The organism is Nocardiopsis nanhaiensis (assembly GCF_054778635.1).
The window spans coordinates 110948-162713 of the sequence record NZ_BAAGZJ010000003.1; the positions used below are offsets into that span (position 1 = coordinate 110948).

Annotated in this window: 46 protein-coding genes, 1 tRNA gene and 1 riboswitch (1 of these 48 only partly in view); of the genes, 27 read left to right on the plus strand and 20 right to left on the minus strand. The window is 69.0% G+C overall.

The window, feature by feature from the left end; translation table 11 throughout:
• The 5 genes from menC to ACYVD1_RS02370 form a co-directional block, all read right to left on the minus strand.
• Positions 1–574, minus strand: the 5' portion of a protein-coding gene (gene menC / locus ACYVD1_RS02350; protein ID WP_460767190.1) for an o-succinylbenzoate synthase. The gene continues 542 nt to the left of window position 1, outside the view; only the first 574 of its 1116 coding nucleotides appear in the window; its start codon is at positions 572–574; its stop codon lies off the left edge, out of view.
• A 309-nt stretch (positions 575–883) separates the two neighbouring features.
• A complete protein-coding gene (locus ACYVD1_RS02355) occupies positions 884–1621 on the minus strand; it encodes an ATP-binding cassette domain-containing protein (protein WP_460767193.1) in 738 nt (245 codons plus the stop codon).
• A 116-nt stretch (positions 1622–1737) separates the two neighbouring features.
• Positions 1738–2898 carry an ABC transporter ATP-binding protein gene (locus ACYVD1_RS02360; RefSeq protein ID WP_460767196.1) on the minus strand — a complete coding sequence of 387 codons (1161 nt, stop codon included), beginning with the start codon at positions 2896–2898 and terminating at the stop codon, positions 1738–1740.
• 77 nt (positions 2899–2975) lie between these two features.
• Complete coding sequence (locus ACYVD1_RS02365) at positions 2976–4058, minus strand: ABC transporter permease (RefSeq protein ID WP_460767199.1); 1083 nt, start codon at positions 4056–4058, stop codon at positions 2976–2978.
• Positions 4059–5015: an ABC transporter permease gene (locus ACYVD1_RS02370; RefSeq protein ID WP_460767202.1), complete on the minus strand. Its 957-nt coding sequence runs from the start codon at positions 5013–5015 to the stop codon at positions 4059–4061.
• Between the two features lie 147 nt (positions 5016–5162).
• Between ACYVD1_RS02370 and ACYVD1_RS02375 the strand changes: the two genes are divergently transcribed.
• A complete protein-coding gene (locus ACYVD1_RS02375; protein WP_460767207.1) occupies positions 5163–6116 on the plus strand; it encodes an Lrp/AsnC family transcriptional regulator in 954 nt (317 codons plus the stop codon).
• 253 nt (positions 6117–6369) lie between these two features.
• Here the strand turns inward: ACYVD1_RS02375 and ACYVD1_RS02380 are convergent, their stop codons facing one another.
• Together ACYVD1_RS02380 and ACYVD1_RS02385 are read right to left on the minus strand one after the other, a co-directional pair.
• Complete coding sequence (locus tag ACYVD1_RS02380) at positions 6370–7932, minus strand: outer membrane protein assembly factor BamB family protein (protein ID WP_460767210.1); 1563 nt, start codon at positions 7930–7932, stop codon at positions 6370–6372.
• Positions 7933–8207: 275 nt separating this feature from the next.
• On the minus strand, positions 8208–8948 hold the full coding sequence (locus ACYVD1_RS02385; protein ID WP_460767215.1) for a maleylpyruvate isomerase family mycothiol-dependent enzyme: 741 nt from the start codon (positions 8946–8948) through the stop codon (positions 8208–8210).
• A gap of 216 nt (positions 8949–9164) precedes the next feature.
• Here ACYVD1_RS02385 and ACYVD1_RS02390 point away from each other — a divergent pair, with 216 nt between their 5' ends.
• Positions 9165–10106, plus strand: coding sequence for an MBL fold metallo-hydrolase (locus ACYVD1_RS02390; RefSeq protein WP_460767221.1), 942 nt, complete (start codon positions 9165–9167; stop codon positions 10104–10106).
• A 55-nt stretch (positions 10107–10161) separates the two neighbouring features.
• Here ACYVD1_RS02390 and ACYVD1_RS02395 read toward each other — a convergent pair whose 3' ends face one another.
• On the minus strand, positions 10162–10947 hold the full coding sequence (locus ACYVD1_RS02395; RefSeq protein WP_460767225.1) for a class I SAM-dependent methyltransferase: 786 nt from the start codon (positions 10945–10947) through the stop codon (positions 10162–10164).
• Positions 10948–11362: 415 nt separating this feature from the next.
• On the opposite strand from ACYVD1_RS02395, the gene ACYVD1_RS02400 reads away from it, so the two are divergent.
• The 4 genes from ACYVD1_RS02400 to ACYVD1_RS02415 all read left to right on the plus strand — a co-directional run bounded on the left by ACYVD1_RS02400 (position 11363) and on the right by ACYVD1_RS02415 (position 15137).
• Positions 11363–11974, plus strand: coding sequence for a hypothetical protein (locus tag ACYVD1_RS02400; RefSeq protein WP_460767230.1), 612 nt, complete (start codon positions 11363–11365; stop codon positions 11972–11974).
• Complete coding sequence (locus ACYVD1_RS02405) at positions 11971–13119, plus strand: PrsW family intramembrane metalloprotease (protein WP_460767233.1); 1149 nt, start codon at positions 11971–11973, stop codon at positions 13117–13119. The genes ACYVD1_RS02400 and ACYVD1_RS02405 overlap by 4 nt, the downstream gene beginning before the upstream one ends.
• A 208-nt stretch (positions 13120–13327) precedes the next feature.
• Positions 13328–14569 (plus strand): helix-turn-helix domain-containing protein, encoded by a 1242-nt coding sequence (locus ACYVD1_RS02410; protein ID WP_460767236.1) that lies wholly within the window; start codon positions 13328–13330, stop codon positions 14567–14569.
• A 130-nt stretch (positions 14570–14699) separates the two neighbouring features.
• Complete coding sequence (locus ACYVD1_RS02415) at positions 14700–15137, plus strand: hypothetical protein (RefSeq protein WP_460767240.1); 438 nt, start codon at positions 14700–14702, stop codon at positions 15135–15137.
• A gap of 30 nt (positions 15138–15167) precedes the next feature.
• On the opposite strand, the gene ACYVD1_RS02420 is transcribed toward ACYVD1_RS02415, so the two are convergent.
• Positions 15168–15689: a PaaI family thioesterase gene (locus ACYVD1_RS02420; protein ID WP_460767243.1), complete on the minus strand. Its 522-nt coding sequence runs from the start codon at positions 15687–15689 to the stop codon at positions 15168–15170.
• Between the two features lie 62 nt (positions 15690–15751).
• On the opposite strand from ACYVD1_RS02420, the gene ACYVD1_RS02425 reads away from it, so the two are divergent.
• Positions 15752–16237: a winged helix-turn-helix transcriptional regulator gene (locus tag ACYVD1_RS02425; protein WP_460767247.1), complete on the plus strand. Its 486-nt coding sequence runs from the start codon at positions 15752–15754 to the stop codon at positions 16235–16237.
• A gap of 57 nt (positions 16238–16294) precedes the next feature.
• Here ACYVD1_RS02425 and ACYVD1_RS02430 read toward each other — a convergent pair whose 3' ends face one another.
• Positions 16295–16660, minus strand: coding sequence for a VOC family protein (locus tag ACYVD1_RS02430; protein WP_460767252.1), 366 nt, complete (start codon positions 16658–16660; stop codon positions 16295–16297).
• Positions 16661–16837: 177 nt separating this feature from the next.
• On the opposite strand from ACYVD1_RS02430, the gene ACYVD1_RS02435 reads away from it, so the two are divergent.
• Positions 16838–17791 (plus strand): FkbM family methyltransferase, encoded by a 954-nt coding sequence (locus tag ACYVD1_RS02435; protein WP_460767259.1) that lies wholly within the window; start codon positions 16838–16840, stop codon positions 17789–17791.
• Positions 17792–17821: 30 nt separating this feature from the next.
• Here the strand turns inward: ACYVD1_RS02435 and ACYVD1_RS02440 are convergent, their stop codons facing one another.
• Positions 17822–18415, minus strand: coding sequence for a mycothiol-dependent nitroreductase Rv2466c family protein (locus ACYVD1_RS02440; RefSeq protein WP_460767265.1), 594 nt, complete (start codon positions 18413–18415; stop codon positions 17822–17824).
• Positions 18416–18638: 223 nt separating this feature from the next.
• Positions 18639–19667, minus strand: coding sequence for a hypothetical protein (locus ACYVD1_RS02445; RefSeq protein WP_460767270.1), 1029 nt, complete (start codon positions 19665–19667; stop codon positions 18639–18641).
• 374 nt (positions 19668–20041) lie between these two features.
• Between ACYVD1_RS02445 and ACYVD1_RS02450 the strand changes: the two genes are divergently transcribed.
• The 3 genes from ACYVD1_RS02450 to ACYVD1_RS02460 all read left to right on the plus strand — a co-directional run bounded on the left by ACYVD1_RS02450 (position 20042) and on the right by ACYVD1_RS02460 (position 25104).
• Entirely contained in the window at positions 20042–20728 is a 687-nt protein-coding gene (locus tag ACYVD1_RS02450; protein WP_460767275.1) for an IclR family transcriptional regulator, read from the plus strand.
• Between the two features lie 419 nt (positions 20729–21147).
• A complete protein-coding gene (locus ACYVD1_RS02455; protein WP_460767280.1) occupies positions 21148–23523 on the plus strand; it encodes a cytochrome P450 in 2376 nt (791 codons plus the stop codon).
• Positions 23524–23589: 66 nt separating this feature from the next.
• Positions 23590–25104, plus strand: coding sequence for a GntP family permease (locus tag ACYVD1_RS02460; protein ID WP_460767283.1), 1515 nt, complete (start codon positions 23590–23592; stop codon positions 25102–25104).
• Between the two features lie 114 nt (positions 25105–25218).
• On the opposite strand, the gene ACYVD1_RS02465 is transcribed toward ACYVD1_RS02460, so the two are convergent.
• Complete coding sequence (locus ACYVD1_RS02465; protein WP_460767288.1) at positions 25219–25872, minus strand: peptidoglycan-binding domain-containing protein; 654 nt, start codon at positions 25870–25872, stop codon at positions 25219–25221.
• 204 nt (positions 25873–26076) lie between these two features.
• Positions 26077–26289, minus strand: a complete 213-nt coding sequence (locus ACYVD1_RS02470; RefSeq protein ID WP_460759883.1) for a hypothetical protein — start codon at positions 26287–26289, stop codon at positions 26077–26079.
• 114 nt (positions 26290–26403) lie between these two features.
• On the opposite strand from ACYVD1_RS02470, the gene ACYVD1_RS02475 reads away from it, so the two are divergent.
• From ACYVD1_RS02475 to ACYVD1_RS02550, 16 genes are all read left to right on the plus strand, one after another.
• The gene (locus ACYVD1_RS02475; RefSeq protein ID WP_460767295.1) at positions 26404–27495 is read left to right on the plus strand and encodes a dipeptidase; all 1092 of its coding nucleotides are present in this window, start codon (positions 26404–26406) and stop codon (positions 27493–27495) included.
• A gap of 152 nt (positions 27496–27647) precedes the next feature.
• The gene (locus ACYVD1_RS02480) at positions 27648–29051 is read left to right on the plus strand and encodes a LytTR family transcriptional regulator DNA-binding domain-containing protein (RefSeq protein ID WP_460767302.1); all 1404 of its coding nucleotides are present in this window, start codon (positions 27648–27650) and stop codon (positions 29049–29051) included.
• A 23-nt stretch (positions 29052–29074) separates the two neighbouring features.
• Positions 29075–31351, plus strand: a complete 2277-nt coding sequence (katG, locus tag ACYVD1_RS02485; protein ID WP_460767309.1) for a catalase/peroxidase HPI — start codon at positions 29075–29077, stop codon at positions 31349–31351.
• Positions 31352–31597: 246 nt separating this feature from the next.
• Positions 31598–32077 carry an MSMEG_3727 family PQQ-associated protein gene (locus ACYVD1_RS02490; protein ID WP_460767316.1) on the plus strand — a complete coding sequence of 160 codons (480 nt, stop codon included), beginning with the start codon at positions 31598–31600 and terminating at the stop codon, positions 32075–32077.
• The gene (locus ACYVD1_RS02495; RefSeq protein ID WP_460767319.1) at positions 32074–33753 is read left to right on the plus strand and encodes a PQQ-dependent dehydrogenase, methanol/ethanol family; all 1680 of its coding nucleotides are present in this window, start codon (positions 32074–32076) and stop codon (positions 33751–33753) included. The genes ACYVD1_RS02490 and ACYVD1_RS02495 overlap by 4 nt, the downstream gene beginning before the upstream one ends.
• A 90-nt stretch (positions 33754–33843) precedes the next feature.
• Entirely contained in the window at positions 33844–33936 is a 93-nt protein-coding gene (gene pqqA, locus ACYVD1_RS02500) for a pyrroloquinoline quinone precursor peptide PqqA (RefSeq protein WP_460762367.1), read from the plus strand.
• Positions 33937–34069: 133 nt separating this feature from the next.
• Positions 34070–34951, plus strand: coding sequence for a pyrroloquinoline quinone biosynthesis protein PqqB (pqqB, locus tag ACYVD1_RS02505; protein ID WP_460767386.1), 882 nt, complete (start codon positions 34070–34072; stop codon positions 34949–34951).
• An 8-nt stretch (positions 34952–34959) separates the two neighbouring features.
• Positions 34960–35682: a pyrroloquinoline-quinone synthase PqqC gene (gene pqqC, locus ACYVD1_RS02510; RefSeq protein ID WP_460767327.1), complete on the plus strand. Its 723-nt coding sequence runs from the start codon at positions 34960–34962 to the stop codon at positions 35680–35682.
• Positions 35669–35992 carry a pyrroloquinoline quinone biosynthesis peptide chaperone PqqD gene (pqqD, locus tag ACYVD1_RS02515; RefSeq protein ID WP_460767333.1) on the plus strand — a complete coding sequence of 108 codons (324 nt, stop codon included), beginning with the start codon at positions 35669–35671 and terminating at the stop codon, positions 35990–35992. The genes pqqC and pqqD overlap by 14 nt, the downstream gene beginning before the upstream one ends.
• Positions 35985–37133, plus strand: coding sequence for a pyrroloquinoline quinone biosynthesis protein PqqE (pqqE, locus tag ACYVD1_RS02520; RefSeq protein ID WP_460767338.1), 1149 nt, complete (start codon positions 35985–35987; stop codon positions 37131–37133). Before pqqD ends, pqqE begins: the two co-directional genes overlap by 8 nt.
• 3 nt (positions 37134–37136) lie before the next feature.
• Positions 37137–38249, plus strand: a complete 1113-nt coding sequence (locus tag ACYVD1_RS02525) for an S-(hydroxymethyl)mycothiol dehydrogenase (protein ID WP_460767341.1) — start codon at positions 37137–37139, stop codon at positions 38247–38249.
• 52 nt (positions 38250–38301) lie between these two features.
• Positions 38302–38880 (plus strand): Chromate resistance protein ChrB, encoded by a 579-nt coding sequence (locus ACYVD1_RS02530; protein WP_460767344.1) that lies wholly within the window; start codon positions 38302–38304, stop codon positions 38878–38880.
• Positions 38881–38906: 26 nt separating this feature from the next.
• Positions 38907–39536 (plus strand): TMEM165/GDT1 family protein, encoded by a 630-nt coding sequence (locus ACYVD1_RS02535; RefSeq protein WP_460767347.1) that lies wholly within the window; start codon positions 38907–38909, stop codon positions 39534–39536.
• Positions 39537–39754: 218 nt separating this feature from the next.
• Positions 39755–40813, plus strand: coding sequence for an extracellular solute-binding protein (locus ACYVD1_RS02540; protein WP_460767350.1), 1059 nt, complete (start codon positions 39755–39757; stop codon positions 40811–40813).
• 7 nt (positions 40814–40820) lie between these two features.
• The gene (locus ACYVD1_RS02545; RefSeq protein WP_460767355.1) at positions 40821–42482 is read left to right on the plus strand and encodes an ABC transporter permease; all 1662 of its coding nucleotides are present in this window, start codon (positions 40821–40823) and stop codon (positions 42480–42482) included.
• 26 nt (positions 42483–42508) lie between these two features.
• The gene (locus tag ACYVD1_RS02550; protein ID WP_460767358.1) at positions 42509–43717 is read left to right on the plus strand and encodes an ABC transporter ATP-binding protein; all 1209 of its coding nucleotides are present in this window, start codon (positions 42509–42511) and stop codon (positions 43715–43717) included.
• Between the two features lie 73 nt (positions 43718–43790).
• Here the strand turns inward: ACYVD1_RS02550 and ACYVD1_RS02555 are convergent, their stop codons facing one another.
• The 6 genes from ACYVD1_RS02555 to ACYVD1_RS02580 all read right to left on the minus strand — a co-directional run bounded on the left by ACYVD1_RS02555 (position 43791) and on the right by ACYVD1_RS02580 (position 50993).
• The gene (locus ACYVD1_RS02555) at positions 43791–44588 is read right to left on the minus strand and encodes an ABC transporter ATP-binding protein (protein WP_460767361.1); all 798 of its coding nucleotides are present in this window, start codon (positions 44586–44588) and stop codon (positions 43791–43793) included.
• Positions 44588–45613 (minus strand): FecCD family ABC transporter permease, encoded by a 1026-nt coding sequence (locus ACYVD1_RS02560; RefSeq protein ID WP_460767364.1) that lies wholly within the window; start codon positions 45611–45613, stop codon positions 44588–44590. Before ACYVD1_RS02560 ends, ACYVD1_RS02555 begins: the two co-directional genes overlap by 1 nt.
• A gap of 71 nt (positions 45614–45684) precedes the next feature.
• Complete coding sequence (locus tag ACYVD1_RS02565) at positions 45685–46632, minus strand: ABC transporter substrate-binding protein (protein ID WP_460767369.1); 948 nt, start codon at positions 46630–46632, stop codon at positions 45685–45687.
• 144 nt (positions 46633–46776) lie between these two features.
• Positions 46777–46959: riboswitch (cobalamin riboswitch) on the minus strand.
• A gap of 154 nt (positions 46960–47113) precedes the next feature.
• Positions 47114–47187: transfer RNA gene (locus ACYVD1_RS02570), tRNA-Pro, on the minus strand.
• A 45-nt stretch (positions 47188–47232) separates the two neighbouring features.
• Entirely contained in the window at positions 47233–49104 is a 1872-nt protein-coding gene (locus ACYVD1_RS02575; RefSeq protein WP_460767373.1) for a hypothetical protein, read from the minus strand.
• A complete protein-coding gene (locus tag ACYVD1_RS02580; RefSeq protein ID WP_460767376.1) occupies positions 49104–50993 on the minus strand; it encodes a hypothetical protein in 1890 nt (629 codons plus the stop codon). Before ACYVD1_RS02580 ends, ACYVD1_RS02575 begins: the two co-directional genes overlap by 1 nt.
• Positions 50994–51766: the final 773 nt, after the last annotated feature.

Below are 51766 nucleotides of genomic sequence, written 5' to 3' on the forward strand. Positions count from 1 at the left end.
CGGAGTTGGCATCGGCCATGATCGCCGTGTCCGGAAACACCTTCCGCACTGCGCGCAGCGGTTGCAGGTCGTGTCCTGGGGAAATCTTGATCTTGATGCGCTTATAACCATCGTCGACGGCGGCCCCCACGGCTGCGATAAGCTCCGCCTCTGTCTCTTTGATACCGATGCTGAGTCCGGCGTCGACCGCGGCCTTGGTCCCGCCGAACGACTCGGCCAGTGAAAGTTCCTGTTTCTTGGCCCAGAGGTCCCAGACGGCTCCTTCAATTGAGGCCTTGGCCATATTGTTCCGTTTGAACGGGCGGAGGAGCTCAGCCACTTGTGCGGGTTGGGAGATCTCCTTCCCCAATAGCGCCGGGATGATGAACTCTTCCAGAGCGACCGCACAGGTGCTGGTCGCCTCTTCCGAGTAGAGCGGAGCCGCGATGGCCACGCATTCCCCGTATCCGGTGGTACCGCCGCTGTGGGCCTCCACGATCAGCAGGTCGCGGTGGGTCTGTGTCGCGAAGCTTGTTGTGAAGGGGCTGAGCATCTCCATTTCCAGCCGGCGGACAGTAACGGATTCGATCTTCATCGGGACGTCCTTGTCTGGCTCTCTGCATCTTCCCGGCGACAGAAGGCGGGGAATCGGATGGGCACGATCTGCGTCCGCGCTTCTGTGCCTCGGTCAGTACGCGCGTCGAAAGCGGGCTCGGCCGAAGCTGTGCCAACGGGCGTGCGCGGTCTCGGCGGTTCTTCTTGTTTGGCTCCGCGGCGGCCCTATGGATTCAAACCGTCCGGATTCGTATTTTCCGAGTATTGGAAGGGCCGACCACACAGTTCAGAAGGATCGTGCCGCGGTTCTGTCATGCCTGTCGCCCTTCCGAAGGTTCGGAGCTTGTCCTCACCCGGGGCGGAACGGCTCCTTACGCTGGTCGGGGTGCTGCACTGGCACGGAGGACAACAGCTGCTGGGTGTAGGAATTCTGCGGGTCGGCGTAGAGGGCTTCGGCGGTGTTCTCCTCAACGAGCTCGCCTTGATACATCACTCCGATACGGTCCGCCAGGTAACGCACTACGCTCATGTCGTGGGAGATGAACAGGTAGGTCAGTCCGCGCTCACGCTGCAGCTGGCGCAGGAGGTTGAGCACCTGAGCCTGGATGGAGACGTCGAGAGCGGAGACCGGTTCATCGCAGATCAGGACCCGGGGCTCGACCATCAGGGCCCGTGCGATGCCGATCCGCTGACGCTGGCCGCCGGAGAACTCGTGCGGGAACCTGTCGGCGTACTCCTCACCGAATCCCACTGCTTGCAGTGATTCCTCGACCCGCTGGCGGATCACGCTGCGATCCCTCTCTCCGATGATGCGCAATGCCTCTCCGAGGATGTGCCGCACCCGGCGTCGCGGGTTCAAGGAAGAATGGGGGTCCTGAAAGATCATTTGAATGTCCCTGCGCAGGCGCATGGAGTCCTTGGTGGTTGCGTCCATAACCTCCCCGCCGAGCGTGATTTCTCCAGCGGTAGGGATGATCAGTCCCTGCAACAACCGGCCGGTGGTCGACTTGCCCGACCCTGACTCCCCCACAAGTGCGTAGGTCTCACCGGGATAGATGTCCAGATCCAGCTGGTTGACCGCGGTCACGGCCCCCTTCCTCAAGCCCAGGGGTGTACGGGAGACGAACTCCTTGACCAGCCCTCGGGCAGAGAGAAGCGCGGGTCCGCGCTGGGCCGCCTCTGCTGTGCTATGTGCCGAAAGGGTCATCGACTGTCCTCCTGGGCTCGACCATCGGAGCCTCGCCCGACTTCAGCAGAGGCGGCGTCGGATACCGGCCGCTCGGTAGCCCGGGCGGGAGCGGTGGGATGGTCTGCCTGGTCGGCGGGGCTGGCTCTGCTCTCGATGCCGGCCTGCCCGGCTTCGGCTGCGATGAGCGCTGGGATCTCTTCGGCCCGGATACAACGGGCCAGGTGGCGGTGGCCAGCACCGTCCGTTCCAACGGCGTCGAGCTGGTACTGGCGCAGCTCGGGGGCGGCCTGTGTGCATTCTTCGATGGCGAAGGGGCACCGAGCGGCGAACCTGCAGCCGGTCGGTACGTTGCTCAGTGTCGGCACAGCCCCGGAGATGATCGGCAGGTCCTTCGAGTTGTCGGTCTCCAGCGAGGGTGTCGAAGCCAGGAGTCCACGTGTGTAGGGATGCGCCGGTGAGTCGAAGAGCGTGTGCACGTCAGTGTCCTCGATGACTTGGCCCAGGTACATCACGATGACGCGATCACAGACTTCGGCCACCACCCCCAAGTCGTGGGTGATGAACATCGTGCCGGTGTTGAAGCTGGCACGCAGATCGGCCATGAGCTCCAGGATCTGGGCCTGGGTCGTCACATCGAGTGCGGTGGTCGGCTCGTCGGCGATCAGCAGATCCGGTTCACAGGACAGGGCCATGGCGATCACCACTCGCTGCCGCTGGCCTCCGGAGAGCTGATGGGGATACTGCCTCATCCGGAGTGCGGGGTCGGGGATCCCGGACAGCTCCAGCATCCCCACGGCCTTGTCACGGGCCTGCTTCTTGGACAGGTCGGTGTGGGTCCGGATCGCTTCCACGAGCTGGTTGCCTACTGTGTAGACCGGGTTGAGAGACGACATGGGGTCTTGGAAGATCATCCCCAGCCGACCACCCCGGTACTTTCGCATCTTCTCCTCGGTGAGATCCAGTAGTTCTGTGTCCCCGTCGAAGAGCACTGAGCCCTCGTAGTCGGTGGTGTCCTCATCAAGCAGGCGCATCACCGACTCCGCGGTCACGGACTTGCCGCATCCGGATTCACCGACGATTCCGAGCACCTCACCACGGGCTACGGTGAACGAAATCCCGTCCACCGCGGTGACCGTGCCGTCCTCCGTGGCGAAGCTGGTCCTCAGATCCTTCACCTCGAGCACGTTGGAGGAGGAACCGGAGGCTGTAGCTGCCGTACCGGGCCGCGACGTTGCAGATGCTGACACCGGGCTCATCGTGCTCCTCCCTCGAAGCGGTCGTCCCGCTGCTCGAAGCCGTCCCGGTCAGCCGTGGCGGCGGGAGATCCTGCTGCAGTGCTGGATGCCTGACGGGCTGCCTTCTTGGCTGCCTTGCGGGCGCGGAGTTTGCGGCCGCTGCGCTTGCCGCGATAGGTGGGATCCAACAGGTCCCGCAACCCGTCGCCGAGCAGGTTGATCGCAAGAATCGTCGCCATGATGAACAGGCCGGGAAAGACCGTCATCCACCAGGCGGAATAGACATGTGTCTTGCCGTCCAGCAGCATGTTGCCCCAGGAGGGAGCCGGCGGCGGCACTCCGGCGCCCAAGAAGCTCAGCGCCGCTTCGGTGATGATCGAATCAGCGAAGACGAAGGTGGCCTGCACGATCAGCGGCGAGAGCACGTTCGGGGCCATGTTGATCCAGATGATCCTGGTCCGTGATGCGCCCTGGGCCCGCAGCGCTTCCACGAAGGTCTGCTCCTTCACCACCAGGGCTGAGGAGCGCACGATGCGGGCCACGTAGGGGGTGAACACGATCGTCAGTGCGATGACCACGTTCGAGGTCTGCTGCCCCAAGGCCGCCATGATGGCGATGGCCAGCAGGATCGCGGGAAAGGCCATCAGCCCGTCGCTGATGCGCATCAGGATCATGTCAGCTACGCGGTTGTAGGCGGCGTAGAGCCCTGCGGCACACCCCAGCACGCCAGTGCACACCGCGGTGAAGGCACCCACGAACAGCGAGACGCGGGCACCTTCGACCACTCGGGCCAACACGTCGCGGCCATAGTCGTCGGTGCCGAAGGGATGTTCCAGGCTGGGGGGCTGGAGCCGGTTGGCGGCGTCGACCACCAGCGGCGAGGGTGTCAGCAGGGGTCCGAAAAGCGCCACCATCGTGACGGCGAACAGGACGATACCCCCGGTCAGGGCGAGCTTGTGGGCGCCGAAGCGCCGCAGGAACCGGGACCTGCGCGAACGGGTCTTGTCCAACCTGTTCAGCGAGCCCACCGTCATGTCCCGGCGCCCCCCGCCGGGAGGGGTGGCCGGAATCCCGGTCGGAGAACCAGATGTCTGTGTCATTCAGCCGTCCCCTCCGGCGAAGCGAACCCTGGGGTCGAGCACGCTGTAGAGAACGTCCACCAGGAAGTTGATCAGCACGTAGGAGACGGCGATCATCAGCACCACGCCCTGGATCACCACCAGGTCGCGCCGCTCCACACTGTTGACGATCAGCTGGCCGATGCCGGGGATGTTGAAGACTGTCTCCACCACCGCCGCCCCGGCGATCAGAGTGCCGAGAGTCTGGCCGATCGTGGTGATGATCGGCAGGGCCGCATTGCGCAGAGCATGCTTGTAGAGCGAGATCCGAGCGCTCAGGCCCTTGGCCTTGGCAGTCTTCATGTAGTTCTTCGAGAACGTGTCCAGCATCGCCGTCCTGGTCATCCTGGCGATCAGCGCGGCCTGCATTGCTCCCAGAGCGGTCGCCGGAAGCACCAGATATCGCAGGGCCTCTCCCAAGCCCTGCTCAGGAGGGGCGTAGCCAGCGACGGGCAACCAGCCCAGAATCACGCCGAAGAGCAGCATCAGGAACAGACCGAGCAGGAACGAAGGCACGGAGATACCCATCAGCGCACCGACCATCACTGTCTGGTCTGTACTGGTGCCCTGCTTCTTAGCGGCCAGGATGCCTGCCGGGACACCGATCAGAATTGCCAGGGCCTGAGCCAGCACCGCCAGGTTGATCGTGGGCCCCAAGGCAGCCAGCAGCACGTCGGTTACCGGCATGCCGATGAAGAAGGAGGTCCCCAGGTCGCCGGTCAGAGCTGCACCCACCCAGGTGACGAACTGGACCAGCAGCGGCTCGTTCAGGCCCAAGGACTCACGGAGCTCTTCGACCTGTTCCGGTGAGGCATCCGGCCCCAGCATCACCGCCGCAGCGTCCCCGGGCATCATGTGCATCAGGCCGAACGTCACCACAGCCACCACGCTCAACACGGGTATCAGCGCCAAGACACGCCGCACTAGGTAGCCAGCCAAGTTTCCTCCGTGCTAACTGTGTGTTGCATCACACCTTAGATTGCGTGCCAAGAGTCTGCTCAACCTAAAAGAAAACGTCAACAAGGTAAGTGGTACTGTCGGAATCAGACATTTTTTTGACTGCACTCGCCAAGAACTGAGGCGTTGATGTCGCAATCTCCCGTGGGCCTCGACATGAAGATCATGGAGGCTCTGCACATTGACGGCCGAGCGTCGTGGCAGCGTATCGCCCGGGTGCTGGGTGTTAACGAAAGGACAGTCGCCCGTCGGGGGAATGCGCTGCTGGAGTCCGGAGTCGTCCGGGTCGTGGCCATCAGCATGCCGGCGCTGGGGCATGTGGTAGCGATCCGCTGCGGGCACGGGCAGGCCAGGATGACTTCCCGGGCCCTGAGCCGTCACGAGGTCAGCCACTGGGCCCACGTCACCACGGGGGACTTCGACGTGGTCGCTGAGATCAATGCAGAGCCCCACCAGGAGACCAATTTTCTGTTGGAGGACCTCCCGGCTGTCGCCGGGATCCGCGATATCCGCACCTATCCCGTCATCGAATACCTGCGTCTCGCCCGCTGGTGGAACCTCGGTATCCTCAACGCCAAGGAGCGCAGTGCTATGAAGGCCTCTGCTGTGCTCAGCCCTCAGCAGTTCATCGGCACTACTGAGAACTTGCCGGACCGGGATCAGGCACTGCTGCACGCGTTGAAGCACGATGGCCGCATCTCCTACGAAGAGCTCGGTAGGCGCACCGGGACATCAGATGTCACCGCCAAACGCCGCGTGGATGCTCTGCGCAGAGAAGGCGTCATCGCCATCCGCGCGGTCATCGAGCCGGATGCCCTGGGGTTGGGCACAGAGACACTGACCTGGCTCGACGTTCCCCCACGGCATCTTCCGGCCGTCAGCCAAGGCATCAGGGACTCCGAACACATCAAATACGCCTCGCGTATCTCCGGTCCGTGGGATTTCATTCTCAAGTGCCATATCCGGGACCGCGCCGCGACCGATGACGTGCTTCCCGACGAGTCGTGGGTTGACCACATCAGCCGCATGAACGTCTCGGTGGCCCTGCGTACGGACAAGCGCAGCATGGTGCCCACGCGCTGAACCTTCCCGTCCCGATCGCCGCAGGTTCGAAACCTCCCGGGTGCCCGCCTGGCAGGCAGGCCGCCCTGCTGTGGTGTGATCTTGGCTCACCGGGAAGAGAGGAACTCCCGGATCTGGCTGCGCTGGTCCATGTGCTCAGACAAAGGATCCGAGGGTGCCCGAGGAAGGTCCTGCCAGTACCCGGTACAGGTGATCGCGCACGCAGAGGCCGGGCGAAGGAACGGATACTGGGGCACCGCACGCAGGACACGGACTACGCACCGTCGGGGGTCAGCCCAACGATCCGCAGCCGCCCCGGCTCTGCGCCCGCCCCCTCACCGGACACCACTACGGCACCAGGTGCGGCGTGCAGCGACAGCGCGTCGGCGCCCTCGGCACTGAACCCCTCAGCGGTTCCGCCTAGGTCGATGACACGGTGTGGGCCCGCCGTCCCCCAGTCCGCAACGAACGCCCCCGGCACGGCGGGCTGTGTGCCGGGCCGTTCCTCCGCCAGGTCCCCGCTCATGACACCGGCCACCCCCTCACCCATGACCGCTGTGCACCCCAGGCTGTAGGCGACCGCGTCGAACGGGCGGACCGTCCCTACCGATGCGGTCCGCTGCTCCCCCGAGTCCAGGGAGGTGAGGGTGAAGCGGATCTCCTCGTCTCCGTGCCCGGCCTCGGCGACGAGCGAACTCCGGTCGTTCCACGCGGTGACCTGGGGGCGGCCGGGTTCCGGGGCGGGCTCAGGCGGGCAGTCGTAGGGCCGGTACGTTCTCAGCTCCCTCGGTTCCGGGCTTGTCGGCAGCTCTTCGGCGAGCACGGAACCATCTTCCAGGTCCAACGCGACCGCCGGGACCTCGCTCTCGCCATCGCCGCCTGGGTGCGCGTGCACGATCCCCACCAGCCCGTCGGACGCCGTGTCCACGCCGACCACGGGCTCAGGGGAGTCATGGGACCACAGCTCCTCCCCGTTCTCGGCGTCGAAGGCGACCAGGCGCGACTCGCCCACACCGTCCTCGTACCGGCAGGACTGCCCTGCCAGGATCCTGTCCTCTGTGGTGGCGAGCAGCTCGGTGTCAGGCGAGGTGGGCCTGCCCTCCCCGCCGTCGGGGTCGGGGGCGTAGGGCCGCTCGCACGGCTCCACCTGGGGCCCCTCCCAGAGCTGGTCCCGGGTGTCGAGGCCGTAGGCGCGGACGGTGTAGGGATTGGCCTCCGACTCGGTGACGTACGTGCCCCTGGTCAGCTCCCGACTCTGCACGAAGCCCCCTACCTGGTCTTCGCCTATGGACCGGAAGTGGTCGGACCGGATCTCTCCGGTGTCCGTGTCCAGTGCCAGCAAGCGCTCGCCCAGGTCACCCCACCGCCGTTCGGAGAAGGACACCGCGACAAGGCTTCCGTCGGGAGAGACCCCGCGGGACATGAGCCCTGACTCCGAGCGCAGTCGCCAGCGCTCGCCGCCGTCGGTGGAGTCCAGGGCGTACAGGCCGCGGGCGTCGATGACGAGGACCCCCGTGGGGACCGGGACGACCTCCGCGTTTCCTTCGGCGGTGCCCTCGACCGGGTGGTCCCACACCCACCCGACCCCGGTGACGGTGTCGGACACGGGGCGGTCCGTGCCCGGCGCTGCCGTGGTGTGATCGGGGTCCGGGGACGATTGGGTCAGCGGGTGCACCACCAGCGCGAGCACCACGACGGCGAGGAGCGCGGAAACCCCCAGGAAGACCTTCCGCACCGACCACTCGCCCACCGCCCTCGGCACCCGCGTGAGCACACGGGTCACTGGACCGGTCATCACCCCGTCCTCCTGTTCCCTCTCCGGCACAGTCTCCTGCATGCACGGCCCACCGGACGGGGACGCCGTCCCGGAACGCGACGGCGTCGGTCGTGCTCTTCGAGACTCTCTGTCGGGACGCTTGAGGTTTCACCGGATCGCCGCGGCTCGGAACGAGAACGTGCTGTTCCGGCAAGACGGCCGCGTGGACGCCGAAACGGGGGAAGCGCTCAGCGCGGTGCGATCGATGTCCTGATCCTGTGCATCCTGCGGGGAGACGCACCTGCGTGCCAGACCCGCACCCGAGTCCTCAGACGGCTGGTTGGGTCCCTGCCGGTCTACTCGGTCTCGGCGGCGGCGAGGAAGCGGGCGAAGGCCTGTTCATCGCCCTTGACGCCGAGGCTCTGGGTTCCGGTGCGGCGCCACAGGGCGAGCAGCAGGTCGGAGGCGGTGCCCTCGGCGGAGGATCCGGCGGTCTCCTCGCTGCGGCTCACCCGCCAGTGCTGGCCGGTGTGGTCGACCGACCACACGTGGCCGGTGTCGGTGGCGCGCAGCAGCACGCGGCCGACCGGGCCCACCGGCTGCTTCGGCAGGTCCAGGAGCTCGGCGAGTCCGAGGAAGAAGGCGAGGAACTCGTCCACGCCGTCGGCGGCGACGTCGGCGGGTACCGGTTCGGGGCGGCCGACCGCGTTGAGGCAGTCCCAGGCGTGCACGGCGGTCTCCTGGGTCATGCGTCTGAGGATGAAGGCGCCGTCCTTCTGCGGTGCCCAGGTCCAGCGGGCCTCGTCCTGGTCGAGTTCGGAGAGCACGGCGATGGTCTGGGCGAGCCCGTCCCGGAACCAGCCCAGGAGCTCTTCGTCCTCGGGCCGCTCGGGCGGGACGTAGCCGTCCTCGGGGTCGCGCACCTCACCGGAGGCGATGGCCCGCCAGAAGTGGTGGACCTCGCCGGTATGCCACGCCAGGTCGGCCACGTTCCACTCGGGGCAGGTGGGAACGTGGGCGTGGAGGCGCCCCTCGGCCGCGTCGGCCAGTGTGGTCCCGCTCTCGCGTAGGGCGGTGAGGTATCGGGGGGTGTCCATTCTCGGGACGTTAGCACCCCGCAACGACAAAAGCCCGGATTTCACCGGCGGGGCCGGTTCAGGACACCTGCCCGCAGAGGGTGTCCAGGTCATGGGGCCTTCGTAGTGCATGATTCGGAGTGTTGGCCCTGCTGGCGCGGACTAACGTGTGCGAAGAGCCTGCACGAGAGTCAGACTCACGCCCCGGACACACGCTCCCGGCTTGGAGGGACCACCATGGGCCAGACTACGGACACCGGACCGGGTGCCGGAGAACTCAGCGAGATCGTCGACGGTGTCTACGCGTGGGTGCAGCCCGACGGGACCTGGTGGGTGAACAACGCGGGCGCGGTCGCCGGGGAAGACGGGCTGCTCGTGGTGGACACCTGCGCGAGCGCGACCCGCACCCGGCTGTTCCTGGACGCGCTCGGCACCGCCACGGGCGGCGCGCCGGTCCGGTGGGCGGTCAACACCCACCAGCACGGAGACCACACCTACGGCAACAGCCTGCTCCCCGCCTCCGCGGTGCTCATCGGACAGGCCGCCATGCGCGAGGCGCTCAGCGAGGACCCCCTGCTCGAGAACGTCCCCCCGTTCTGGGATCCCGTCCCCGACTGGGGCGACGTCACCCGCAGGCTGCCTTCGATCACCCTCGACCGCGGACTCACCCTCCACTTGGGCGGGCGGCGCGTCGACCTGAGCCACCCCGGCTACACCGCGCACACCCCCGGCGACGTCGTGGCCTGGCTCCCCGAGGAACGGGTGCTGTTCACCGGCGACCTGCTGTTCCACGGGCTGACCCCGCGGGTGTTCATGGGCTCGCTCGACGGGGCGCTGCGCTCCTTGGAGTGGGTGCGCTCCTTCGCCCCGGACCACGTGGTGCCCGGCCACGGACCGGTCTTCGGGAGCGCGGAGCTGGACGGGGTCCTGTCCGCGCACGAGCGCTACTACCGGTTCGTCCTGGCGACCGCGGAGGACTCTGTCCGGGAGGGCCGCACCCCGTTGGAGGCCGCGCGCGCCGTCGACCTCGGTGAGTTCCGTGGCTGGGCCGACGCCGAGAGGATCGTCCTGAACCTCCACCGCGCCCAGGCCGACCTCACCGGTGGGCCGATGGACCTGGTCCAAGCCCTCTCGGACGCGGTCCAGTGGAACGGCGGCCCCCTGCCCACCAGCCTGTGACCCGAAAGCCGACGACCCAAAGCCGCTGGCCACGGGGGTGCGCCCCTACTCCGGCCTACTCCGGCACGGTGATCCGGATCTTCGACTGGCCGTGGGGGCGCTTCTCCCAGTCGTCCATGAAGCGCGCACTCAGGCCGTACTCCTCCGCGAGGGCGATGAGGGTATCGGTGCGGTAGTAGAAGTCCTCCCGCAGCACGTGGTGCTCATTGCCCTCGGTACGGTCGAACGTGAAGTCGAAGAAGCCGCCCGGAGCGAGCACCCGGCCCACGTTGGCGAAGCACTCCTCGATCACTTCCAGGGGGGAGTGCGAGAAGACGCTGTGCGCGTGCACGACGTCGAACCTTCCCTCGGGCAGGAAGTCGAACGTGAGGTCCTGGGTGATGGTCAGGTGCGGGAGCTTCTCCTGGAGTCCGCGCTCTGCGAGGACCTTCTTGCCCGCGACCAGGATGTCCGGGGAGATGTCGATCCCGTAGTAGTTGCCCTCGTGCAGGTAGTCGATGAAGCGCCAACCGGCCCTCAGGTTGCCGCAGCCGATGTCGAGCATCCGGTGCTCCGGCTTGAGCCCGTGCTCGGTGAGGTAGTCGAACTGCATCTGCCCGAGGGCGAGCCACCGCTTCTCGTTCCGGCTGCCGACCGCCTGTTTGGGGTCGCGGGCGGCGTCGGAGGCCATCACCGCGCGGTAGTAGGAGACGTGGTCGCGGTGGGTGAACCGCAGCAGCAGATCGCGCCCTGAACGCAGCAGATACGGCCCGATGCGGCTGGGGTGCCGCAGCGCGTACCGGATCCGATGTCCCAGAGAGGATCGGTCCGTGTTGAGAGATTCCATGGTCTGCTTCGGCATCGGTCGCCCGTGTTCCCTATGTGTCAGTGGAGAGGCGGTGGCATCCCACCACGGGTGGTCTCTTTCGCCAAGGGGACCATACACCGTGGCGGGGGCCGCATCCGGCCACCCATGCCGCCCCTCGGCCCCAGGGTCTCACGCTCCGTCGCGCCCTCGTCAGAGGTTCGCGGGAACTGTCGTCGCGCGAACAACGGAAAGTACCGTGCCCGCGTGCCCATGGCCCCCGCTGTGCCCGCCCAGAGGCAGGCGGTGCCGGAGAACGAGCCAAGGTATGGCGCCACGCGCCCGAGGCACATCATGCCTGCTTTGAGTGAAATCGCCGTAAACATGCGCCAAGAGTTCACTTCTCAGCTGAGTTGTCCCGCTTGGGGTGTTTCGCTGTGTCCAAGAGCAAAACCGCGGAGATGGGGGCACGATGGCAGAGGAGAGCGCGCAGCTGCGCCACGCCAGACCACGCGGGCCACGCAGCAACTGGGTCCCTCTGGGGGTCAGCGTCGTGGTGGTCGCGGTACTCACCGGCGGGTGGGCGGCGGTGAACGCGGCGCTACCGGCCACCGAGAGCATGACCAGCGGCCACAGCATGACGCTCGGGTCCGGTGAGGGGTACGAGGCGTCAGTGACCTTCGACGAAGGCTGGGAGCTCGATAAGGGGGCCAGTTCCCAGGGCCAGCGGTACCTCTTCACCAAGGGGCCGGTGAACCTCCACCTGGCCGTGGTGCACCCGCCCCAGCGGGCCACTGCCACCGACCTGTGGGACGGGATGCGCGACACCGTCCGGGTCGACGACACCGGGGCCAGACTGAACGACCCCGAGCCGATCACCTCCGACCGGGGCGCGGAAGGACTCACCGGCGACCTGCACATCCACCGGCACACCGGCACCGCGACGATCTTTCCCGCACCGAGCGGGGACTTCGCGGTGGAGGCACAAGCCGTCGGCGCCGACGCCAGCCCGGCCGAGCTGGCCGACGCGGAGAACCTGGTCGAGTCGATCACGTTCGACCGGGCGCGGGGAGGCAACACATGAGCCACGCACGACCCGAACCACACATTCCATCAACCGCGAGCGGCCGGGTTCCCACACCGCGCGACTCCGGCCAGGGCCACGAGGGCACCGAGCGCCTCCACGGCCCGGAGGAGGAGGCGCCACCAGGTGCGCGGCACCTGCCGAGCCTGGCCGCCATGCTGCTCTTCGGCCTGTTGTGCCTGGGCGGGTTCGGCTTCACCATGATGAACTTCGCCGGGGCGATGCTGGTCTTCCCCGTCGAGGCGGTGGTGGCGGCGCTCCTGCTCACGCTGCTGGGCGTGCTCGGGTTCTGGGTACTGCGCCGGATCCGCCCGGTGCGCCCACCGAGCCTCACGTTCTCCTTCCTTGCCCTGCTCTGGGGCATGACCGGGGCCGTGGGCCTGGCCCTCTTCGCCAACAGCAACCTGCTGTCGGCGTGGTCCAGGGCGGGCGGCTTGGAGTTCGGCACCACTTGGGGCGCGGCTCTGACCGCCCCCGTCAACGAGGAACTGCTCAAGGTGCTGGGGGTCGTCCTGATCGCGGTCATCGCTCCGCGGGTGGTACGCGGACCCGTCGACGGTTTCGTGATCGGTTCGCTGGTGGGCCTGGGGTTCCAGCTCGTGGAGAACTTCACCTACGCGCTCAACGCGATCTCGATGGGCGGCGGCACTGGGGGGATGGCCTCGGTCTTGGAGACCCTCTTCGTCCGGGTCGGCCTCACCGGGCTGGGCTCGCACTGGGCGATGTCGGCCTTGGCCGGTACCGCGATCGGTCTGCTGGCCGCCGCGGCCTGGCGACCGGGCGGGCGACGGGCGGCCGGAGCCGCGCTACTGCTGCTGTTGGCGATGGGCCTGCACTGGCTCTTCGACGCACCGATCGCCGACCACCTCGTCGGCATGGCGGCCAAGACACTGCTGGTGTTCCTCGCCGCGGTCACCGTCTACTTCGCGGTGCGGCACACCTACCGGCGCCGGGTCCGGCAGGACCTGGCCGCGCAGGGTGAGGACCTGGGTATCCGGCGCTCGTCCGCGATGGCCCTGGCCAACCGGCACGGACGCCGCAGGGAACTCGGACACGTGGCCCACCCGGAGCGGCCCGCCGTCCGCGCCCGGCAGGAGCAGATGGTGGCGCTGGCCGAGGACCGGGCGGCCGAGTACCAACCCTGATGCGAGGAGCCCGGCGCACGGCGCTGCGGCTCCGCGGAATCACGGAGGGGCACAGAGACACGGAGCCCTCGGAGCGCGAGCCCCGAGGGCTCCGGCACGTCCGTCCACGGGAGCGCTAGGCCGCGGAGCGGGTTGCGCGGTTTCCCTCCTGTGGACGGAAGCGCCCTCGTAGCCTGGACTCCGCACTCCCCCAGGGAAGGACAGCACGATGCCCGTGCACGGCGCCCCGGACCCGCACGAGGTCCAGGTCCCGTTCGGAACCCGCCTCAAGATGAACCGCACCAGGCGCGGCATGACGCGCGAGGTTCTGGGCGGCCTTGTGGGCCGTTCGGCCTCGTGGGTCAAGGCCGTGGAGACCGGCCGACTCGGCACACCCAAACTCCCGATCCTGCTCCGGCTGGTCGAAGCACTGCGCATCCGCGACCTCGCCGACCTCACCGGTGAGCAGTCGGTGCCCGTGGAACTGTTCAGCGGACCGGGACACGCCCTCCTGCCACGGGTGCGCGAGGCGGTGAACGCCCTGCCGGTCGACGACGACCGGCCCGCCCCTCCCCCGGCGCACCTGCGTGCCCGGCTGGCCCGTGCCTGGAGCGCCCGGCACTCCGCGCCCAACCACCGGGAGGTGGTGGGCCGGCTGCTCCCCGGGCTGTTCCAGGACGCGCAGGGTGCGGTTCGCCAGGCCCAGAGCGCGGCCGCGCGGGCGGAGGCGCAGTCGGTGCTGTCGGAGGTGTGTTCGCTGGCGCAGTTCTTCATCGCCTACCAACCCGCGCAGAGCCTGCTGTGGCGGGTGGCCGAACGCGGCATGGTCGCCGCACAGGAGGCCGGAGATCCGCACGCCCTGGGTGTGGCCTCCTGGCTCCTGGCTCAGGCGCACCGGGACGCGGACGATTGGGAGGCCGCCGACGCGGTCACCGAAGACGCCAGCCGCCACCTCGTCCGGCACCTGCCGGACGGGCACCGCCGCGTGCTGGCGGTCTGGGGCGCGCTGCGGTTCGAGGCGGGCTACACGGCGGCGCGGCGCGGGGAGGCGGGTTCGGCGTGGCGGCACTGGGACACCGCACGCCGAGCGGCCAAGCGGCTACCGGCTGCGTACTACCATCCGATGACCTCGTTCTCCCGGCCGGTCATGGGGGCGCACGCGGTGACCGTGGCCGTGGAGCTGCGCAACGGCGGCGAAGGGATAAGGCAGGCCGAAAGGGCACCGGCCGAGGCGATCCCGTCCCGGCCGCGCAGGGCGCGGCACCGGATCGAACAGGCACGCGCCTGCTACTTGGCGGGCCGCCCGGAAGAGGCGTTGCTCGTGCTGGAAGAAGCGCACGAAGCCGCCCCGGAGACGGTTCGGTACAACGGTTTCGCCCGCCGGATGGTGATGGAGGAGCTGGAGTCACGCGAGTCGCGGCGCCGGCGCCACGCGAGTGAACTGGCCGCGCAGATCGGACTGCTGTCCTGACCGGAACACCGGGACCGGTTACATTCTGTACCCCTTGAACGCGACGCCTCACTTAGCGTGATCCAATGTCAGAGCCCCGGGCTGTTCAAGGGGGTGTGCCCGGGATCCGTTCAACCGTCCGGGGGGCGCCGTGGGCGACGCCGCCACCATCGAGGCCGAGGACCGGTCGGCCCTGGAGTCTTGGGCGCGGGCCAGGCACGTGCCCGTCGTCCAGGTGGCCGAGAACTGGTGGTCCATCACGTACCAGGCCGAGGCGGACCTGCCCGACGGCAGCCGGGTCCGGTGCCGCTTCCGGTACGTGATACCGCGCGAGGCCGCTCAGCGCAGGTGGAAGCGCACATACGTGGTCGGCCTCGTGCACACCGACGGCCGTGCCAGGTGCCACCACGTGCGCCAGGTGATCCCGGTCGGTGACACCGAAGACGAGGCCAGCCACCGGGCCGAACTCATCGCCTCCGCCCTGGTCGCCACCGAGCGCAAGGCGGACTGTGGCGCGAGCGTCACCAACTTGGAGGCATACGTTGTGGAACGGGCCACCCTGTGGAAACCGCGCGTGGCCAGGTATTGAGCTGCTCGGCGCCGAGACTTCGGGCGGGACTCACATCTCGAAGACCAGGCAGGTGGACGACGCGGTGGCGACCACCTTGCCCGAGGCGTCGCGGATCTCCCCTTCGGCGAAGGCCACGCGGCGGCCGGGCTTGGTCACCCAGCCCTTGGCGACCAGGGGCGTACCGGCGAACACCGGCCGCAGGTAGTTGACCTTGATCTCCACCGACGTATAGCCCACGCCCGCCGGGAGGGTGGTCTGCACGGCGCAGCCCACCGCGGAGTCGAGCAGGGTGCACATCAGGCCGCCGTGTACGGCGCCCATCGGATTGCAGGCGGACTCGTCCGGCGTGCCCTCGAAACGCGTCCGGCCCTCGCTCACCTCGGTGAGCGTGAAGTCCATGAGGGAGGCGATGGGTGCCCCGGGAATCTCCCCGCGCAGGAGGGCCTCCATGTGCTCGAGCCCAGTGAGGCCTTCACGTCCGTCCACCGTGAGCTTGGGGTCGTGCCAGGTGATCGTCTTGCTGCGCGGTTCGCCCCACGACTCCGATACGGCGGTGTTCTGGTTCTCCATACCGGGCACACTACCGGGTAAGTTTGATTTCCAAACTCTTGCCCCCGTGCCATCCTGGGGGCATGCAGCATCCCGAGGGCACGCAGCAGCCACCACCGGCCGTCACCGTCCCCGGTCGGCCCTGCTCCGCGGCGGCCGCCCTGCAGCTCGTCGGTGAGAAGTGGTCCCTGCTCGTCGTCCGCGAACTCCTCTTCGGCGTTCGCCGGTTCGACGCGATCGCCCGCAACACCGGAGCGCCCCGAGACCGCCTCACCGCCCGCCTGCGCGCCCTTCGGGAGGCCAACATCGTCTGGCGCGAGGCCTACCAGGAGCGCCCGGCGCGGTACGAGTACCACCTGACCAAGGCCGGGCTGGAGCTGGCCCCGGTCCTGTTCGCCCTGTTCTCCTGGGGCGACAAGTGGCTGTTCGACGAGCCGCCCGCCGTTCTGCACCACCGCGGACCCGACGGCCGCGAACACCCCATGGCACAGGGCTCCCCACCCGTCTGCCCCACCTGCCGGGAACACGTCCGCTTCCAGGACGTCGTCCCCCGGCGCACGGACCGCTGACGCGCGGCTGCCGAGAAGGCCCAGCGGCCGCAGGGCTTCCGCCTCCCCGGTCCGCCCTCAGGGCTCCGGGACGCCCTCGGGGGGCTGGACCACGCAGAACTCGTTGCCCTCCGGGTCGGCGAGCACCGACAGCACATGGCCGTCCTCCTCGAAGGCCGTGGTCAGGATCCGGGCGCCCAGACCGACCAGCCGCTCGGCCTCCGCCGCCTGGTCGGAGACGAGCAGGTCCAAGTGCATCCGGTTCTTCCCGGGCCGCGGTTCGGGCACCCACTGAAGGATGAGGTCGGGGCGCTGCCCCTCCGGGTCCCGGAGCGCCCGGTACGTGGGGTGCTCCCCCGCCTCGCGCTCGAACGACAGTGCCGCCGACCAGAACGTCGCCAGCGTGTCGAGGTCGTTGGTGTCGAGTACACAGACCACCCGCACGTGAGCCCCCTTCGCCCGTGTTCCAAAACCTTGCGATGGGGCCCTTCCCCCGTATCGCCGACTGATTCTCCACGGAGTGTCCCGAATCCGACAGGTCCGCCGGGAAATCCGGGCAGATCCGCGATCGGATATCCCCAAACCTGTTGCGTGACAGGCACTCACTACTACGTTGGGAACATGCCCACGCTACGGCGACGCCTGCTCCAGGTACTCACAAAGTTCAATGTCAACGTGCACGACCTCGGCCCCGGCGCGGTCGTCCTCGAACGCCGCGGCGACTACCGGGTGACAGCGGCCGGCAACCGGTCCTGGAAGGTCGCCAGAGGCGATACCCCCCGCCGCCCGCGCAAGGCGCCCGGCGACCGAGAACGCGTGCCCTTCGGCCCCGGGGCGACGCTCTCCGTGGACACCGACCTGTCGGTGGAGGACGAGCTGGCGATGCACAAGCGGGCGCAGAACTACCTGGGCGCCCGGCACATCGCCTCGCTGATCCACCACGCCGGAGTGAACTGCGTCTTCGACGTCGGCGCCAACGTCGGCCAGTACGGCAAGCAGCTGCGCGCGCACGGCTACGAGGGCCGCATCGTCTCCTTCGAACCGGTCGAGGCCATGGCCGACAAGCTGCGCCAGGTCGCCGAGAACGACCCCGACTGGCACGTCCACCCGATCGCCCTGGGGCGGGAGGACTGCACAGACACCATCAACGTCGTTCAGGGGTCCATGAGTTCGCTGCTGGACCCCACCGATTTCGGCAACACCCGCTATAAGCGCTTCAAGAAGACCGAGAGCCAGAAGATCACCCTCCGCCGCCTCGACGGTCTCCTGGACGAGGCCCTCGCCGGGATCGAGAACCCCCGCCCCTACCTGAAGCTCGACACCCAGGGCTTCGACCTCGAGGCCTACTCGGGCGCGGGCGAGCGGATCAGGGAGTTCGTGGGGATGCAGTCCGAGGTGGCCCTCATGCAGATCTACGAGGGCATGCCCCGCATGGACGAGTCGATCCGCACCTACGAGGCGGACGGGTTCGAGGTCACCGGCATGTACCCGGTGACCCGTGAGGACGCCACCGGCCGGGTGCTGGAGTTCGACTGCGTGATGGTGCGCGCCGACGCCCTGCCCGCCCCGGAGTGAAACGCCACCGCCCCGCGGGTCGGTGGTGCGTCAGCACTTGAGCTCCCGGAAGTGCGGGGTCGCGGTCATGGCGAGGGTGCCCTCCCACAGCCGGATCGCGTCCTCGTGCGCGGGCACCGCGGTGAGGACCGGTCCGAAGCAGGGTCGCTGGTCGCCCTGCGGCGTGGTGATCGCCAGTACCGGGGTGCCGACCTCGGCGTCGATGCGGTCCACACCGTCGTGGTGGGAGGCGCGTAGCGCCTCGTCGTAGTCGCTGGTCCCGGCGGCAGCGGCGAGGCCGGGTGACAGCCCGCAACGCCGGAGGGCCTCGGCGAAGTCACCGATCCACTCCCGTTCTCCCCCGTCGGGGTCGGTCCAGAGCGCGTCGTGGAACGAGCCGAGCTCGGCGTGGCCGTACTCGGTCTGGACCGCGGCCGCCACGCGCGCGGGCATCCACAGGTAGCCCTCCGGGTCGCCTTCCGGGTCGTCATCATGGTTTTCGTTGAGTACCGACAGGCTCATGACGCGCCAGCAGACGTCGATGGCGGCCTCGTCGGCGATCGAGGTGATCCAGCGGGCGGTGTGCCGGGTCAGCGGGCAGGCGGGGTCGAGCCAGAAGTCGACGGCAGAGGAGTGGTGGGTCATGTTCCCTCCGTGGCAGTAGACCGCTCATCCGACCTAGCGGTGATGCCGGATTCCAGGGTGCGGTTCACGGTGGTGATGACGTCGAACTTTGCGAGGTTGTCGGGTTCGACCTGTTCGAACGCGGTGTAGGCCACCCTAGAAGGTCGGCGTACGGACCGCCGACGCGGCCCGGCGCCCCTGCGGTCAGGACGAATCCGCCCCTGAGGCGCCGGGAAGGGGATGCTCAAGCGGGCAGTTCACCGCCGGGTAGGTCGAGGCGGCCGATCGAGAGCACGTACGGCTCGGGGTCGGGCTTGCGGGCGGCGGTAAAGAACACGTGGAGCATACCGTCGTCGCCCTCGACCGCTGCTGGCGCATAGATGGCTCCCGCGTACCACTCCGGAGCGCTGTCGCCGGAGAGGATCTGCTTCGGCTCAGCACTCCAGTCGCCGCGCCGCCCGGAAGGACGACCCGCGGTCAGTGCCCACAGCCCCTGCGGCGGATAACCGTGGTCGTCGTACATGTTCGGAGCGCTGGCGACCACCATGGCGTACCGGTCCCCGGTGCGTGTGACGACGGCGTCGTGGTGGTGCAGGTCGTCGTCGAGGACCACCGTCGGCGTGCTCCAATCCGTGAGACCGTCGTCGCTGTCGACGTATTCGATGCGACTGTCCGGTTGGACGCCCTTGTCGATCTCATTGGGCGTGGTCACGTACCAGATGCGCCACCGGCCCTCCCAGAAACCGGCCTTAGGCTCGAGGACGTCGGGCCGAGCGGGTGTGCCGGTGATGAGCGGCTCGTCCTGAGCGATCCAGCCGGTGGCCGTTCGTTCCAGTACACCGATGGCGAGATCGCGGTCCATACCCCCGTCGTAGGGCGTGCGGGCGCGGCTGGCCGTATAGTAGACGCGTTCCACGGTGGCGCCCGTGTGGGGATCGGTGCCGCGCACGTAGCTGGGTGTGTGCATCCATTCGTTCCAGCGCCCGGATTCGGTGTGCTCAATCAGCGGGAGCGCGCGGGCAGGGTCGGCCGAGTCGGTAGTGATCGTCCAGTCTGTACTGGTCACAGGGGCGCCCGGCGGGAGGGTCGCGCTGAACAGGTTGACTTTCTCGTCGGTGTGCGCGGCACCGAAGAACATCCACCAGCGGTTGTCGATCCAGTGGATATCGGGGTCGCCTGCGGCGAGGAGGTTGGTGACTGCGCTGTAGCCCGTGGCCGCGTCGAAGATCCGCACCGGCTCACTCTCGGGTTTCGGATTTCCTGTGATGTCCATGAGTAGAAGCTAAAACCTGAACTTTAATTGAGGTCAATGCCTCCGCCAGAGGGCGACCGCCCGCAGAAGTTGGCTTGGAAGTCCTCCACGGTCGGCTCGTGCGGCCGGCAGGGGCCACCGTTGCCTCAACCTCGACCTCAAGCGATGGACTGCTCCAGGAAGCCCGCGCCATGGCGGAACCCGGCCCACTAGCGGCAGGCAATCGTATCCGCGCTCCGGAGTCAGTTCCTGTGGTAAAGAGCGCGCACCAGCAACACGACCGAGTCCGTCTGGAGCATAAAGGCTGTTGGTTCCGCACACCCTTCGTGCCTTTGTTCTCAGCGGGGGTGTATGATCTTTATCGGACTTATTTCCGGATCTGGCAAGGTGCACGCATGGCAATTTTGAGAACCCTGGACCGGGGGCTGGAAGCCATCGACGTGATCTCACGTTCCAGCAATGGGATAACCGTTCAGGACCTTGCCAACGCTCTCGGCATCCATCGGGCAGCCGCATATCGCATTCTCGACACACTGGAAAGCCGCCAGTTCGCACAGAGGGGGACTGACGGCTGTTATCGCCTCGGCTCCGGAATCCTCTCGGTCAGCCACAGGTTCATGTCCCAGTTCCGTGTCGTGTCCCAGCCGATTATTCAGGACCTCGCAAACGAGGTGGGGATGACGGCGTTCATCGCAGTCGAGGACGCTGGACAGGCACTGGCACTGGCCGTCGCGGAGCCATCCGCGATCGAGTCCTTGGGAATCCGGTTCCAGGTTGGTTTTCGCCACCCCTTGCACAGGGGGGCGGATGGTATAGCAATCCTTGCCCAGCGGCCAGTACAGCCGGGGGAACCCCCCGCTGTCGAAACCGCCCGCAAGCGCGGTTACTCCGTGACGTCCGGTGAGAATCAGCCTGGAGCTTCGGGAATGGCGGTCGGCCTCGGGGACTTCGAAACCCTCCAGGTCGAAGCGTCCGTTGGTGTCATTCGCCTCGGAGGGCTGCAGGACCTCCGCGCCGAAGACATCCTCCCTCACCTCGACGGAGTGCGTAACACCCTGCGGAAGATGCTGACGAAGCCCTGACCGGTGCCCCGCTCCGGGAAACGCACCGGCAGAGTCCGGAGCACACCGCGGTGTCCAATAGAGCCCTCCCTCCGGAAGTCCTCCTTCCCAAGACGCCGTAGGTTGGCGGGCCGTTCGGTCCGCCTTCCACCCTGCCCTGCCCGCTGACGACGCGTTCGACGTGCCGCGCCCCTGCGCGGGCGCTCCCACCGACCGCGGTGGTCGAGCTGCCCGGCGAATCGTACGCATGGCCACACCCGAACACCCGCGCCCTCCAGGCGTCCGGCGCCGACCCCGCGCGTACAACCGCCCTACCAGGGGTGTTGCTGTGGCCAGCGGCCTCCCGAGCTCGATCCACCCCTTGTGCGCCGAATGTGATCCACGCTACCTTGTGCGATAAATGTGAAGCCATGCGCGATACGTGAAAGACAGGGTGCGGCATGAGTGGTGTCCAGCGAGAAGGTGACGCAGGGCGTACAGGTGCGCCTTCCGGCTGTCCCCTCCCGTCGGAGCGGGCTGCCGCGTTCGATCCGTTCAGTGACAGCTACCAGCAGGATCCGCCGGCTTACGTCGCCTGGTCGCGGGAGGAGGAGCCCGTCTTCTACAGTCCTCGACTGGGCTACTGGGTGGTGACGCGGTACGAGGACATCAAGGCGATCTTCCGCGACAACGAGACCTTCTCCCCGTCGGTAGCGCTGGAGAAGATCACTCCCACGTCCGACGAGGCCAACGATGTGCTGGCCTCGTACGACTACGGCATGAAGCGGACGCTGGTCAACGAGGACGAACCGGACCACATGGCTCGCCGGCGGGCGCTGATGGGCCCCTTCGACTCCGAGCACCTCGCCCAGCGCGAGTCGATGGTTCGCCGCCTGACCCGCGAGTACGTCGACGCCTTCATCGACGAGGGAAAGGCGGACCTGGTCGACCAGATGTTCTGGGAGATCCCGCTCACGGTCGCTTTGGACTTTCTCGGAGTGCCTGACAAGGACAGGCCGACGCTCCGCCGCTACTCGATCGCCCACACGGTCAACACCTGGGGGCGGCCGGAGCCGGAGGAGCAGGTCGCTGTCGCCCACGCCGTCGGAAACTTCTGGCAGTACTCCGGCCGGGTCCTGGAGCACATGCGCCGTCATCCCGATGAGGACGGCTGGATGCAGTACGGCGTCCGCATGCAGAAGGAGATGCCGGGGGTCGTCACCGACTCCTACCTGCATTCGATGATGATGGCGGGGATCGTCGCGGCGCACGAAACCACCGCCAACGCGACCGCGAACGCGGTGAAGCTCCTGTTGGAGAATCGGCACACCTGGGGCGAGATCTGCCAGGACCCGTCGCTGATACCGAACGCTGTGGAGGAGTGCCTGCGCCACAACGGCTCGCAGGCGGCCTGGCGTCGCATCACAACCCGCGACACGACCGTGGGAGGCGTCGAGATCCCCGAAGGATCGCGGATCCTGATGGTTTCCTCTTCGGGAAACCACGATCCGCGGCGGTTCGAGGATCCTGCGCTGGTCGACATCTACCGGGACGAGTCGAACGAGCACCTGACCTTCGGATACGGGGCGCACCAGTGCCTGGGGAAGAACCTGGCCCGGATGGAGATGCAGGTCTTCCTCGAGGAACTCACCAGCAGGATCCCGCATATGCGGCTGGCCGACCAAGAGTTCACGTATGTGCCGAACACGTCGTTTCGCGGGCCGGAGCACCTGTGGGTGGAGTGGAACCCCGGGGAGAACCCCGAGCGGCGGGACCCCGGCGTACTCGAACCGAAGCTCAGGCTCAATATCGGAGAGCCCACCGAGGAGCACCAGAGCCGACCAATGTGCGTCGACCGCATCACTGACGTGGCGGACGGAGTGCGGCACATTCGGCTGTCGAGTGCTGACGGGTCCCCGTTGCCGCGATTCACACCGGGTGCCCACGTGAGCATCGTCTGCGGGGATACCGGGCTGGTCCGCCAGTACTCGCTGTGCGGCCCGCGCGATGGCGGGCCCTCCGAAGGCGGGTGCCCCGTACGCACCGGCCGCCCGCAGTGGTACGAGATCGCGGTCCGGCTTGAAGAGGAGTCCCGGGGCGGCTCCCGCTGGGTACACGAGACCCTCTCCGAGGGCGATGTCGTCGCTGTCCGCGGCCCCCGGAACCACTTCCGTCTCCCCGATGCCCCTGCACGGCTCCTCCTCATCGCCGGAGGCATCGGCATTACCCCCGTTCGGTCGATGGCCGACTGGGCCTGTGAGCAGGGTGTCCCCTACGAACTCCACTACCTGGGCCGGCGGCGGGAGAGCATGGCCTTCCTGCAGGAACTGCAGGCCGAGCACGGGGACCGGGTTCATGTCCACTGCGCGGACGAGGGCGGCCGCGCCGACCTGGCGGGACTGCTGGGCTCGGTCGACGCGCAAGCGCGGTCCGGAGCCCTGCACGTCTATGCCTGCGGACCACAGCGGATGATCGACGCGCTGGAGGCGGCCAGCGCGGACTGGCCGGAGGGGGCCTTCGCCGTCGAGCACTTCGCCTCGCCGGTCGGTCGCCTGGATCCGGAGAAGGAGCACGGGTTCGACCTCGTGCTCGAGGATTCCGCCCGCGAGGTGAGGGTTCCTCGGGACAAGACAGTCCTTCAGGCGTTGCGTGAGACCGGATACCGGATTCCTTCCAATTGCGAGGAAGGGCTCTGCGGGACCTGCGAAATACCTGTTCTCGACGGCAGGATCGACCATCGCGATGTCGTCCTCACTCCGGCGGAACGGCGCCGCGGGGACCGAATGATGGCGTGCTGCTCGCGATCCCACGAAAAACGTATCGTGCTCGGCATGTAGCACGCTCCCTCGATTTCCCCCCAATCAGAGGCCTGCCGTACCAGGCAGTGCAGAAATGAAGGAATTATGGCACTCGGCCTGACAGGGATTACTCTTTCACTTGTCCTCTTGATCACCCTGGCTTATCGGGGACATTCGGTGATCGCGGTCGCACCGCTGGCCGCGCTGGTGGCCATCCTCTTCGCGGGGGCGCCCGTGCTGGCGACCTATACCCAGGTCTTCATGCCGGCGATGGGCGGGTTCATCACGAACTTCTTCCCCCTGTTCCTGACCGGGGCGGTCTTCGGAAAGCTCATGTCGCTCAGCGGCTTCGCACAGCACCTCGCCGACTGGATTTCCCGGCTCCTCGGGGCGAAGCGGGCGATCCTAGTCACCGTCCTGGCTACCGCCCTTCTCACTTACGGAGGTGTGAGCGCCTGGGTCGTCGTCTTCAGTATCTTCCCGATCGCCATGGCGCTGTTCGAGAAGGCGGACATCCCGCGCCGGCTGATGCCGGCGGCCATCGCGCTCGGGATCTTCACCTTCGCCACGGCGGCACTTCCGGGTTCGCCTCAGATCCACAACACGATCCCGACCCTCTACTTCGGCACCAACACGTTCGCCGCACCGTTGCTCGGTCTGGTAGCCGCCGCCGTGGTCTTCGCCCTCGGCCTGGCGTGGCTGAACTGGCGCAAGGCCAAGCTGAGGGCGGCCGGGGAGTCATTCACCGACCTGACCGATGCCGAACGCAGGACCAGCGGCACCGGAAACGTGCCGGATGGTCCGCCGGCGCCGAGCAGCACCGGCGGAGCCACCGGTTCCGCGGGCGGGATCGCGGCACCCCGGGCAGCACTCACCGATCGAAGGGCCGAGACCGCACAACCGGTGCGCGGTGGGACCGCCCTGCAGGGATTCCTCGGACTCGTCCCGGTCCTCGTCGTGGTCCTGACCAACGCCTTGATGACCTACGCGGTCCTCCCCGCGATGGACACCGCCTACCTGGCCGAGGAAGCGTACGGCGCCACCGACGTCACCAGCGTCGCCGGCCTGTGGTCGGTGACGACCGGAATGGTCGTGGGCATCGTCTCAATCCTCGTCCTGAAGTTCGGTTCGGTCCGCGAGCTGGTCAACGGCATCTCAGAGGGCGCGAAGAACGCGGTACTCCCCGCCGCCACCACGGCGAGCGAGATCGGTTACGGCGCGGTCATCGCCTCTCTCGCGGCCTTCATGGTGATTCGGGACGGGATCTTCGCGATCAGCGAGAACGCGCTCATCACTTCCATCCTGTCGACCTCCGGAATCGCCGCCCTCACCGGGTCCGCGTCCGGGGGGTTGACGATCTCGCTGGAGACCTTCGGCGAGGAACTCACCGCGCTCGCAGCGGACCAGGGGATCAGCATGGAGGTGATGCACCGGGCGACCGCTATGGCCTCGACGGGGCTGGACTCGTTGCCGCACAACGGGGCGATCATCACTCTGCTGTTGGTCTGCGGGCTGTCCCACCGCGAGTCCTACAAGGACATCGGCGTCGTCACCGTCATCGTCCCCGTCGCCGGCGTAGCGGTGGTGGCCGCACTCGGGCTGTTCTTCGGTGCGTTCTGACGACATCGGCGACGCGCCCGGAGCACCCGGCTGGAGCGGCGCGGCAGGGGGCCAACCGCTCTCGGCGAGCCCCCTGCATGACCTGCAACGTCCCCACCGGAACGCCGATCCGTACTACTCGATAGTGACCAGCGCGCGGTAGGTGACCGCGCCGGCCAGGCCGTCGACGCAGTCCTGCTCGCTGATGGAGAGCTCGGGGCAGACCTCGTTGGCCTGGAAGTCCTCCACGGCCTCCTCGGTCACGGGGCCGTACTGTCCGTCGGGCTCGTCCTCGTCCAGGTAACCGTGGTCGATCAGCATGTACTGGACGCTCTCCACACCCTCGCCGCTGTCGCCCTGGGTGTAGAAGTCGCGGCCGTCACCTGGGCCCCAGTCGAAGGCCGCGCCCCCGAACTGGCCCTCGGAGAAGTGGCCCCACAGCTCTTCGTGGATGTGGCCGTGGTCGCCCATCCCGTTGTCTTGCTGGTACTGCTCGATCGCCTCGGACAGCTCCTCGTCGAGCTCCTCGGTCGGGTCGTGGGGCCAGTAGGGGTCACCGTTGTCGTCGAACTCGACGGTCAGGTAGTTGGAGACGACCCAGACGTTGGCGTGGGTTTCCCCGACCCCGTGCTCGGGCCAGGGGCGCTCCATAATCTCCGGGGCGTCGGCCGGATCGATCGGCCGGTCCTCGGCTGCGACCGCGTTGGCACTGAACAGGCCCGCGCCGACGAGTGCGGCGGTGGCCACGGCGACCCCGGAGACCTTGGCGGTGATGCTGAACGAACGCATGTGTACTTCCCCCATAGCGTTGTCGGTCGTTCGCTTGCACCCGGTGTGACCCGCACCTCCCACACATCGGTTCACCTGCTATTTCACCGTGACCGCATGCGGACGTGTTCGCGGTCGCACGTCAACCCGGGGGGCGTTCCGGTGTCCGCGCGGGCGGAGGAGGGGTGTGTTCGGGCCGGGTTCCGGGGCCGCTGTCGGCGGGGGTCAGACGTCGCGGGGGGCGGTCATCAGCAGCAGTCCACACCGGGTACAGCACAGGGCACGGATGAAGCGGTGTTCGCGCCCCATGCGCTGGGCGTTTCCGAACAGTCCGACGTTGATCTCGCCGGCCACCCAGCGCACCTTGCCCTGGGCGACGTCGTCGATAAAGCCTTCCTCGAAGCTGGTCGAACCACAGGTACAGGTCGGTGTCGTCATCCGACCACCGTAGTGGCGCCGATCGGTGCGTCGACGGCCGTTTCCGCCCGGACCCGGGCAACGGGCCCCGCTCAGGGGTTGCCGCTCCCGGTTCGGGCTGTGAGGCTCACGACCATGACGATGCTGATCGACGGCCACAACGACCTCCCCTGGGCGATCCGGCAGCAGTACGGCGACCTGGAACAGGTCGACCTGACCGAGGTGGTGTCGGACCTGCACACCGACCTGCCCCGCTTGGCGGCCGGCGGTGTATCCGGGCAGTTCTGGTCGGTCTACGTCTCCCCGGAGCTGTATCAGGGGCCGACGGCCGTGACCGCCACCCTGCAGCAGATCGACCTGGTGCGGCGCCTCGTCGCCCGGTATCCGGACCGGCTGGTGCTGGCGACCACCGCAGACGAGGTCGTGAACTCGCGCGGGCGGGTCGCGTCACTGCTCGGTATGGAGGGCGGGCACTGCATCGACGGCTCGCTGGCGGTGCTGCGGGCGATGCGCCTGCTGGGGGTGCGCTACCTGACCCTGACCCATAACAGGAACGTCGGCTGGGCCGACGCGGCGACCGACGAACCGGTCCTGGGCGGGCTCTCGGGGTTCGGCGAGGAGGTCGTGCACGAGATGAACCGGCTCGGCATGCTGGTCGACCTCTCCCACACCTCGCCGGACGTGATGCGCCACGCGCTGCGGATCACCGGCGCACCCGCGATCTTCAGCCATTCCTCCGCCCGTGCGCTCTGCGACCACGTGCGCAACGTGCCCGACGACGTGCTCGAGACCCTGGCGGCGGGAGGAGGGGTGTGCATGGTGACGTTCCTGCCCGCGTTCGTCTCCCCGGCAGTCGCCCGATGGCACGCCGACGCCAGGCGGGAAGCCCGGCAGCGGGGCGTCGCCAAGGGCGGGGCGGCCTACGACGCACTCATGGCGAGGCTCACCGAGCAGTCGCCCCCGCCCACCGCCACCCTGGCGCAGGTCGTCGAGCACATCGAACACGTCCGAGAGGTCGCGGGCATCGACCACGTCGGCATCGGGGGCGACTACATGGGAAACGACCCGATGCCCGAAGGGCTGGAGGACGTGGCGGGCTATCCGCGGCTCCTCGCCGCCCTGGCCGACCGCGGCTGGTCCGAATCGGATCTGGCCAAACTCGCCGGGGGCAACGTCCTCCGTGTGCTCCGGGCCGCGGAGGACATCGCCGATCCCGCGTTCGGTTAGCAGCGCAGAACCCCTGGTATCACCGCATGTCGTATGCCACCCTGGGCCTATGTGATAGACAACACACCTCCGAATGTCGACGACGGCGGCCCACTCCAGCCACTCGAAGAGCCGGGCTCGCCGCCCAGCGAGCGGAGCAGAGGCGGCCCCCCATGTCCACTACGCCACGACTAGGACCCCTCACCGAACGCAAGGTCTCGCTGTACGGAGCGTGGGAACAGTTCGTACAGGGCGAGAACGAGATCAGCGGAGTTCGCCCCGAGGTGGCGATCTCCTGGCAACGCAGCCGCGACCAGTACAACGTCGATCCCTACCTCTCCGAAGCCCCGGTGGCGGTGAGCGAGGTAGCCCACTCCCTAGAACACGACGTCGTCTTCACCGAACTGGGTTTTCGAGCCGCCTCCATGGCGCACGAGATCGCCAACCTGGGCGGGATCGTCACGGTCGCCGACGCCAACGGCCGGATCCTCGCCGAATGGGGCGACAAGGAGACCCGTGCGGTCGCCACCGACGCCAGTCTCGCGCCCTGGTACTGCTGGGCCGAGGGAGCCGTGGGCACCAACGGCATGGGCACCGCGCTGGCAACACCGAGCGTCGCTCTGGTCCGACGCGAGGAGCACTGGTGCCAGGCCTTCCACGAGTGGTCCTGCGCCGGTGCCGCGGTACGCGACGCCGTCACCAAGGAACCGCTCGCCGTCCTGAACATCTCCTGCTGGCGCGGTGACCTGCCCGGCCCGGCGCCGACCTGGCTGGCGAACGCCGCCACCCACACCCAGAGAAGGCTGCGGATGCGCGCTCGCGACGGCGGCGCCGAACTGCTGGCGGCGTTCAACCACGGCCGGGGCCGTACCAGGGCACCCCTGGCCGCGGTCGACACCGCGGGGAAGGTGGTGATCGCCGACGACACGGTGGCGGCGCTGCTGGGTGTGCCCGCCGACTCCCCCGCCGTCGACCCCGCGGTGCGCTGGAACCCGCAGCTGCCCGAACTCATCCGCGCCGCCCGGTACGCCACCCAACGCGCCGGCCGCGACTCCGACTGGGTGGGGTCCACCCAGATCAGCACCCACCTGGCCGACGAGCCCTCGCCGATCGGGATCCGTCCGGTCTTCCACTACGGGAGCCTGGTCGGACACCTGATCACGTTCACCGTCTCCGACGGTGAGCAGATGCCGGCCGCGGAGACGGCACCCCGTTCCGCGTGCGGCCAGGAGCCGGCACAGCCGCACCGCGTGGTCGGCATGCGGGAGAACCGGATGGTGCTGCTGCGCCATCCCGAAGTGACGCTGGCCAAGGCGGAGGGCAGCGACGTCTGGTTGACCACCGACCAGGGCAGGCTGCAGGCGGCCTCCGCCAGCTTGGACAAGCTCGACCACGAGCTGGCGTACACGGGATTCCTCCGTGTGCACCGCCGGTACGTGGTGAACCTGAACCGGATCCGCGAGGTCGAGCGCCGGGACAAGGGCGAGCTGTACCTGGTGATGGACGACCCCGAGAACACGATGGTGCCCGTCTCCCGGCGCAACACCCGCGCGGTACGGCACGCCTTGGGCATCTGAGGTCCAGGTGTTGGAGGAACGGTATGCCCCAGAACCCGGACGCCTACGTCGACAAGACCTACGACCAGGCCATCGGCGCACGCCGCCGAGGACGGCGGCCCCAACCGGGCGGGCGACACGGGCACGCGGCGGTCCGGGACGCGTCGGGCGGCGGCCCGCACCGCTCGGGGGCCGCCCGGCTCGACCTGCGCGTCCTCGACCAGTCCCGCCGGGACACGGGTCCGTGGGAGGCGGAGTTCGACTACGCCGCCGAGTTCGAGACCCTGGACCTGGACGGGGTGGCCCGTGATATCGACCGGGTGCTGACCACGTCGCAGGAGTGGTGGCCCGCCGACTACGGCCACTACGGTCCGCTCGTGTTGCGGATGGCCTGGCACTGCGCCGGCACCTACCGCGCCGGTGACGGCCGGGGAGGCCCGAACGCGGGCCTGCAGCGCTTCGCACCGTTGAACAGCTGGCCGGACAACCGCAACCTGGACAAGGCCCGTCGGCTGCTGTGGCCGGTGAAGCGCAAGTACGGGCGCAAGCTGTCCTGGTCGGACCTGATGGTCTTCGCGGGGAACCGCGCGCTGGAGTGCATGGGCTTGCGGACTTTCGGGTTCGCGGGCGGCCGCGAGGACGCTTGGAGGCCCGACGAGACCTACTGGGGGCCCGAGGACACCTGGTTCACGGACGAGCGCCACAGCGGTGTGCGCGACCTCGAGGAGCCGCTGGCGGCCAGCGAGATGGGGCTGATCTACGTCGACCCCCAGGGCCCCGCCACCCAGCCCGACCCGGTGGCCTCGGCCCGCGACATCCGCCAGACGTTCCGCCGGATGGGGATGAATGACGAGGAGACGGTGGCGCTGATCGCCGGCGGGCACACCTTCGGGAAGACGCACGGCAAGGCCGACCCCGCCAAGGCGCTCGGCCCCGAACCCGAGGCGGCCCCGATCGAGGCGCAGGGACTCGGCTGGGCATGCTCCCACGGTGAGGGCACGGGCGCGGACTCCGTCGCGAGCGGGCTGGAGGGGATCTGGACCTCCACCCCCACCGCGTGGGACAACAGTTTCCTCGAGACGCTGTTCGCCCACGACTGGGACGTCGAGCTCAGTCCCGCGGGGCTGTGGCAGTGGGTGCCGCGCAACGGCGGGGGCGCCGGCACGGTCCCGGATCCCTTCGACCCGTCGGTGACCCACCACCCCACGATGCTCACCACCGACCTCGCGCTCGCCGAGGACCCGGGGTTCGAGCGGATCGCCCGGCGCTTCCTCGCGCATCCGGAATGGTTGGCGGACGCCTTCGCGCGGGCCTGGTTCAAGCTCACCCACATCGACATGGGGCCGATCCACCACTACCGGGGGCCGCTGGTGCCCGCCGAGCGGCTGATCTGGCAGGATCCGGTGCCCGAGGTCGACCACGGACTCGTCGACGCCGAGGACATCGGCGACCTGAAACGCCAGATCCTCGGCTCGGGGCTGTCCCCCGCTCGCTTGGCCCTCACCGCTTGGGCGTCGGCCTCGACCTACCGTGCCAGCGACCGGCGCGGCGGAGCCAACGGCGCGCGCCTGCGCCTCGAACCGCAACGCGGCTGGGAGGTCAACGACCCCGACGAGCTCGGGGCGGTGTTGGGCGTTCTGGAACGGATCCGGGCGGCGTTCAACCGCTCCCGGGACGACGGCAAGCGCGTCTCGCTGGCGGACCTGATCGTTCTCGGCGGCTGCGCCGCGATCGAGCACGCCGCGGGCAGGGCTGGCCACGTCGTCGAGGTGCCCTTCCGGCCGGGACGCACCGACGCCGCCCAGGAGTGGACGGACCCAGACTGGTCCGCCGTTCTGGAACCGGCCGCCGACGGGTTCCGCAACTACGCCGGCAAGCACGCTCGGCTTCCGGCCGAACACCTCCTCGTCGACCGGGCCCGGCAGCTCACCCTGAGCGCACCGGAGATGACGGTACTGGTGGGCGGGTTGCGGGTGCTGGGCGCCACCCAGGGCCAGTCGGCCCAGGGCGTGTTCACCAAGGCCCCGGGCACGCTGACCAACGACTTCTTCGTCAACCTGCTCGACCCCGGCACCGAGTGGGAACCCCGGCGGGGCCACCGCGGAGAGGCGTCGGCCTACGAGGGGCGCGACCGGCGAACCGGCGAACCCGGGTGGGTCGCGAGCAGGGTCGACCTGGTCTTCGGCTCCCACTCGGAGCTGCGCGCGCTGGCGGAGGCCTACGCGGCCGACGGCGCCGAGGAGGGGTTCGTCCGCGACTTCGTGGCCGCGTGGGACAAGGTCATGTGCCTGGACCTGCCCGCGGTCACTCCGAGAACCTAACGGCCGCTACGCGCCCGCCGGTGACGGTGGTCATGCGGCCGACCGACACGGCCGCCACGCGGACGACCGTGACGGCAGCCATACCGCAGGATGTGACGGGCGTCACCGCGAGCGGTCTCGCTAGGGCTGCGAGCGGCGCCCTTCGGGGGCCGGGCGGCGAGGGGTACCGGACGGGTCGGCCGATGCCTAGCGTGGCAACCCTCTCCAGGCTTCACTGGCGAAATCTCAACGCGGAGGTGATGTCCGATGACGATGGCTGACGTGCCGTCGGTGCTGGTCCGCGAGCTCGGATTGGACACCCAGAACGCAGCGACCATCGGGCAGGTACTCGGCACCGGTTCCATCGCGGAAGCGACGGTGCGCGACGACGGAACGATGGAAGCCACCATCCGGATCAAAGAGGACACGCTCAGCTGGGATCCCGCGATCCTGGTCCTGCCCCGAGGCGGCGACCTCGAGCTGACGATCATCAACGACGACAAGAACACCCACGCCTGCCTGCTGCCCAGCAACGGAGACCAGAAGTTCATCTGGCTGCTGAACCATTCCAAGGGCCGGGCCAAGCTCAACCTCGACGGCCCGGGCTACTACTGGTACAGCTCCCCGGCCGGCAACGACGAAGGGCGCGGTCTCACCGCCTCGATCGTCGTGCGGGGCGAGGTCCCGCCTGAGGCACGTCTCGACCGGCCGCCCCAGCCGCGTCCGACCCAGGGGGACAACTCATGACGACCGAATACATCGACGCGGGCGAAGCGATCGACCATGGCGCCCTGAGCGCCGTCAAGGGCACCGCACCGAGCACGAGCAACGTCGACTCCGAGCGCCTCCGCACGGCACGGTCGGAGCCGGACAACTGGATGACCTACTACGGCGACTACGACGGGAAGCGGTACAGCCTCCTGGACCAGATCAACACCGACAACGTGCACCGGATCGGGCCCGCGTGGATCTTCCAGGCGGGGATGTCGGGGCAGATCGCCGGCGCCTCGACCTACGCTTTCGAGGCCAGCCCCCTGATCGTCGACGGCGTCATGTACGTCACCGGCTGGGACGGCTGGTTCTGGTGCCTCGACGCCGAGACCGGCACGGAACTCTGGCGCTACAAGCACGCGGTGCCCTTCGACGTCTCGCTGTGCTGCGGAAACGTCAACCGCGGCTGCGCGGTCGCCAACGGCCGGGTTTACTTCGTCACGGCCAACGCCCAGCTGGTCTGCCTCGACGCCACCAACGGCGACAAGATCTTCCAGAAGACGATCGGCGACGTCCGGGCCGGCGAGAGCGCCACGCTCGCCCCGACGGTCATCAAGGACACGGTCATCACCGGCAGTTCCGGCGGCGAGTTCGGGGTCCGCGGGCACATCGACTGCTGGGATCTGGAGACCGGCGAGCACCGCTGGCGCACCTACACGGTGCCCAAGGCGGGCGAGCCCGGCGGCGACACCTGGCCCGACGACGAGTCCTGGGCTCGCGGCGGCGCCAACCACTGGGTCACCGGCACCTACGACCCGGAGCTGAACCTCTACTACGCCGGTACCGGCAACCCGGCCCCGGACTTCGACGGCGAAGTGCGCCCGGGGGACAACCTCTACACCGACAGCGTCGTCGCCGTGGACGTCGACAGCGGTGAGATCAGGTGGCACTACCAATTCACCCCGCACGACCTGTGGGACTACGACTCCACGATGGAGATGATCCTGTTCGAGCGGGACGGCAAGAAGCTGCTGGGCCACTTCGACAAGAACGGGTACTTCTTCGTGCTGGACCGCACCAACGGCCAGCTGCAGCACGTCACCCCCTTCGTCGACCGGATCGACTGGGGTGTCATCACCCGCGACGGCAAGGTGACACCGCGGAAGTACCCGGACAAGGAGGGGGACCCCGTTCACTTCTACCCCGGCCCGGCCGGCGCGAAGGAGTGGACGCACGCGTCCTACCACCCCGATCACGACACGTTCTACGTGCCGGTCGCCGACGTCGGCGCCACAGCCACCCGGAGGCGCCGGGAATTCCGCGAAGGCATGCCCTACTGGGGTGCCGCCGTCCAGGTGGACATCGACAACATGGCCGGCTCGATCAGCGCCTTCGACTCCCACGGTGAGGAGAAGTGGCGCTACCGGCTCGACCACCCGATGGCGGCCTCGACCCTCACCACCGCGGGCAACCTCGTGTTCGCGGGCACGCCGACGGGCGAGTTCCTCGCGCTGCACGCCGAGACCGGCGAGAAGCTGTGGCAGTTCCAGTGCGGCAGCGGCCACCACAGCAGTCCCTCCACCTACACCGTCAACGGCAAGCAGTACGTCGTCGTGCCGGTCGGCTGGGGCGGATGGCTCGAGGGCATCATTCCCGGCATGCTCGCCGCGGGCCACGGCAGCGCGCTGATCGCCTTCGCACTGCCCGACTGAGATCCAAGGCCCGACTGAGCCCGGCCGGAAAGATTCCCGTCCTGGACGGGTCAGCCGCACACACGACGGCCGCAGAGAAAGGAGAGCTCTATGGAGCAAACGAAGGAATGGGTGTCCCCCACCGTCACGGAGGTCAGGGTCTCCGCGGAAGCGACCGCCTACGTGTTCGTCTGGGACGACTGACCAGCACAAGGTGACGGACGCCGGGCCGGGGCACTCCGGCCCGGCGTCCGCGCCCCTCAGCCGTCCTGTTCGAACGCTGACGCATCTGTCGCGGACACACCAAGAAAGGGGTGCTCGGCCCGTGTGGGTACGTGTGCTGGGTTCGGCCGCCGGTGGCGGGTTCCCGCAGTGGAACTGCACCTGTCCGCCGTGCCGGGCGGTGCGGACGGGGTCGCGGCCCTGTGTGCCGCGTTCCCAGTCCTCGATCGCGGTGAGTGCCGACCGGGAGCAGTGGTACCTGTTCAACGCCTCACCGGACATCCGAGCGCAGATCGAGGCGTTCCCTGCGCTGCACCCCGACGACGGCCGGGTGGTGCGGTTGCGGGCGGTCCTGCTCACCGACGCCGAACTCGACCACACCCTCGGCCTGCTGCTGATGCGGGAGGGACGGGGACTTCGGGTGCACGCCACCGGGTCGGTGCGGGAAACACTGATGAACGGAACAGGGCTGGGGCGAACCCTGGAGGCCTACTGCCCGGTCGCATGGGAACCGGTCCTGCCCGGCGCCACGGTTCCCCTCGGAGACGGGCTGTCCTACCGCGCTTTCGACGTCCCCACCGAGAAGAAGTTGCGGTTCCACGGCGCCCCGAGCTACGGCCGGGTCGTGGGCTACCGCATCACCGACGACCACAGCGGGAAGAGCGTGGTCTACCTGCCCGGTGTCCAGCACCTCAGCGACGAGCTCCTCGGTGAGACGTCCGGGGCGTCGGGGCTGCTGGTCGACGGCACCTGCTGGAGTGACGACGAGATGCCTGACCTGGGCCTCGCCGCCAAGACCTCCCGCGACATGGGCCACGTGCCGATCAGCGGCCGGGACGGCAGCCTCGAGCGGCTGTCACCCCTGCCGATCGACCGCAGGATCTACATCCACATCAACAACACCAACCCCATCCTCCTCGAAGACTCGCCGGAGCGGGAGACCCTCGCCCGCCACGGCATGGAAGTCGCCGAGGACGGGCTGGAGCTGGAGATCTGAGGAGCGAGATGACCGCGGTACCGACATCCGATTCTCTGGCAGCCGACACCCTCTCCCCCGACGGCCTGGAGGAGGCGCTCCGCGCCCACGTCAAGGGCTACCACCACCAGCATCCCCTCCACCGCCGGATGAACGACGGCGGGTCCAGCAGGGAGGAGATCCGGGGCTGGGTGGCCAACCGCTTCTACTACCAGGCGAACATCCCGCGCAAGGACGCCGCGGTCCTCAGCAACTGCCCCGACCGCGAAGTCCGGCGCCGCTGGGTGCAGCGGATCACCGACCACGACGGCACCACCGACGGGGGCGGCGGTATCGAATCCTGGATCCGGCTCGGTGAGGCCGTGGGGCTGACCCGGGAGGAGATCACCGACGAGCGGCACCTGCTGCCGGGGGTGCGGTTCGCCGTCGACGCCTACGTCACGTTCGCCCGCACCCGGCCGTGGGTCGAGGCGGTGGCCTCCTCGCTGACCGAGCTGTTCGCACCCAGCCTGATGGCGGAGCGGCTCGCGGCGTTCGAGCGCCACTACACCTGGATCGACCCCGAGGAACTGGCCTACTTCCGCGTGCGGATCGACCAGGCGCCCCGCGACTCCGAACACGGTCTGGAGGTGGTGCGCGAGCACTGCGTGACACCCGACGGCCAAGCGGCCGCGATCGCGGCGCTTTCCTTCAAGTGCGACGTCCTCTGGAGCATGCTCGATGCCATGGACCAGGCCTATGGGAGCCGCTGAGATGGCGGCCGCCGAGTCGGACCCCGCCGCGCAGCCGGGGATGGACGATACCGCCCGGCCCCGCCTGGCGGCAGGTGTCCGGATGCGGTTCGACACCGCACGCGGCCAGCACGTGCTGCTCTCACCGGAAACGATCCTCATCCTCAATCCCACCGGCGCCGAGATCGTGGAGCTGTGCGACGGACAGCGCACCGTCGCCGAGATCCGGGCAGAGTTGCGGAGCCGGTACGGTGCGGTCGCCGCCGACGAGGCCCGCGACTACATCGCCGACCTCATCGCCCGCCGCGGGATGGAGGCTGGCGATGACTGACACCGCCTTCCCACACGCCGGTGGCGCCGACGAGCCGCTCGAACAGCCCTTCGGCCTCCTCGCCGAACTCACCTACGCCTGCCCGCTGCACTGCCCCTACTGCTCCAACCCGCTCGAGATGGAGGGCTACCGCGACGAGCTGGGAACCGAGGAGTGGCAGCGGGTCTTCACCGAGGCCGCCGACATGGGCGTGCTGCAGCTGCACCTCTCCGGTGGCGAGCCGATGCGGCGCCACGACATCGCCGACCTGGTCGGCCACGCCAGCGGGCTGGGGATGTACACCAACCTGATCACCAGCGGGCTGGGGTTCTCCGAGCGCCGCGCCGAGCACCTGCGTGCCGCGGGCCTCGACCACGTGCAGCTCAGCATCCAGGCCGACGAGGAGGCGCTCTCGGACCGGATCGCCGGCACCAGGTCGTTCCGGCGCAAGCTGCAAGTCGCGGCGCTGGTGAAGAAGCTGGGCTGGCCGCTCACCCTCAACGTCGTGCTCCACCGGCAGAACATCGACCGGATCGGCGGCATCCTCGACCTTGCCGACGAGGTCGGGGCCGACCGCATCGAACTCGCCAACACCCAGTACTACGGCTGGGCCGGACTCAACCGGAGCGAACTGCTGCCGAGCAGGGAGCAGCTGGCCCAGGCCGAGACCGTCGTCCGGGCGGCCAAGGAACGCCTCGGGGGCCGGATGGCGATCATCTACGTGATCCCCGACTACTACAGCCGCTACCCCAAGCCCTGCATGGACGGGTGGGCCCGACGCCAGTTCACCGTCGTCCCCGACGGCGAGGCGCTGCCGTGCCCGACCGCCCACGACGTGGTCCGCGGACACGGGCTGCCCCCGGCCACCGTGCGCGAGCACTCCCTGGAGTGGATCTGGCGGTCGTCTCCGGTCTTCCAGAAGTTCCGGGGGACCGCGTGGATGCCGGAACCGTGCTCCAGCTGCCCGCGCCGCGACATCGACTTCGGCGGCTGCCGCTGCCAGGCGTTCGCGCTCACCGGCGACGCGGCCCGCACCGACCCGGTCTGCCACCTCTCGCCCGACCACGACCGGGTCACGGCCGCGGTGGCGGCGGCCAACGACCCCGAGCAGCCGCGGACCGGCGAGCTGATCCCGCGGACCGTCCGAACGAGGAGAGGATAACCAGTGCAACAGGTTGAGGGCGTTATCGCACGCAGTAAGGGCGCTCCGGTGGAGCTGGTCGCGATCAGCATCCCGGACCCGGGGCCGGGCGAGGCTGTGGTCGCCGTGCAGGCCTGCGGGGTGTGCCACACGGACCTGCACTACCGGGACGGCGGGATCAACGACGAGTTCCCGTTCCTGCTCGGCCACGAGGCCGCCGGGGTCGTCGAGGCCGTGGGCCCGGACGTCACCGATGTCGCGCCGGGTGACTTCGTGGTGCTGAACTGGCGTGCCGTCTGCGGCCAGTGCCGGGCGTGCAAGCGCGGCGACGCGCAGTACTGCTTCGACACACACAACGCCACCCAGAAGATGACCTTGGCCGACGGCCCCGACGCCGGCACCGAGCTGTCCCCGGCGCTGGGGATCGGGGCGTTCGCCGAGAAGACGCTGGTAGCCGCCGGACAGTGCACCAAGGTCGACCCGCAGGCCCGGCCGGCCGCAGTGGGCCTGCTCGGCTGCGGGGTGATGGCGGGCCTCGGTGCCGCGATCAACACCGGCGGGGCCACCCGGGGACGCTCGACAGCGGTGATCGGTTGCGGCGGCGTCGGCGTCGCCGCGGTCGCGGGCGCCGCCCTGGCCGGCTCCTCGCCGGTCATCGCGGTGGACATCGACGCCAAGAAGCTGGCGGCCGCCAAGGAATTGGGGGCCACGCACACGGTGGACTCCTCCCAGTCCGACCCGGTGGCGGAGATCAAGCGGATCTGCGCCGGAACCTACGAGGACGCCGAGGGCGCCGACCTGGTGGTGGAGGCGGTGGGCAAGCCGCAGACGTGGAAGCAGGCCTTCTACGCCCGCGACCTGGCTGGCACCGTCGTCCTGGTCGGGGTGCCCACCCCGGACATGACCGTGCCGGAACTGCCGCTGATCGACGTCTTCGGGCGAGGGGGCGCGTTGAAGTCCAGTTGGTACGGCGACTGCCTGCCTTCACGGGACTTCCCGATGCTGGTCGACCTGTACCAGCAGGGGCGACTGGACCTGGACGCGTTCGTGACCGAGGAGATCGGGATCGCCGAGGTCGAGGCCGCCTTCGACAAGATGCACCACGGCGGAGTGCTGCGTTCGGTGGTGGTGCTCTGATGGCCGCCGAAGCCGTCGGGGAGAGAGCGCGGCCACGGCCGCCCGGAGAGGGGTGCGAGCCCTGAGTGCGAACGCCACCTGGTTGCTTCTGATCTACCGGGTACCCAGTGAACCGTCCCGTCTGCGGGCCATGGTGTGGCGGCGGCTCAAGGCCGCAGGCGCCGTCTACCTGGCCAACTCCGTCGCGGCGCTGCCGGAGTCGTCGGCGGCGGAGCGGGCCATGCGCAAGCTGCGGGCCGAGGTCGAGGACATGGGCGGCTCCGGTCAGCTGCTGCGGGCGGAGAGCCTCGTGGGCTCCGAACAGATCGTCGCGGGGTTCAACGCCGCGCGGGACGCCGAGTACGCCGAGCTGCTCGGGCGCTGCGAGGACTTCCACGCCGAGCTCGAGAAGGAGACCAAGGCCGAGAAGTTCACCTACGCCGAGCTCGAGGAGAACGAGGAGGACCTGGCCAAGCTGCGTACCTGGTTGGACAAGATCAGCGCCCGTGACACGCTCGGAGCGCCGCGCGGGGTGCAGGCGCGGGAAGCCGCCGAAGCCTGCGCCGAGGCGTTGAACGAGTTCGCCGAGAACGTCTACGCCGCCGAGCTCGACAACCACGCGGCAACGCCTGGACCACCGCCCGAGACCTGACCGGACGCAGTGAGAGCGAGACCCTGATGGACCTGCTGGCACTCGTCCTCACCTTCGGAACCGTGTTCCTCGCCGAGCTGCCCGACACCACCTTCCTGGCCACGCTGGTGCTGGCCACCCGCTACCGGCCGCTGCTGGTCTGGTTCGGTGCCGCGGCGGCGTTCACGGTGCAGACCGGGGTCGCGGTGGCCTTGGGGTCGGCGGTGACCCTGCTGCCCCGCACGCCGGTCGCCGTCGTCGCGGGCTGCCTGTTCCTGGTCGGCGCGGTCCTGTTGTTCCGGGAGGCCCGCGAACACCACCGGGAAGCCGATGCCGGGGAGGAGGAACTGGCCGAGGCCGAGGAGGCCGTCGCCGCGCGGGCGAAACCGGCCACCGGCTTCAGGGTGATCACGACGTCGTTCGTGGTGCTGCTGTTCGCCGAGTTCGGCGACCCGTCGCAACTGCTCACCATCTCGCTGGCGGCACGGTTCGGGGCACCGGCCGAGGTGTACGCAGGTGCCCTGGCGGCACTGCTGGTGGTGGCCGCGCTCGCGGTCCTCGTGGGACGGCGGCTGCTGCGCGTGGTCAAGCCGCACTGGGCCTTCTACGCGGGTGCGGCCATCTGCCTGCTGTTGGTCGCCGGTGTCGTGTGGGAGGTGGTCGGAACCGCGCTCTGAGCCGGCCCCGGGCAGCATGGAATTCCATTATCCAGAAGGGGATAACAGCCGCGATAAATCGAATATAACCACTGTTATAAATCGCCGGTGACAGTCGTGATGCGTATCATCCAGACACGGATAGTAAACCTTGAAACAAGGGCTTCACGGGCTTTCCAGCAAGCTCTTTCAGTACTACAGTGGAACTCCTCAAATCAAGACAATGGCGAGGAGTCGCGGTGGGCTCGAATCCGGTCAGTGGAAATGTAAAACGGACGGCCCGCAGTGCTTCTGCGGCCCTTGTTCTTGTTCTTGCCCTTACGGCGTGCGGCGCCTTCGAAGACGACGCGGACGAGTCCGACGAGGGCGTACTCACCCTCTATTCCGGCAGGGAAGAGGAGAACATCGACCCCCTGGTCGAGGAGTTCCAGGAAGAGACCGGCATCGAGCTCGACGTCCGCTACGGCGACAGCGCGGAGATGACCGCCCAGATCCTGGAGGAGGGCGAGGCGACGCCGGCCGACGTCTTCTTCACCCTGGAGGTCGGCGGCATCAACGCCCTCGCCGAGGCCGGGCAGATCGCCACACTCTCCGACGGCGTGCTTTCGGAGGTCCCCGAGGAGTACCAGGCCGACGACGGTTCCTGGGTCGCCACCTCCGCCCGGGCCCGCGTGATCGCCCACAACCCCGACGTCCTCTCCCCCGGCGAACTGCCTGAGGGCATCGACGAACTGACCGACGAGCGCTGGCAGGGAGAGGTCGGCTTCGCCCCGAGCAACTCCTCGTTCCAGTCCTTCGTCAGCGGCCTGAGGACCATCGAGGGCGACGACTGGACCGCGGAGTGGCTCACCGACTTCGCCGCGAACGATCCCGAGCCGTTCGACAACAACCGGGCCATCATCGAGGGCGTGGAGAACAACACCGTCGAGATCGGCATGGTCAATCACTATTACCACATCGTGCAGACCGAGGAGTTCGGCGAAGAGAACGTTCACTGGGAGCCGCACCACATTACCGGCGGCGACCCGCTGGGACTGGTGGTCATCGCCGGAATCTCAGTGCTCGAGAGCAGCGATATGCAGGACGAGGCGAACGAACTCGTCGAATTCATGGTTTCGGAGACCGCACAGCAGCATTTCGCCGACGACACCGCGGAGTACCCGATCCGGGAAGGGGTCGAATCCACGCAGCACGACCTCGTACCCCTCAGCGAGCTCAGTCCCCCCGCGATGGAGCTGGGCGAGGTGGCCTCGATGGAGGGGACTCTGGACATGCTGCAAGACGCCGGTCTGCTGTGACGGCGCCATGTTGCAGCGAGCCGAACACGACGACCCGCCTCGGAGGGCAGCGCCCAGGCGGGTCGTCGCCCTGAGGACCGGGCTCCTCCGGCGGGCACCGGTCCTGGCGGCGGCGTCGGTCGCGGTCGCCGCCTTCGTCCTGGTTCCGCTCGTCTACCTGGTGCTGCGCGCGTTCGAACGCGGCTTCGGACTCGCGGTGGACCACGTGGTCTCGGAACGGACCGCCGAGCTGTTGTGGCGCACGGGGCTGCTCGCCGGCACGGTGACGGTCGCGTGCCTGGTGATCGGGGTCGCCTGCGCCTGGCTGATCGCCCGCAGCGACCTGCCGTTCCGCCGCACGATGGGCGTGCTCTTCGCGCTGCCGCTGGCGACCCCGACCCTGGTCGCCGCCCCCGCCTGGATCTCCATCTGGCCGGAGATCGCGGGCTTCACCGGAGTTTTCCTGGTGCTGACGCTCGGGACCTACCCGTACGTCATGCTGCCGGTGATGGCGGCCCTGCGCAGCGGCGACCTGGCCACCGAGGAGGTCGCGAGGTCGCTGGGCAAGGGCGCCGTGCGCACCTTCTTCCTGGTGACCGTGCGGGGGGTGCGCCCCGCCGTGCTGGCCGGAGGACTGCTGGTGACGCTCTACACGCTGGCGGATTTCGCCGCCCCTTCGCTGATGCGGTACGAGACCCTCACGATCAACATCTTCGTGAGCTACCGGTCGGGGTTCGACCGCACCCCGGCGGCGATCTTCGCGTGCGTACTGGTGCTGGTGGCTGCGGTCATCATGATCGCCGAACGGCGGGCGCGGGGCCGGGCGGCCCGCTTCGGCCAGGTACGGGTCGGCACGGGCGTGATGGGGCGCCCTCCGGTCGTCCCGCTAGGCCGCGCCAGATGGCCCGCCTTCCTCGCGTCGGTCGCCCTCCTGGTCGCCGCCATCGGCGTACCGGTCGCCACCGTGGCGGGATGGTTCGTCGCCGGCAACTCCCGCGGGTTCCACCCGGACCGGCTGGTGGACGCCACCGTGAATACCCTCGCGTTCTCCGCGATGGGCGCCCTGGCAGCGGTGGTACTGGCCTTCCCTGTCGCGCTCCTGGCTGCTCGGCACGACGGACGGTTCGCGCGCTTCCTGGAGTCGATCAGCTACATCGGCTACGCCCTGCCCGGCATCACGATCGGGCTGGCCTTCGTCTTCGTCGGCATCCGGCTGGTACCGGGGTGGTACCAGGAGACCCCGCTGCTGATCCTCGCCTACGGCGTGCTGTTCCTGCCGCTGGCGATCGCGGGGGTCCGGGCCGGGGTGGCGGCTGCGCCTCCGCGCTTGGAGGAGGTATCCCGCTCACTCGGGAAGGGCAGCGCCGTCACCCATGCCCGGGTGACGCTGCCGCTCGCCACACCGGGGATCGCGGCTGGCGTGGCACTGGTGTTCCTCACCGCGGCGAAGGAGCTGCCCGCGACCCTGCTCCTGCGGCCGACCGGCGACGACACCCTCGCCACCCAGATGTGGGCCCTGACCAACCGCATGCTGTACGGGGCGGCCGCCCCCTACGCCTTGGCGCTCATCCTGATCGCGATGATCCCCGCGCTGGTCCTGGGCTTCGCCGTCATCGAGCGGACCAACAAGGAACGCAGGACCGCTGCGCGGCTGGCCACGCTGATCGGCACGAACCCTCGAACACGGTGACCCCCCGGGTCGGAAGGTGAGAACTGATGACGGACGTGGAGCTTCGAGGGATCCGGGCCGGTTACGGCGGCCCGCCCGTCCTCGACGGAGTGGACCTCACCGTGCCCAGCGGGTCGATCGCCGCGGTCCTGGGGCCTTCGGGATGCGGCAAGACGACCCTGCTGCGCACCATCGCCGGATTCCACCAACCACTGCGCGGCCGGGTCCGGATCGGCGAGCGCGTCGTGGCGGGCCCGCGGGACCACGTCCAACCGAATCGGCGGGGGGTCGGCATCCTGCCGCAGGAAGGCGCCCTCTTCCCGCACTTCTCCGTGGCCGGCAACGTGGCGTTCGGTCTGGAGTCGAAACGGGGCTCCCGGGACCGCGTCGAGGAGATGCTCGAACTGGTGGGGCTGAGCGGCTTCGGCCGCCGGATGCCCCAAGAGCTCTCCGGCGGCCAGCAGCAGCGGGTCGCACTGGCGCGGGCGCTGGCGCCGCAGCCCCGGTTCATCCTGCTCGACGAACCGTTCAGCTCACTCGACGCGGGCCTGCGCACCGAGCTGCGGGAAGACGTCGTGCGCGTCCTCAGGGTTTCGGGGACGACCGCCCTGCTGGTCACCCACGACCAGGCCGAAGCGATGAGCATGGCCGACCTGGTCGCGGTTCTCCGGGACGGGAAGATCGCGCAGGTCGGCGCACCGAGGGACGTCTACGCCCGTCCGGCCGACCTCGACGTCGCGCTCCTCCTCGGCGACGTGATCGTGCTGGACGCCCCCGCCTCCGGGGGGCTCCGGTGCTGTGGTGTCGAGCTGGACTGGACCGACGGGGCCGCCAGCACGGACAGTACCGGTACCGCGAAGGGCTCCCACCCGCCGGTGGCGATCCTCCGGCCGGAACAGGTGCGGGTGCGGCCAGCCACCGAGAATGCGGGTGAACGGGCCAACGCGGTCGTCACCGACGTCCACTTCTACGGCCACGACGCGGCCCTGCTGCTGGAACCCCTCGACCGGGCGGGAAGCGCCGTCCTGAGCAACGCCGGCCGCCTGCGGGCCCGGACCCACGGGGCGACCCCGCTGCGCCCCGGCTCTCACGTGCGCGTCGACATCGACGGCCCCGCCTCCCTCGTCGGCGGCAACGCCGTAGCGGAGTGGCGGAGCCGGGCAGCACCGCCGTCAGCCCTCATGGCCGTGCCTCGGAGCCGCTCGGAGGCGGTGCCCTCCGGTCGCCACCCCTCCCTGGCGCAGGGTTCGTTGTAGTCGTCATCGGCCTCCGTGGTCAGGGGTGCGGTGAGTGTCCACCGGCCGCTCCCGCGGGTGGGCCCGGCGCGCCTCAGTGCGGGATGGTCGGCGGGTGGAACCACAGGTGTGGACGCCCGGTTCTCGGGTGCGTGGCGACGTCCGCTTCGACACCGTAGACCTCGGCCATCAGGTCCGCGGTGAGCACCTCCTCGGGGACCCCCGAGGCCGCGACCCGTCCCTGGTGCAGCACGACGAGGTGGTCGCAGAACGCCGCGGCCAGGTTCAGGTCGTGCAGCGCCGCCAGCACCGTCAGACCGGAGTGCTCCACCATCGCCAACAGCTGGAGGGCGTGACCGACGTCGAGGTGGTTCGTCGGTTCGTCGAGTACCAGCAGAGACGGTTCCTGCGTCATGGCCCGCGCGAGATGGACGCGCTGCTGTTCGCCGCCGGAGAGCGTGTGCCAGCGACGGTGAGCGAGGGGCACGAGGTCGACCCGTTCGAGCTGGTGCATCGCGATGGCCACGTCTGTGGCCGAGTCCGCTTGCAGGGCGGCGCGGTAGGGGGTGCGGCCGAGGAGGACCACGTCCAGCACACTGAGGTCGATGTCGGTGTCGGAACGCTGCTCCACGAGCGCCAGGCGGCGGGCCAGGGCGCGGCGCGGCAGTCTGTGCACGTTGTCGGAGCCGATGTGGATGACACCTTCGTCGAGCTCCCCCAGTCGCGCGAGCCCGCGCAACAGGGTCGACTTGCCCGACCCGTTCGGACCGAGGAGTCCGGTGAAACTCCCGGTGGGGACCTCCACGTCGACATCCGCGAGAATGTGCTTGCCGTCGACCGACCAGGAAACGTCGGCGGCCGTGAGCGATTCGCCGTAAGCGAGGTGGGTCATCAGCGATCTACCTTGCGTCTCAGAATCCACAGGAACACCGGTACGCCCAGCATCGCGGTCATGATGCCGACAGGCAGTTCCCTCGGATCGAACGCGACACGGGCGACAACGTCGACCCAGATGAGGAACGTAGCGCCGACGAGGGCCGAGAGCGGCAGTACCAGCCGGTGGTCCGGGCCGACCAGCGCCCGCACAGCGTGCGGGATCAGCAGCCCCACGAACCCAATGGTCCCGGAGCCGGCCACCAGCACGCCGGTCACGAGGGCGCATACGACCAACAGCACCCACCGGCTCCGCTGGACGTTGATGCCGAGGCTGGTGGCGGTGTCCTCGCCGAACGCGAACGCGTTCAACTGCCGGGCAGCGACACCGAAGACCAGCAGCCCGATCAGCACGGCCAGCGCCATGGTGTACACGGTCGGCAGCCGCGCCGCGGCCAACGACCCCGACAGCCAGAACTGCGCTTCCTGGGTGGCGTGCGGGTCGGCGACCCAGATGATCAGGAAGGAGGTCACAGCGGAGGCGAAGGCCCCCACGGCGACCCCGGCGAGGATCATGCGCGTGGGCGTGAGCCGACCGGACCGCTGCCCGAGGGCCAACACGAGCGTGAACGCGCCCAGCGCGCCGACGAACGCGCCGCCGGCCACGCCGAGGCTACCGATGCTCAGTCCGGCGACGATCACCGCGACCGCCCCGAGTGACGCGCCCGAGGAGATACCGAGCAGGTAGGGGTCGGCCATCGGGTTGCGCGTCAGGGTCTGCATCACGGCACCGACGATCGCGAGGCCGCCGCCGACCAGCGCCGCCGCGAGCACGCGCGGCAGACGCATCTCCCACACGAGGTTCGCGCGAAGGTCGGTGACGCCGTCGACGCCGTACAGCCCGAGCATGTCGATACGCAACCAGGCCAGGCCGAGCCGGTCGGTCGCGACGGTCCACACCTCGCGGACCGACAGGTCGCTCTGTCCGATGGTGGCCGAGACGCCGATCGACACCGTCAGCAGTACGAAGGCGACCGGGAACATGACGCCCAGCGACCGGCCTCTACCGGGTGGCGCGGCCGTGGACCGCTGGGTCTTTTGGCGGGGGGCGAGTCTCACTGGACGGTACCGTCGGCGAGGTACGCGCCGATCTCCTCGATGGCGGTGACGTTCTGCAGCCCCGGGGTGGTCTGCGAGAACGGCAGCACGACGACCGCGTCCTCACGGAACGCCCGCAGCTCACGCAGGGTCGAGTCGTCCTCGACGAAGGAGAGCTTGTCGTCGACGTCGTCCCCGCCGAAGTCGGCGACGACGACGAGGTCGGGGTCCCGCTCGACGACCTGCTCCCAGCTGGTACTGGACCAGTGGTCGGGAAGGTCGTCGAAGGCATTGTTCACGCCGAGTTCGCGCAGGATCATGCCGGGGGCGCCGCAACAGCCGCCGGCGGTCGGGCCGTCGCCGGTGCCCATGTCCCACCAGAAGACATCGAGGTCCCCGACATCGTCCGGCAGGTCGGCGCGGACCGCGGTGAGGGTCTCTTCCTGTTCGGCGGCGATCTCTTCGGCTCGTTCCTCGGCGCCGAGCAGCGTGCCGACCTCGCGCAGTTCCGTCCAGATCTCGTCGAACTCCAGCGGCTGCTCGTCGTCGCGGTCGGGGCAACGACCGGGCGAGAGGTAGCTCTGGACGCCGAGGTCGTGCAGTTCCTCGCGGCTGGCGACCCCTCCGTCCTCCCGGAACGCGCTCGGATAGACCGAGTAGATGAAGTCCGGTTCGGTCTCCAGGATCGCTTCGGAGCTCGGGTAGTCTTCCCCGCCGGGATCGAGGACGTCGATGTCCTCGGCCTGGGGCTGCAAGTCCTCGCGCATGCGGTCCAGGTCGCCGACGGCGCCGACGATGCGGTCCTCGACGCCCAGCTCGATCAGGTTCTCGATCGAGGTCAGGTTCATGGCGAAGATGCGCTCCGGCGGGGCGTCGAACTCGACTTCCATGCCGCAGTTCTCGACGCCGATGCCGTCGGAGGCCGCGGACGAGGAGTCGGATTCGGCGCTTGCGCAGCCAGCCAACAGAAGTGCCGCGGCGGACAGTACCGCGGGCGCACGGCGGGGAAACCGATGACCGGTGCCTCGCACGATAGGGGGGCGGACAGAAGGGGGACGGACAGAAGGCACGGCAAACAAGGCCAGGGCCGCCTTTCCACACCTCGTGGATGGATCGGACACGCCGTGGCCGGTCTCCTGGCTGACGGGTCGAACAGTCACGCGGCGTCTTCCCAGACCACCCTGTGGTCCAGTGACCCCGCTCGCGGGAGCGCATGACCTTCCCGATCACAGTGGCGAGGGCCGCACCGGTCTTACACCGGCTTCCCGAACACCACGACGGCGTGGACTTTATCACCAGCACGGGTACACATTTTCGGGGGGTGCTCCCTTGCTGCACCCGCGCTCAACGCCCACCGGCGCCGGTTCAACCCCGCTTCCACCACGCCGAAGACGCAGAAAGGGGCCCGCCTGAAGACGAGCCCCTCAATGACCTGCTATTCCTCTGTCGGGACGGCGGGATTTGAACCCACGACCCCTTGACCCCCAGTCAAGTGCGCTACCAAACTGCGCTACGTCCCGTCCGCTGCGCGACGACCGTTTCCGGCCCCGCCAACAGGTAAAACCTTACCGCATTCCGGGGGCGGTCCGAACCAGGTCAGCCCCTGGGACCGTGCCCACACCGACGATGTGGGCACGGTCACCGGCGGAGAGGCCGGAGACCACGACCGTGTCCGGGGCAAGCGCCACACCGAAGGGGGACCCGTCCGGGGACAGGCCCTCGGCTGCCGTGTCGAGCGGGATCGTGACGGGGCCGGATCCCCACTCGGCAACGAGCAGGGCGGTCGGCTCCTCGTCACCCGCGTGGACCGCCGCGAACACTTCGGAGCCCGCCGTGACGCTGTCCGGGTCGGGGCGCTCGTCGGTGAACACGAGGCTCTCCAGTACTTCGGGATCGGCGACCTCCCCCCTGGGCACAGCGACCTGCGGTTGCGCCAGGCGGTACTCGACCCGGTCGGCGTCGTCGGTCCCTTCGGGCTCGGTGTACAGCAACCGTTCTCCCCGGAGGGGGACCGTACCGGCGGGCAGGTCCTCGGCGATCACGTCGCCGTCCCTGCTCTGGAAGGCCAGCACGCCGGGATCGTCGCCGCCGTAGCGGACCACCGTGGCCCAGCCGTCCGGGGCCGCCGCCACCTCCTCCACCGGGCCGGGTACGTCGTGGCCGCCGTACGGTCTGCCGTCCTCGTGCAGGAGCCGCACTTCGTGCTCCCGGTCGTCGTCGCCCTCCCGGTCCTCGGGGTCCGGCGTGCACTCCTCGGCGACCAGGATCCTGGGGCCCGCGAGGACCGGGGCACCGACCTGTCGGCAGTCCGTCTCAGGTGCGTACCGGGCCTCGTCCTCCGTCCCCTCCTGCTCGTGCGCCCGGACCGAGAGGACGCCTTCTTCCACTTGCACGAACGTGGTGGTGGTCAGGAGCACGTCGTCCACTTTCCGGTGGATCCGGTGGTCCCCGACCAGCTTCCCCGTACCGGCCTCCAGAACGGCCAGCGACCTCTGCAAGTGTTCCTCCCGCTCGGCGTCCTCGTACAGCACCGCGACCCGCTCACCGTCGAAGCTGGCGTCGGCCCACAGGACCTCGCCGACCGGCTGGAACCGCCAGCGCTCGGTACCGTCCCGGCTGTCCAGGGCCCACACCCCTTGGCCGCCGACAACCAGCGCACCGTAGCCCGTGGCGACCACCTCGGCCCCGCCAGCCGAACCCTCTTCGGGGTGCTCCCACGCCCAGGCCGCGTCGTCCCCGTCCTCCAGGGCTGCCGCATCGGCCTGGCTGAAGGGTTCGGCGGCGGTGCTCGGTCCGGCAGCGGTGCGCGGCCCGGCGAGGGTGTGCACGACCGGGTCCCGTTCGAGCACGGTGGGGGTGGCGAACGCCGTCAGCACCACGACCGGGAGCAGCCCGGCCAGAACGGCCTGGCGGCGGGGCCACCCCGCGGCGGGCCGCAGGGGTTCGGGGCGTCCGCCCACGGCGAGCGCCCCGGCACCCACCAGCAGTGCCAGCGCGCCCATGAACCAGAGGTCGGAGATCGACGCGAAGTCGACCAGGACGTCGGGCAGGACCGCTTCCTCCCCGGCCACCCGCACTTCGGGCTCGTCCGGGACCCCGGTCTCACCCCGAGCACCAGGGAATTCCCGCAGGGCCACGTGGAACGCCAGGAACAGCACCAGGGCGGCGGCCGCCCGGATCGGGCCCGAGCCCTCGCCTGGGTTGGGGTCGTACTCGTCCACGGGCCGCTGCTCGCCGCCCTTCAGTACCCAGACCGCGGCGAGCAGCGCCACCGCGCCGCACAGCCCCCAGTGGAGCAGCGTCGCCCCGGGCCACTCTGCGGGACTCAGCAGCAGGGCGGACGCGATCACCAGAGTGCCGCCGAGGACGGCGCCGGTGCCGCCCCAGGCGAGCAGCCGCCAAAGGGTGTCCGCACTGATCTCACGGATGCGCCGCATCACGGCACCAGCCCTTCCACGTGCGCGTCCAACCGGCCGCCCGTCAGGGCGGCGACCCCGCCGGGGACGGCCACCAGCTGTTCCACGGGTTTCTGCTCCACCAAGGCGATCCGGTTGTCCAGCCCGGTGCCGAGCCGCTCTCCGGGGGAGGACACCAGAATCTGAGCCCGTTCCTCGTACCCCGAGTAGTGGCTGTGGTACTGCAGAATCTGATCCGCCAGCACAACGTGGGTCCGTGAGTCACGGTTGCCCCAGGCACCGCCCGCCCCGACCAGTTCGGTGCGGTTCCCGTCCATGTCGACGTGGTGGATCTCGGCTCCCCCAAGGCCTCTGCGGTAGAGCACGGTCGCCCCGTCGGCGTCGGCCTCCAGCACGCGTTCCATCTTGAGGTCTTCCTCGCCCTCGAGCAGCTCCTCGCTGAGGTGCAGGAGTTCCTCTCCGGTGTCCGGATCCAGCAGGAGACCGGGCGCATCCCGCCAATGGCGCAGCACGACGAGGGCCTCGTCACCTTCTCCCTCGCCCGGCGCCACTCGCGGACGGCCGGGGATGAACGCCTCCGCCCAGTCGTCGCGCTCGTAACTCCACCGCTCCTGCCCGGTGCGCAGGTCCACGGACACGATCCTGAACTCCGAGGGGACGTCCTGATCAAGGTTGATGTACTGCGAGTACGGCTCCGGCCCGGCGAGGTCGTCCTCGTCGACGCAGACGACGGCGTACACGACCGTGTCCGCGAACACCCGGGGCGACCTGCCCTCGCAGGCGCTTCCCTCCTCGGAGGCAAATCCCTGAAACCACAGTTCCTCACCGGACTCGGCGTTCCAGGCGCTCATCCCCCAGGGCAGTGCGCGCTCGTCGTGGTGGATCCGGACTCGTAGGCCGTCCGACCACCCCCGTACGTCTCCGCCTTCGTCCGATCCCTCGTTCGGAGCCCTGGTGTACTCGGTGAGCGGCTCCCCGGTGGTCAGGTCGAACACCTCGGTGACGCGCGGTTCTTCGTCGCTGTCCCCGTCGGAATCGTCCCCGCCGGAGTCGGAATCGGAGTAGGAATCGGAGTCGGGGTCGGGATCCTCCTGCGGCATGTGGGTGACGTACACCTGGCCGTTGCCGACCCAGACGCTGACCGGCTCCTCCGACACGGGCCGCCGGTACGACCAGACCTCCGTGCCGTCGGTCCCGTCCAGGGAAACCACACCCTCTCTGAGCACCACCAACGGCCCGTGTGCTCCTCGTACGATCCGGTCGATGGTCCCGGGGCCCTCCGGCTCCCACCGCCAACCGGCCTCCCGCACCCGGTCCGGTACCGCTGCGGTCTCGGTCGGGTCCTCGGCCACGGTGTGCCGGACCTGGAGGTCGTCGGAGTCGTCGGCGATCCCGGCAAGCACCGGAGCGGTCACCCCGACCAGGACCACGGCCAGCGCGCCCGCGCCGAAGGAGGGCAGGGAGCGGGTCCGGGGGTGGAAGAGGGGGCGGCGCACGACGGTGAGCATGAGCAGTAGACCGAGAGCGGTCGCGCAGACAACAATCCCCATGCGGAGCTCACTCGGTGCGAGACCGCCGAGCCCGCCCGCGTCCGCTCCCAGGAGCGCGCCGTGGCCCGCGATGAGCCACACGAGGGCCGCCACAAGAGCAAGGGAGACCACGTAATCCCAGCCGCTCTCCAGCTCCATGGCGTCGTCGGCGTGCTCGCGCTTCCAGCGCACCCCCTGCATCAGGGTGAACCCGCCGATCAGACAGGCCCAGACCCAGCCCCAACCGGCGGTCGCGAACAACCCATCGTCCCGGTCCGTGCCGTGCAGGCCCACGGTGACCAACGCCAAGAGCAGTGCCCCCGCGACCGCGCCCGCTCCGACCCATGCCAGAACACTTTCCGTGCGACGCTCTCGCGCCAACCCGCACCACCCAGTTCGTGACCTTGTGACCCCAAGGCCACGCTTCGCCACGAAAAGTTAGCAGTGGCTCCCAACCCCGCCGCCTGCGGGGTGGAGACCCGCGGTCCCGGTGGGGTGGAGACCCGCGGTCCCGGTGGGGTGGAGACCCGCGGTCCCGGTGGGGCCGCCCCGGGAGGACGGGATCAGGGCAGCGGGTGGTTATATGAGGGTGCAGGTGTACCAGGGTGCAGGTGTACCAGGGTGCAGGTGTACCAGGGTGCAGGTGTACCAGGGCGCCGCTGTACCAGGGTGCTGCGGATTGCCGTCTTTGGCTGGGGATGCCCGCTCCGGTTTAGGGTTCCCTCCTTTCCCGCCGCCCGATTGTGGCCGTCTCCGCTGCGCGCCTCAAGGTCGTCGCCATCGAGCGCTTCGCGCGTCAACGGCGCTCCACCTTGACCCGCTCCGCTCCGACGGCGGGTTGGCGGCTATCGGGAATGGGGGACGGGTGGTCGAGGCCTGAGCGGCCCCGGCCTCCGGCCGGGCAACCCCCCTCGGCCTGGCGGCCGATGCCTACCCCTACGCCGGAGCATTGACGGGTCGGGTGTCGCGGCCGGTCAAGGCGTGCGGCGAACCCCGAACAGCACGGCCTGGCGGCCGATGCCTGCCCCTGCGCCGGAGCGTTGACGAGTCGGGTGTCGCGGCCGGTCACGGTGGGCAGCGCGAAACACCGGGGCGGTCTCGAGTGGTACCGGTGTGTGGTGAACCCCCCAGTTGGAGTCAAAAACGAGGGTGAC

Coding starts and splice junctions, on each gene's coding strand:
- ACYVD1_RS02365 (WP_460767199.1), bottom strand. CDS start 4,058: ATGACACAGACATCTGGTTCTCCGACCGGGATTCCGGCCACCCCTCCC.
- ACYVD1_RS02375 (WP_460767207.1), top strand. CDS start 5,163: ATGTCGCAATCTCCCGTGGGCCTCGACATGAAGATCATGGAGGCTCTG.
- ACYVD1_RS02380 (WP_460767210.1), bottom strand. CDS start 7,932: ATGCAGGAGACTGTGCCGGAGAGGGAACAGGAGGACGGGGTGATGACC.
- ACYVD1_RS02385 (WP_460767215.1), bottom strand. CDS start 8,948: ATGGACACCCCCCGATACCTCACCGCCCTACGCGAGAGCGGGACCACA.
- ACYVD1_RS02390 (WP_460767221.1), top strand. CDS start 9,165: ATGGGCCAGACTACGGACACCGGACCGGGTGCCGGAGAACTCAGCGAG.
- ACYVD1_RS02395 (WP_460767225.1), bottom strand. CDS start 10,947: ATGCCGAAGCAGACCATGGAATCTCTCAACACGGACCGATCCTCTCTG.
- ACYVD1_RS02400 (WP_460767230.1), top strand. CDS start 11,363: ATGGCAGAGGAGAGCGCGCAGCTGCGCCACGCCAGACCACGCGGGCCA.
- ACYVD1_RS02405 (WP_460767233.1), top strand. CDS start 11,971: ATGAGCCACGCACGACCCGAACCACACATTCCATCAACCGCGAGCGGC.
- ACYVD1_RS02410 (WP_460767236.1), top strand. CDS start 13,328: ATGCCCGTGCACGGCGCCCCGGACCCGCACGAGGTCCAGGTCCCGTTC.
- ACYVD1_RS02420 (WP_460767243.1), bottom strand. CDS start 15,689: ATGGAGAACCAGAACACCGCCGTATCGGAGTCGTGGGGCGAACCGCGC.
- ACYVD1_RS02425 (WP_460767247.1), top strand. CDS start 15,752: ATGCAGCATCCCGAGGGCACGCAGCAGCCACCACCGGCCGTCACCGTC.
- ACYVD1_RS02435 (WP_460767259.1), top strand. CDS start 16,838: ATGCCCACGCTACGGCGACGCCTGCTCCAGGTACTCACAAAGTTCAAT.
- ACYVD1_RS02440 (WP_460767265.1), bottom strand. CDS start 18,415: ATGACCCACCACTCCTCTGCCGTCGACTTCTGGCTCGACCCCGCCTGC.
- ACYVD1_RS02445 (WP_460767270.1), bottom strand. CDS start 19,667: ATGGACATCACAGGAAATCCGAAACCCGAGAGTGAGCCGGTGCGGATC.
- ACYVD1_RS02450 (WP_460767275.1), top strand. CDS start 20,042: ATGGCAATTTTGAGAACCCTGGACCGGGGGCTGGAAGCCATCGACGTG.
- ACYVD1_RS02455 (WP_460767280.1), top strand. CDS start 21,148: ATGAGTGGTGTCCAGCGAGAAGGTGACGCAGGGCGTACAGGTGCGCCT.
- ACYVD1_RS02460 (WP_460767283.1), top strand. CDS start 23,590: ATGGCACTCGGCCTGACAGGGATTACTCTTTCACTTGTCCTCTTGATC.
- ACYVD1_RS02465 (WP_460767288.1), bottom strand. CDS start 25,872: ATGCGTTCGTTCAGCATCACCGCCAAGGTCTCCGGGGTCGCCGTGGCC.
- ACYVD1_RS02470 (WP_460759883.1), bottom strand. CDS start 26,289: ATGACGACACCGACCTGTACCTGTGGTTCGACCAGCTTCGAGGAAGGC.
- ACYVD1_RS02475 (WP_460767295.1), top strand. CDS start 26,404: ATGACGATGCTGATCGACGGCCACAACGACCTCCCCTGGGCGATCCGG.
- ACYVD1_RS02480 (WP_460767302.1), top strand. CDS start 27,648: ATGTCCACTACGCCACGACTAGGACCCCTCACCGAACGCAAGGTCTCG.
- katG (WP_460767309.1), top strand. CDS start 29,075: ATGCCCCAGAACCCGGACGCCTACGTCGACAAGACCTACGACCAGGCC.
- ACYVD1_RS02490 (WP_460767316.1), top strand. CDS start 31,598: ATGACGATGGCTGACGTGCCGTCGGTGCTGGTCCGCGAGCTCGGATTG.
- ACYVD1_RS02495 (WP_460767319.1), top strand. CDS start 32,074: ATGACGACCGAATACATCGACGCGGGCGAAGCGATCGACCATGGCGCC.
- pqqA (WP_460762367.1), top strand. CDS start 33,844: ATGGAGCAAACGAAGGAATGGGTGTCCCCCACCGTCACGGAGGTCAGG.
- pqqC (WP_460767327.1), top strand. CDS start 34,960: ATGACCGCGGTACCGACATCCGATTCTCTGGCAGCCGACACCCTCTCC.
- pqqD (WP_460767333.1), top strand. CDS start 35,669: ATGGGAGCCGCTGAGATGGCGGCCGCCGAGTCGGACCCCGCCGCGCAG.
- pqqE (WP_460767338.1), top strand. CDS start 35,985: ATGACTGACACCGCCTTCCCACACGCCGGTGGCGCCGACGAGCCGCTC.
- ACYVD1_RS02535 (WP_460767347.1), top strand. CDS start 38,907: ATGGACCTGCTGGCACTCGTCCTCACCTTCGGAACCGTGTTCCTCGCC.
- ACYVD1_RS02545 (WP_460767355.1), top strand. CDS start 40,821: ATGTTGCAGCGAGCCGAACACGACGACCCGCCTCGGAGGGCAGCGCCC.
- ACYVD1_RS02550 (WP_460767358.1), top strand. CDS start 42,509: ATGACGGACGTGGAGCTTCGAGGGATCCGGGCCGGTTACGGCGGCCCG.
- ACYVD1_RS02555 (WP_460767361.1), bottom strand. CDS start 44,588: ATGACCCACCTCGCTTACGGCGAATCGCTCACGGCCGCCGACGTTTCC.
- ACYVD1_RS02560 (WP_460767364.1), bottom strand. CDS start 45,613: ATGTTCCCGGTCGCCTTCGTACTGCTGACGGTGTCGATCGGCGTCTCG.
- ACYVD1_RS02575 (WP_460767373.1), bottom strand. CDS start 49,104: ATGCGGCGCATCCGTGAGATCAGTGCGGACACCCTTTGGCGGCTGCTC.